Raw genomic sequence first — 43,510 nt, 5'->3', positions numbered from 1 at the left:
GAAGAAGAACCTGTAAGGCGGGTTAAGCCCCGGCTTCCAGCTTGGCGATGGCTTCGGCCATCGCCACCAGGCGCCGCGCTTCCGTGACGTGCAATGCCTCAATCATGCGGCCGTCCAGAACGGCAACGCCCTGCCCTGCATTCTCAAACGCTTCAATCAGACGTTTTGCATAATCCAGCTCCTCCGCGTCGGGGCCAAAGGCAGCATTGGCCGTCGCAATCTGTGACGGGTGGATCAGCGTCTTGCCGTCGAAGCCCATGTCACGGGCCTGAAGGCATTCTTCGCGGAAGCCTTCATCATCTCGGAAGTCGCCGTAAACCCCATCGAGGATCATCCGGCCATGGGCGCGGGCGGCGAGAAGCGCCATTCCGAGCGCGGGCATGACCGGCATCCGGCCCTTCACGTGGCGCTCGCGCAAATCCTTGATCAGGTCATTGGTGCCGACAATGATACAGTCGAGCCGTTCGGACGCCACCAGGATTTCCTCAGCATGGAGGAAGCCGAAGGGCGTTTCCATCATCGCCCACAGCCTGACGGCATCGCCACCTTCATATAGCGCCAGTTCCGCCTCAAGCGTCTTGAGCGTGGCCCCGGCCTCCACCTTGGGGATAAGGATCGTGCCGCCCCCGGCTTCGGCGGCGGCTTTCACATCATCCCGCCACCAGGGCGTATCGAGCCCGTTGATGCGGATGACCAGCTCCCGCGCGCCATAAGCCCCGGAAGCGACCGCCGCGGCCGCCTGCTCCCGCGCCATCTGTTTGGCGTCAGGGGCGACCGCATCCTCCAGGTCGAAGATCACCCCGTCACAGGCCAGCGTCTTGGCTTTTTCAAGCGCCCGGGCGTTCGATGACGGCATGAAAAGAAGGCTGCGGCGCGGACGCGTGTCGGTCATGGCATAGTCCCGTATGTGAATGAGGCCCCAAAAGATCGGGCCCAGTGTATGACACACCGGGCCCTGATTTGTTAAGCGCTTTATCGCGGAGCCAGCTTAGGCCTTGGCGGTCAGAAGCCCCTGGTTCACCAGCGATTCCGCAATCTGGACAGCGTTGAGCGCAGCACCCTTGCGGAGGTTGTCGGAAACGACCCAGATGTTGAGGCCGTTCTCGACCGTGTCATCCTTGCGGATACGCGAGATGAAGGTGGCGAAATCGCCCACGCACTCGACCGGGGTGATGTAACCGCCGTCCTCGCGCTTGTCGACAACGAGGCAGCCCGGCGCTTCGCGCAGAATCTTGCGCGCCTGCACGTCCGTGAGCGGCTTTTCGAATTCGATATTGAGCGCTTCGGCATGGCCGACGAACACCGGCACGCGCACGGCGGTGGCGGTCAGCTTGATATCGGGGTCGAGCATCTTGTGGGTCTCGGCCACCATCTTCCATTCTTCCTTGGTGTAGCCGTCGTCCATGAAGACATCGATGTGCGGGATCACGTTGAAGGCGATCTGCTTGGTGAATTTCTCTTTCACGATCGGATCGTTGACGAAGATCGCCCGCGTCTGGCTGAAGAGCTCATCCATCGCCTGGTTGCCCGCACCGGAAACCGACTGGTAAGTGGAAACCACCACGCGCTTGATCTTGGCAGCGTCATGCAGCGGCTTCAGCGCGACCAGCATCTGCGCAGTCGAACAGTTCGGGTTCGCGATGATGTTTTTCTTTTTGTATTTCGCCAGGTGATGCGGGTTCACTTCCGGCACCACCAAGGGCACATCCGGGTCCATGCGGAAGTAGGATGAGTTGTCGATCACGACAGCGCCCTGCTTCGCAGCCTTCGGGCCGTATTCCTTGGAAACGGAGGACCCGGCGGAGAAAAGCGCGATATCGACGTCCGAGAAATCGAACGTGTCGAGGGCAACGACCTTCAGTTCTTTCTCGCCGTAGCCAACCGTCTGGCCAATCGATTTTCGGGACGCAATCGCAATGACCTCGTCGGCCGGAAAATCCCGCTCGGCAAGGATGTTAAGCATTTCACGACCGACGTTACCGGTCGCACCGACTACAGCGACACGAAAACCCATTTTCAGTCTCCTACTGGGTCTACAGGGGGCCTTCTTGTCTCACCGGCCCCAGGTTGAAGCAAACGGAATATGTTTGCCGAATTGGTTAGTTTAACTTTTAATCCAAGTTTTTAGCCAAGCGCCTTCAGAACGGCATCGCCCATGCCGGTGGTACCGACACGGTCGAACCCTTCGGCCCAGATGTCACCGGTACGCACCTCATTGAGCGCCTGCGACACAGCCGCTTCCACCTGATCGGCAGCATCGCCCATATCGAGCGAATAACGGAGCGCCATGGCGAAACTAAGGATGGCCGCCAGCGGGTTGGCAATGCCTTTGCCTGCAATATCCGGCGCCGAGCCGTGCACAGGCTCGTAAAGGCCAGGCCCGCCATCGCCCAGCGAGGCCGACGGCAGCATGCCAAGGGAACCGGTCAGCATCGCCGCCGCATCCGAAAGGATGTCGCCAAACAGGTTGTCAGTGAGGATCACATCAAACTGCTTGGGGGCTTTGACGAGCTGCATGGCGCAGTTGTCAGCGAGGATATGCTCCAGCTTCACGTCCGAATATTCGGCGTCATGCAGCTTGGTGACTTCCTCACGCCACAGGAGGCCTGATTCCATCACGTTGGATTTTTCGGCACTGTGGACGAGGCCGCGGCGCTTGCGCGCCATCTCGAATGCCACACGGGCAATGCGGATGATCTCCGCGTCGGTATAGCGCTGGGTGTTGATGCCAACCCGGCCACCGCCCGGCAAGTCTTCAATGCCGCGCGGTTCGCCAAAGTAAACGCCGCCCGAAAGCTCCCGCACGAACAGGATATCGAGGCCCGCGACAAATTCGCGCTTCAGGCTCGAGGCATCGGCGAGCGCATCGAAACACAGCGCAGGCCGGAGGTTCGCGAACACATCCAGTTCCTTACGGAGGCGTAACAAACCTGCTTCCGGACGCTTGTCATACGCCGTCTTGCCATCCCATTTCGGGCCGCCAACACAGGCGAGCAGGATGGCATCCGCCGCCTTTGCGCGGTCAAGCGTTTCGTCCGACAAGGGCGTGCCTTCGGCATCATAAGCCGCGCCGCCGATCAGGCCTTCGGAGACATCGAAGGTCACACCATGGGCTTTTTCCACCCAGGCCATCACCCGGCGCACTTCCGCCGTAATCTCAGGGCCAATACCATCACCGGGCAGGAGCATGATGTTATAAGTCGTCATAAAATAATCCTCTGTTGCCTTAGGGCGCGTCTCAGGCCCGGTAGAGCCAGGGCATTATCAATTTCTCTTTATGCTCATAGGTGCTGATCGCGGCTTTCGACGTCAGCGTCTGGCCGATCTCGTCAAGGCCTTCCATCAGCATCTTCTTGTGTGCGGGGTTATAGTCGAACTCATAGTGCGCGTTCCCGCACATGACCGTCTGATCCGCAAGGTCGACCGTGATCTGGTGCCCGGCCTCAGCCGCCAGCACCAGGGCATCGACAGCATCCTGCGGCAGCGCGACCGTCAGGATGCCGTTCTTCACACAGTTGCCCGCGAAAATGTCGGCGAATGACGGCGCGATGATACAGCGGAACCCGAGGTCGGCGATGGCCCAGGGGGCGTGCTCGCGGCTGGAGCCGCAGCCGAAATTGTCGCCCGCGATCAGGATTTTCGAGCCCTTATATTTCGGCCCGTCGAAGACGTTATCCTCAATCAGACTGCCGTCGGCGTTATAGCGCACGGTCTCGAACGCATGGACCCCGAAGCCCGAGCGTTTGATCGACTTCAGGTGCTTGGCCGGGATGATGATGTCCGTGTCCACATTCACACGCGGGAACGGCGTTGCGGTCGCGGTGAGTTTGGTGAATTTTTCCATGACTATTCTCCCCGCCCTTAAAAGTTACGTACGTCGACGAAATGACCGGCGATCGCCGCCGCTGCCGCCATCGCGGGGCTCACGAGGTGCGTGCGCGCACCCGGTCCCTGACGGCCGACAAAGTTGCGGTTGCTGGTCGACGCCACATGCTCGCCTGGCCCCGCCTTGTCCGGGTTCATGGCCAGGCACATCGAACAGCCCGGTTCGCGCCATTCGAAGCCGGCATCAAGGAACAGTTTGTCGAGGCCTTCAGCCTCGGCCTGCTCTTTCACAAGGCCCGAGCCCGGCACGATCATCGCCGCGATGATATTGTCCGCGACCTTGCGGCCCTTGATCACGTTGGCAGCCTCGCGCAGGTCTTCGATCCGGCTATTGGTGCAGGACCCGATGAAAACCCGGTCCACCTGAATGTCTGTGATCGGCTGGCCTTCAGCGAGGCCCATATAGTCAAGCGCCTTCTTCACAGCTTCCTGCTTGTTGCGGTCCGCGAACGAGCTGATAGCGGGCACACTGGCCGTGACCGGTACCACGTCCTCGGGGCTGGTGCCCCAGGTGACGAGCGGCACGATCTCGCTGCCGTCGATGACGACTTCACGGTCGAACACCGCGCCTTCGTCCGAGCGGAGCGCTTTCCAGCATTCCACCGCGGCTTCCCACTGGCCCGCCTTCGGGGCATAGGGGCGACCCTTGAGATACTCGAAGGTTTTTTCATCCGGCGCGACAAGCCCTGCGCGCGCGCCGGCCTCGATCGACATGTTGCAGAGCGTCATCCGCCCTTCCATCGACAGGCTTTCGATAACCGGCCCGGCATATTCAATGACATGGGCAGTACCGCCCGCGGTACCGATGGCGCCGATGATGGCAAGCGCGACATCCTTGGCCGAACAGCCAACCGGCAGCTCACCCGTGACCGTCACGCGCATATTCCTGGATTTCTTCAGCGCCAGCGTTTGGGTAGCGAGCACATGCTCGATCTCACTGGTGCCGATGCCGAACGCGAGCGCGCCGAACGCGCCGTGGGTAGAGGTATGGCTGTCCCCGCACACCAGCGTCACACCCGGCTGGGTAAAGCCTTGCTCCGGCCCCACCACATGGACGATGCCCTGCCGGACGTCATCCATGGGGATATAATCAAGCCCGAATTCCTTGGCGTTGGCATCAAGGGCCGCCAACTGTGCGGTCGACATCGGGTCCGGGTTCGGCTGGTCCCGGTCCTTGGTCGGCACATTATGGTCCGGCACGGCGATGATGCTGTCGGTCCGGTGGATGGTGCGGCCGGACGCGCGCAGGCCTTCAAAAGCCTGCGGGCTGGTGACCTCATGCACGAGGTGCCTGTCAATGTATAGAAGGGCGTTGCCATTGCCGCGTTCCTCGACAACATGCATATCCCAAATCTTGTCATACATTGTTTTAGGCATCTATATGCTCCGCTCCTGAGTGGCCTTCACCGGTACCTGCTTTCAAGGCCCCAATGGATCGGCGTGCCGATCATCAGGAACCATAAGCGATCCCGGCCAAAAATGAAAAACGGGGGCAGGTTTTGCGACCCGCCCCCGTCTTATCTTCACCTTCAGCGCGACGCAACAAAATATTACGCAGGTCGCTGAAAATTGAAATTTTATTTCTTAGCAGCTTCCCGTTTGAAGTCCCGCTTCTCAACGATACGGGCAGCCTTACCGGTGCGGCCACGGAGGTAGTAAAGCTTCGCACGGCGAACCTTACCACGGCGCAGAACGGTGATGTCTTCAACCGACGGGCTGTAAAGCGGGAAGATACGCTCAACGCCTTCGCCGTAGGAAATCTTGCGGACGGTGAAGTTGGAGTTCACACCCTTGTTCGAACGGGCGATACAAACGCCTTCGAAAGCCTGGGTACGCTCACGGTCGCCTTCACGGACCTTCACGTTTACACGCAGGGTATCACCAGCGCCAAAAGCAGGAATAGTCTTGCCTTCGGTCAGTTTGGCGATCTGTTCTTGTTCCAGTTTCTCAATCGTATTCATGGCTATCACACCTTTTCGTTTTTGCCCCGTACATAGGTCGACCAGAGGTCCGGCCGGCGTATACGGGTAAGCTCTTCACTTTTTTCGCGCCGCCACTCGGCGATTCGTTTGTGGTGCCCACTGGTGAGCACCTCGGGAATTTCCCGTCCTTCCCAGACCTGAGGCCTGGTATAGTGCGGATACTCAAGGAGCCCGCACTCAAAACTTTCTTCATGCAGCGTTTCCGCCGCACCCATGATGCCGGGGATCAAGCGGACAACCGCATCCAGCATCACCTGCGCCGCCGGTTCGCCCCCCGAGAGGACAAAATCCCCGACGCTGATCTCTTCCACCTCACGGGCCTCAAGAACGCGTTCATCAACGCCTTCGAAGCGACCGCACAGGATGGTCACCCCCCCTGCTTTATGCCAACGTTCCGCTTCCTTCTGATCGAAGGTACGGCCGCGTGGGCTCATATATACAAGGGGCCACTCGGGCTCGGCTTCCGCGCGTGCAGCGTCGATTGCCTTGCCGAGTATGTCCGCGCGCATCACCATTCCGGGGCCACCGCCTGCGGGGGTATCGTCAACGGACCGGTGCTTATCGCTCGAAAAATCGCGAATGTCCAGCGTTTTTAGCGCCCATTTTTCGTCCTCAAGCCCGCGCCCGGCAAGGGAGTGGCCGAGCATGCCCGGGAACATATCCGGGTACAGGGTCAGCACCTGTGCGGTGAAGGCCGGAGACGTCATTTTGCAGCCTCCTCGCTCTCTTCTTCCCCGCGCTCACTGGTCTGGGTTTCAAGCCAGTCGGAAAAGGCGATGGTGACAAACCCGCCCGCAATATCGACGGTCGGCACCAGCGCTTTCCTGAAGGGCACGAAGGCATAGCGGCCAAGCCCGGCCACAGGCGCATCAAGCACCAGTTCGAGAAGGTCCTCAGAGCCGAAATTCTCAACCGAGACGACAGTACCGATTTTCCCGCCAGCCGCATCGCGGGCTTCAAGCCCGATCAGGTCAGCGAGATAATATTCGTCCTCGTCTTCCTCGGCCAGGCTCGCGCGTTCAACAAACAGCTGCTTGCCTTTAAGCGCCATCGCCGCTTCGCGGTCAGCAACCCCGCCAATCCTGACGATGAAGCCTTCCTTGTCGGCACGCAGTTTCTTGAGCCGGACAACCGGACCACCGGCCCCCTGATGGAGGGCGGCATAGGCAAAGATGGCATCCGGGTCTTCGGTGAAGGATTTCAGGCGCACGTCGCCTCTGACACCATGGGCGCCCGCAAAGGCGCCCACAGCAATCCAGCCGTTTTCAACGCCGTGATGGCGTCGTCCGTCCCGGAAGTCATTCATTGTGCCAGCTCCTCAGACGGGGACCGTGGGCCCCCGCCACGAGAGTGTCTGCCAATTACTCGGCAGCAGCTTCTTCAGCGGCGGCTTCTTCGGCCGGAGCTTCTTCAACAGCAACTTCTTCAGCCGGAGCGGCAGCAGCCTCAGCGGCAGCAGCAGCCTTCTCGGCACGCTCTTCAGCACGCTCAACGGCTTTCTGACCCGGCTTGCCTTTGTCCAGGTTAGCGCGCTTCTTGGCTTCAAGAACACCAGCGGCTTCGAGGAAGCGGGCGACGCGGTCGGTCGGCTTCGCGCCTTTGCCGATCCAATGCTTGATGCGGTCCACGTCCATGCGAACGCGGTCTTCGCTGTCTTTAGCGAGCATCGGGTTGTAGGTGCCGACTTTTTCGATGAATTTACCATCGCGCGGGGAGCGGGTGTCCGAGATTACGATGCGGTAGTACGGACGTTTCTTGGCGCCACCACGGGCGAGACGAATTGCAATAGCCATTTTTTCAGTTCCTTCAGTGTATCCATTACGGATTGAGTTAGTTGATTAAAGTTCGCCTTCTCAGGAGAAGAGTTTGTCAAAGCCCGGCGGCATGGCGCCTGGCATTTGGGGGAAACCGCCTTTTTTGCCCATTTTGGACATTTTCTTCATCATTTTGGCCATTTCCATATGCATCTTGAGGAGCTTGTTCACGTCGGCGACGCTGACGCCCGAGCCCGCCGCGATCCGCTTCTTGCGGGATGCCGCGATGATCTGCGGCTTCTTGCGTTCGATCGGTGTCATGGAAGAAATGATCGCTTCCTGACGCTTGAATACCTTGTCGTCCATCTGGGCGCCCTTCATGGCCGACTTCAGCTTGCCCATGCCGGGCAACATGCCGAGGACACCCTTCATGCCGCCCAGTTTGGACATCTGCTGCAGCTGGCTGCGCAGGTCCTCGAGATCGAATTCGCCCTTGGCCATTTTCTTGGCCATGCGCTCGGCATCTTCCTTCTCGATGGTTTCGGCGGCCTTCTCAACCAGGCTGACGACATCGCCCATGCCGAGGATGCGGCTGGCCACACGCTCGGGGTGGAAATCCTCCAGCGCGTCCATCTTTTCACCGGTACCGGCGAGCTTGATCGGCTTACCGGTAACAGCACGCATCGAAAGCGCAGCGCCGCCACGGCCGTCACCGTCCATCCGGGTGAGGACGACACCGGTGATGCCGACCTGGGCATCGAATTCCTTGGCCACATTCACCGCGTCCTGACCGGTCAGGCTGTCAGCGACCAGAAGGGTTTCAAGCGGCATGGTGGCATTGCGCACGGCTACAACCTCGGCCATCAGGCTCTGGTCGATATGCAGGCGGCCCGCGGTATCGAGCATGACGACGTCATAGCCCTGCAGCTTGGCGGCATCCATGGCGCGGCGGGCGATATCCACCGGCATCTGGCCCTGGATGATCGGCAGCGTCTTGACGCCGATCTGCTCACCCAAAATCTTGAGCTGCTCCTGTGCTGCCGGACGGCGCACATCGAGGGACGCCATCAGGACCTTCTTGCGCTCTTTCTCGGTCAGCCGCTTGGCAATCTTGGCGGTCGAGGTGGTTTTACCGGAGCCCTGCAGACCGACCATCAGGATGGCGACCGGCGGCACACCAACGGTGTTGATGGCGCTGGATTCAGCCCCCAGCATGGCGACCATTTCGTCATTGACGATCTTGACCACCTGCTGACCCGGGGTAACCGACTTCAGCACCTGCTGGCCGACGGCCTTTTCCTGTACCTTCTTGATGAAGTCCTTGACGACCGGCAGCGCGACATCAGCCTCAAGAAGGGCGACACGCACTTCCCGAAGGGCTTCGGCGACATCCGCTTCCTTAAGCGCACCGCGGCGCTTCAGGCCATCGAAAATACCGCTCAGTCGATCTGACAGGCTATCAAACATCTGCAAGTTCACCTTTGCATCGGTTCCGGTTCAAACGCCCCGTGGAACATGACCATTGAACAAACAAGAATGGCACCAGTGGGCGAATCTCGCTGACTGGTGGGCATCCCGGCCGAGGCCTTTTTAGGACGCTATTCAATTGTCATCTTCCATGGGAAGCGGGTGCTGTTTACGCCCCGCGTGCAGCAGAGTCAAGCGAAAGCGTGGCATTTCCGTATGCACAGCCCACCTGCCGGCCCCCGATTTTCGCCCTAGCTGTCCGCCGGTACAACCAGGTCCGCGACCGCGGTCAGAAGCTCCGGCATCTGCACGGGCTTGCCGACCACAGCATCCATCCCGGCCTCCAGATACGCCTTGGCATCTTCAGGCATGGTATTGGCGGTCAGCGCGATGATCGGCACGCGGCCCCCAGGCCCGTCAAGCGCGCGGATCGCCCGTGTGGCCGCGACGCCGTCCATCACCGGCATCCGCACATCCATCAGGATCAGGTCAAAGGCGTCTTCCGCCTCAACCGCAGCAAGCGCCTGCGCGCCGTCCTCGACCAGAGTGAGCGCCCAGTCAAAACGGGCAAGAAGCTTGCTGATCAGGAGCCGGTTCACGGCATTATCTTCGGCCACCAGAACCCTGAGGGTGCGGCCTTTGAGACGTTCCTCAGCAGAAACGGCATCTGATGGCTCACCACCTGCCCGCCCGGACGCCTGAGCAAGCGGCAGTGACACGCTGAATTCCGAGCCTTGGCCGGGCGTGCTATCCACGCCGATCTCACCATCCATCAAGTCCGCCAGTTCTTTGCAGATAGCAAGGCCGAGCCCGGTGCCTTCATGCTTGCGGTCACTGCCACTTTCGAGCTGGTGGAAACGGGCGAAAAGCTGGTCCTTCTGCGCCATGTCGAAGCCAATACCTGTATCCCGTACCCGCAGGAACAGGCGGTAGCCGTCCCCTTCCACCGAGACAGCCATATGCACAGTCACGGTGCCCTCATCAGTGAATTTGACCGCGTTACTGAGGAAATTGAACAATATCTGCCCGATCCGGACAGCATCGCCCTGCAGCCGCAAATCCTTGGCGCCCTCAAGCTCAAGGACCAGCTTCACGCCTTTTGCCTCGGCGCGGGGGGCAAGCAAATCGACGACGGTGCGGACCAGTTCATGCGGGCGGAAAGGCTGGGGGTTGATCTCGATCTTGCCGGCATCCAGTTTGGCCAGGTCGAGAATGTCGTTGATGACGGCCAGCAGCGTCCGGGCGCTGAACTGGGCGGCGTCCAGCGTTTCCCGTTCCTCCGCGCCAAGCCGGGACTGCGCCAGAATATCCAGCATCCCCAGGACGCCTGTCAGCGGGGTCCTGAGCTCATGGCTGGTGTTGGCGAGGAAAATATCCTTGGCTTCGTTTGCCTTGCGCGCCTGTTCCGCCGCTTCGCGGGCTTCATGCATCTGACGCTTCACAGCCTCATTCATCTGGCCGAGGATCAGCGCCTTTTCCCGGTTGGAGACGGAAAGCCGCTCAGCGTTCCAGAGCGTCCGGTAACGCTGAATGAAGGCGAGAATACTTAGGACCAATCCGCCGCCAAACAGGAAGATCAAGTGCACAGTATATTGGCCAGGCACCATGAGAAGTGCTGCGATAAAGAGACTTCCACCCAAGGTCACCAATAGTCCAAAAATAACCGGTGACAGGGTAATGATCCCAAAGGCCATGATCATCAAAAGCGCATTGGTCAGCTGCAATTGTTCGCCAGAGAGAAACACATGCACAAACACGTTCGCGGTCGAGGCGAGCGCTGCGGGCAACAGGGCAACATGACTTCTGGCCGGACTGATATGGCCTCGCCTGACCAGTAAGGCCGTCATGAGACCGATGATCGCCGTAGCGAGCGCCATGACCATCATCGGTATACGGAAAGGACCCGCGAGCAGGAAATAGTGCGAGGAAGCCAGCAGCACATAGTAGGTGAAGATCACCAGGGAGATCGGGCCAAGCTGCCGCAGATAAATACCGTCGATCGACGCACCTATTTCCCGCTTGATGGAGCGGTGGGTCGTCGCTTTCGGTCTGAAACCAGGGATGGGTAATGAGGCCATACAGCTTTCCCAGCGCGAGCCTGACCCGCGACATCCGGTTAACATCAACCCCAATCATTCCATAAGATCGTTACTTTAATAGAAAAATACAACTTCTTTCCAAAGGAAAAAGGGCGGGAAGTCCCGCCCTTTCCGTAACAAGCTCAGGTGTACCGCTCGGTCACGCGGCCTTATGCGCCTTGATGAAGGCGTCCACTTTTTCTTCCAGAAGCGTCAACGGCACAGGGCCGGTCTTCAGGACGAGATCGTGGAAATCACGGATATCGAACTTGTCGCCAAGCGCCTTGTGCATTTTCTCACGCAGCCGCAGGAGCGTCAGCTCGCCGATCTTGTAGCCGCAAGCCTGGCCGGGCCAGACGATGTAACGCTCGATTTCCGAGACCACGTCGCTCCGGGCCATGCCGGTGTTGGCGATCATATAATCGATCGCCTGCTCGCGGGTCCATTTGTCGGCGTGGATGCCGGTATCGACCACCAGCCGGACCGCGCGGAACAGCTCGGATTGCAGCGCCCCGATCTTGTCCGAATTGGTTTTCTCGAAGCCCATCTCCAGTGCTTCATGCTCGGCATAAAGCGCCCAGCCTTCAACAAAGGCGCCATAGCCCAGGAACTTGCGGAACAAAGGCTTGTCCTTCTGTTCCATCTGCAGCGCGATCTGATAGTGGTGACCCGGGATTGCCTCATGATAGGCCAGTGTGCGCATGCCGTATTTCGGCGTCGCCTTGATGTCATAGAGGTTGGCGAAGAACCGGCCCGGACGGGAACCATCCATCGCCGGCTGCTCATAATAGCCGCCGGGCGCGCCCTGCTCGATGAAGGTCGGCACACGCATGACCTCCACCTTGGCTTTCGGCTTCAGGCGGAACTCATGGGCCATGCCCGCATCGATCTCCTTGATGATGGCGGTATAGTCCTTGAGGATCTGCGCCCGGCCCGCATCCGTGTCCGGATAGTAATATTTCGGGTCCGCGGCAAACTCATTGATCAGCTCACTGAAGGGCTTGGTGATGTCATAGCCCTCGGCTTCGAAAAGCGACAGCATCTGCTTTTCGATCCGCGCCACTTCGCTGAGGCCAAGCGCATGGATTTCAGCCGCCGTCATGTTGGTGGTGGTGTATTTCTTCAGCTGCGTCTGATAGTAGGCGGCACCATCCGGGAACTTCCAGACACCGGCATCATTGGTCGACTTGGCCTTGAGCGTATCGACATAGCCGATGAGCTCATGCCAGATCGGGAAGATGACAGTCTGGATCGCGTCCTTGGTGTCGGCCAGTACACGGGCCTTGTCGTCCGCCGAAACATTGTTCAGCTTGTCGAGCTTGGCCTTGAGCGACACATACAGCGCGTTCTTCTCCACGCCACCGGCGATGAAGCCGGTCATCTGCTTCTTCACCTTCTCGAGGATGAAGGTCGGCGGGATGATGCCCATTTTCTCGCGCTTCTTCAGCTGTTCCATCAGCTGGTCGGCCTGGATGCGCGCCTTCTTCAAGCGTTCGACATAATAGTCTGCATCCTTGAGGTCGGTAATCGCGTGGGTCCCGGTCATGAAGCTCGGGAACTCATTCTGCCAGCCATAAAGCTGGGTCAGCGGATAGTCGTAATATTCGAACTTCTCATTGTCGATTTTCTCATGGAGGTTATAGGCCATGAGGCGCTTGTTGAAGCGCTCGTCAGGGGTGAGGCTCGCATCGTCATAGGACATGAGCGTCGCAAGGTTTTCCTTGGCCTGCTTCATGACCTTGGCGTCATGCGCCAGCGACATATCGTCCAGCTCACCATTGTGGCCGGTGATGCCGTAGCCTTCGAGTATCCTGAGGTTGCTCAGCGTCTGCGGGCTGTCGAGCCCCCGTTCGGCGGTGACCCGGAACAGGAAACTTTCAAAGCTGAACGGCTTGAACCAGAGGAAATTGACGGTCCAGACACCGGCAATGATGATGAGTACGGCCAATAGGCCGGAGACCCCCTTTTTGATCGACATATGTCGCTCCCGTTTTTTGATCTTTATGCGCGGCAGGATAATCCACATGGGCCGACACGCAAGGATTAGTTAAAAGCTTCAACAATCGGACTGCCCCGCCGCCATTAACGCTTCACACAGGCCCACGCGCACGCTATCAAGCTCATGGGAAAAGGGGAGGAAACACAAATGGCGCAATCCGATACCAGCACGGGCAGCCCGCGCGCACTTTACCAGACAATCGGCCTAATTCTCGGCCCCTTGATGTTCGCGATCATCCTGATGCTGACCCCGCCCGCGGGCCTTTCGGAGGCCGCCTGGCATACTGTTGCCGCTGCAACACTGATTGCTACATGGTGGGCGACCGAGGCGATCCCGGTTCCGGCCACCAGCCTGTTGCCGCTCATCCTCCTGCCGCTTCTGGGTGTCACCAGTTCGAAGGAAGCCTCCCTCCCTTACGCCGAACCGGTGATCTTCCTGCTGCTCGGCGGGTTTGTCGCCGCGATGGCGATGCAGAAATGGAACCTGCACCGGCGGATCGCGCTCAACATCCTCGCCCGCGTCGGTGACCACCCCGCCGCACTCATTGGCGGTTTCATGGGCGTGAGCGCGCTTCTGTCCATGTGGATCTCGAACACGGCGACCACGCTGATGATCGTCCCTATCGCTATCACGGTGGCGGAGACCATCCTCAAGGAACGCGTCGAAGGCCACCGCTTCACCATCGCGCTTCTGATCGGCTGCGCCTGGTCAGCCTCGATCGGCGGGCTTGGCACCTATATCGGCACGCCGCCCAACCTGTTCGTGAAGGCCTTCATCTTTGAAACCACGGGCCGCGATATCCAGTTCCTCGAATGGATGGCCTTCGCCATTCCGGTCGTCGTCACCATGGTCCCGGCCGCGTGGCTGGTGCTGACCAAAATCTGCTTCCCGTTCGATGCCCACCTCGTCCGGGGCGGGTCCGAAGTGGTGCAGAAGGAGCTGGAGGCCATGGGCAAGATCACCACGGCCGAGAAGCGCGTGGCTGTCCTGATGACGGTCATGGCGCTTCTCTGGAGCTTCCGGCAGGTGATCGTGAAAACCACCTGGATCACCGACGTCCTGCCGTTTGTCGCCCACATGAGCGACATGCATATCGCTGTCGGCGCCGCGGTCGCCACCTTCCTGATCCCGGCGGGCGGCACCCAAAAGGGCCATGCGCTGCTTGACTGGGAAAATGCCGTGCGGCTGCCCTGGGGCGTGATCCTGCTGTTCGGCGGCGGGCTCAGCCTCGCCGGCGCCATCGGCAAGACCGGTCTCGCCATCTGGCTCGGTGATGCCATGGGCGGGCTCGCCACGGCACCGCTTTATATGATCGTGTTCGCGGTCGTGCTCCTGGTGATCTTCCTGACCGAACTGACCAGCAACACCGCAACCACCGCGGCGCTGGTACCGGTCCTCGGCGCGCTCGCGACCACCGCGAATATCGACCCGATCATGCTGGCCGCGCCCACCGCAATGGCGGCGAGCTGCGCCTTCATGCTGCCGGTCGCCACCGGGCCGAACGCGGTCGTCTTTTCAACAGGCTATCTGAATGTGCCGCATATGGTACGCGCGGGGCTGTGGCTGAATGTTATCGGCACCTTCATCGTGTCCGCAATCTGCTACACGCTGCTGCCGATGATCTTCCACTAAAAGCCGCCTATAGCCCCAGGGCCTTCCGGTCACGTTCGAACGCGTCTTCGAGCGCATTGGCGTGCATGGCGGACAGCATGGGCTTGCCGCCGCGCGCGAACACGGCCAGCGGGTCGAACACATACCGTCTTAGCTTCCGGTGCCCTTCCCGGTGATAGCGCACAGGGATCAGACGGAAGAAAAGCGTGTTGAACGCCCGGTAAAGCCCAAGTATAGGACCGCCGATGGAGCGGTTCTTGCGGTAATCACCCCCACCGAACGCAGGCAGACCGGGAATGAGACTGCCGAAAGCATCCGCCACCGTTTCCGCAGGCGACGCCAGCAGCGCATCATAATCGAAAACCCGCACATGGTCGGCGCCGAAGCTTTTGCCGAGCTTCTCCACCACCGGTTTCCAGCTGAGCGTCTTATCTCCAAGGGCTGCCGCATAGCGGTCCAGGGACCAACTCAGCCCCCGCCGGACTTCCTGCACATAATAGGACGGGATGTAGGAGACGAAGTCGCGCACGAAAAACACCACCTCAACCCGGTAGCCTTCGAACAGGCGCTCCAGCATCGGGAGCGCCACCTTCGCATCCGGGAAGAAACCCGGTTTGTCGCGCAGGAAGGGCTCACCGAGCATGGATTCATTCGAGATAATCACGGTATGGATGCCGTTCTCCGCGAACAATTCCTCAAGCCGGGCCCGGCCACGGGCGAGCACTCGCTCCTCCGCCCGGCCTTTCCTCAGCGCCACCAGCACATTATGAAGCGGGTCGACCTGCCCGCGGCCGATCAGCCGCTCCGGGCACACTACGCCCAAATCCCGCAGGGCATCCGCATTGTCATAGAGGAAATGCTGCAGGCTGGTCGAACCGGTTTTGGGTGCGCCTGCATGCAGGATGACGGTGGGCTTTCGTGTTTCTGCCTCAGGCATGGGGTCAGACATGGGATCAGGCATGGGCCGCCGCCTCCCACACGTCCAAAGGTGCGTCGGTCATGGCATGGCTGAGAAACGCGCGGTTTTCATCCCGGTACTGGGCGAGCATGGCTGCCCGCGCCTCGTCTTCAAGCTTCAGGACCACCGGGGCATCGGTCATCGCCCGGATGGAGGCCAGATCATCCGGCGTGAGCGTAAGGCCCGCGGCGTCCAGCACGGCGGCGTCATCGCGCCCCTCCCGCCGCCTGAGCGCCGGGAACAGCTTTTCACGCCGCCACGCGATATCATAGCCGAGATTGAGCCAGTTGAGCGCAAGCAGAAGCTTGAGGTCGGCCTCGCCGAAGCTGGCATTGCCGCGGAAGGGATGACCCCCGACGCGGACCGCCTCATCCACGCGCAGGAAAGCAAGCGCGTCATCCCCCGCCTGTCCTTTGGGCCAGGCTTCCAGCACCTGAAAACGGCAGTGACCGCCGAGGCCCGCTTTATCCGCCTCCGCCGCCAGCCGCATCCAGGAAAGCGCGGCCGTATCGACGCGTTTCAGGAAAGCCGGGAAGTCGCCCGCGAAACCGAAAGCGACCCGGAAGGCATAGACGGATTCGAGATATTTATCCTGCCGCCTGACCACCATGCGCGCCGCCATGTCGACCCGGTCTCCAAGCGCGGCAAGCGCACCTGCGAAGGTCGCGAACCCGGGATAGAAGGCATCGTCATAGAGCCCCGGCATGGTGCCTGTCAGGTTTTCCTCGCTCACGAGCACATGGTTTTCCGGCAAGGCCTCGATGGCATCCGCGATCTTGGCGAGCCCGCCTTTGCGGCCGAACGGCCAGCGCCCGCCCCGGTAAAGCCCGCGCAGGTCCACGGCTGCGTCCGGCGCCTCCATGTCTTCGCGCAGGAAAAGCGCGACACCGCCCGCGGCAAGGTCCGCACGCTTCTTCCTGAGAAGTGCCTGGATCGCTGAGGAGGCGCAGCGGTGTGCGCCCATGTGAACCGTGAGTTTTTTCATATCTGCCGATGTAAAGGAGGGGAGCCGCCTTGTCCATCGCCAGAAATTGCCCAAAATTGTGCCAGGCACATGCATCAGGGCATAGACTCTCGCCCCAAAACCCCCATATAAGCGGCGCATGAGCATACATTTGCATACGCGCCCGTTCCTCAAGATGCATGGACTGGGCAATGATTTTATCATCTTCGACGCCCGTGAACATCCGCTCGCGCTGGCGGCAGATGATGTGCGCGCGCTTTCGAACCGCCGCCGCGGCATCGGCTGCGACCAGCTCATCGTGATGAAGCCGAGCGACCGTGCCGACGTGTTCATGGAAATCTGGAACGCCGATGGCAGCCGGGTCGGGGCCTGCGGCAACGCCACCCGCTGTATCGGCAAGATCATGCTGGAGGAAACCGGCCGCGACCTTATCAGCATCGAAACCGAAGCGGGCCTCCTCAGCGCCAAATGGGACAGCACTGATATCAGCGTCAATATGGGCCTGGCCCGGACGGCGTGGGACGAAATCCCCCTCGCGCGCGAGATGGACACCCTTCATGTGGAGCTGACCGTCGGGGAGCTTTCCGACCCGGTCTGCGTCAATATGGGTAACCCGCACGCGGTCTTCTTCGTGCCCGACGCCGAAGAGATTGACCTCGCCACGCTTGGGCCTGAGCTCGAACACCATCCGCTGTTCCCCGAGCGCGTGAACGCCTCGGTCGCCAGCGTGAGCGGGGACACCATCCGCCTGCGCGTTTGGGAACGCGGTGCCGGCATCACCGAAGCCTGCGGGTCCGCAGCCTGCGCTGTCACCGTGGCCGCAAGCAGGCGCGGGCTTACCGGCCGCAAAGCCACTGTCCTTCTGGATGGCGGCCCCCTGCGTATGGAATGGCTGGCTGACGGCACCGTCCAGATGGCCGGAAGCACCACACTTTCCTTCACCGGTGAGGTGGCGATATGAGCGACAAGCTGGACATCGTCACCTTCGGCTGCCGCCTCAACGCCTATGAAAGCGAAGTGATGCGCCGCCACGCCGAGGAAGCCGGGCTGGATGATATGATCATCGTCAACACCTGCGCGGTCACGGCCGAAGCCACCCGGCAGGCGCGGCAGTCGATCCGTAAGCTGAAGCGCGAGCGGCCGGACACGCCGATCATCGTCACCGGCTGCGCGGCGCAGATCGACCCCGAACAGTTCGCCAGCATGGAAGAGGTCGCCAAGGTCCTCGGCAACCAGGAAAAGCTGGAAGCCAAGTCCTTTAAGGGCCTCAGCCTCGAAGGCGCCGAGCGCGTGCAGGTGAATGACATTTTCTCGGTCACGGAAACTGCCGGTCACCTGATCGAGGGCTTCGGTGAGCGCGCCCGCGCGTTCGTGCAGATCCAGAACGGCTGCAACCACCGCTGCACCTTCTGCATCATCCCCTACGGCCGCGGTAACAGCCGCTCGGTCGCCATGGGCGAGGTGGTGGACCAGATCAAACAGCTGGTCGACCGCGGCTTCAAGGAAGTGGTGCTGACCGGTGTGGACATCACCAGCTTCGGCGAGGACCTGCCGGGCACGCCGAGCTTGGGCACGCTTGTTCAGAAAATCCTCAAGCTGGTGCCGGACCTGCCGCGCCTGCGCATCTCGTCCATCGACAGCATCGAGGTCGATGAGCCCTTGTATGACGCCATCATCAATGACGCGCGGGTCATGCCGCACCTGCACCTGAGCCTGCAGGCGGGGGACAATATGATCCTCAAGCGCATGAAACGGCGGCACCTGCGTGAGCAAGCCATCGAGTTCGCCACCCGCGTGAAGCGCGAACGGCCCGACATGGTGTTCGGCGCCGACATTATCGCCGGCTTCCCGACCGAAACCGAAGAGATGTTCGAGAACAGCCTGAAGCTGGTGGAAGAGTGCGACCTGACCTGGCTGCACGTCTTCCCCTATTCGGAGCGCGAGGGCACACCCGCCGCCAAAATCCCGAACCAGGTACCGAAGGCCGTCAGGAAAGAACGCGCCGCCCGCCTGCGCGCTATCGGTGACGCTCAGGTCGCCAAGCTGTTCGCCGCCAGCGCCGGCAAAACCGCCAAGGTGCTGGTCGAACGCGTCGGCCATGACGGCCTCGCCATGGGCCACACCGAACAATTCATCCCCGTGATGCTGGACGCCCACGCCGAGCCCGGCGATATCGTCACCGTCACGCTTGCCCCCCATGACCAGAATGCCATGAAGGGCATTCCGATCCGGGGGTAATATATTTTCTCGTCACCCGCCGACTTGATCGGCGGGCCCAGGAACACCAACGCCTGAGTTCCTGGATTCGCCGGTCAAGCCGTCGAATGACGAAGGTAGAGATTGAAGACTGAGACGGACAGATATGGCCGAAGAAAAGAAAAGCTGGTTTCAGCGCCTGCGTGGCAAGAAATCCGAACAGGAAGCGCAAGCTGAGGGTCAGCCTGCCGCTGAAGCGCCGGTAGAAGTTCAGCCGGAGCCCACGCAAGAGCCCGAAGCGCTGGTGGAGACCGTGCCGCTGGCAGAGCCCACGGCTGCGCCAGAAGTTGAGGCTGCGCCTGAGCCCGCTCCTGAGCCGGAACCAACTCCTGTAGCAGAAGAACCCGCCGCTGAAGAACCGGCCCCTGAAGAGCCCACCGAAGCCAAGCCACAGCGCAGTTGGTTCCAGCGCCTGAAGGACGGGCTGAAGAAATCCACCAGCGCGCTGTCGGGCGGGATTGCTGGCATCTTCACCCAGGCCAAGCTGGATGACGACACGCTGGAGGAGCTTGAAGACCTTCTGATCACCTCCGACCTCGGGGTGACTGTCGCCTCCAAGCTGACCACCGCGCTCGCCAAGGGCCGCTACAACAAGGAAATCTCGGGCGAAGAGGTGAAGCAAGTCCTCGCCGCCGAGATTGAAGCCATGCTGGCGCCGGTCGCCAAGCCGCTTGTCATCAATGACGCCAACAAACCGCACATCATCCTGATGGCGGGCGTGAATGGCGCCGGGAAAACCACCACCATCGGCAAGCTCGCCAAGAAATTCCGTGAGGACGGCAAGTCGGTCATGCTGGCGGCGGGTGACACGTTCCGCGCCGCGGCGGTCGAGCAGCTTCAGGTCTGGGGTGAGCGCAACAATGTGCCGGTCGTGACCAAGGAAATCGGCTCAGACGCCGCCGCCCTCGCCTATGAAGCGGTCGAACGCGCCGCACGCGAAGGCATCGACGTGCTGCTGATCGACACCGCAGGCCGCCTGCAGAACCGCGAGGAACTGATGGCCGAGCTCGCCAAGGTCGTCCGCGTCATCGGCAAGAAGATCGAGGGCGCGCCGCATGACACGGTCATCGTGCTCGACGCCACCACCGGCCAGAACGCCATCCATCAGGTGGAAGTGTTCCAGAAGCTCGCCAACATCTCCGGCATCGTCATGACCAAGCTGGACGGGTCGGCGCGCGGCGGTGTGCTGGTGGCCTGCGCCGACAAGTTCGGCCTGCCGGTCCATGCCATCGGTGTCGGCGAAGCCATCGACGACCTGCAGCCCTTCTCCGCGCGCGAGTTCGCCCGCGCGCTTGTCGGGCTTGAGGGCTAGCTTGGGTCGAAACTGACGACCATATTGCCTTTCATGGCCTTCACTGATTGCATCAGCTTGATGCCCTTGTCGATCTGCTCCTGAGTTGCGGGCCAGCTCGCCTTGTCATCGGGGTCAAAACCATGACCGCGCCATTCCAGGTGATGGTTGATGAGCACGTTGCCCACAACCATGAAGGCAAATATCCCGATTTCCCCGACGCCGCCTTCGTATCCCTTCATCAGGGGCTTGCCGACAACACGCGGACATGTGATCTGAACCAGGGCGGTATTGTCGTCCATGGACAATATCTTTTCCTTGAAGCCCCAGCAGACGGATTTGAATGTCGTCAGATTATAGTCTTTCCACATCTTCGCCGGGATCACCCGATTGATGCGGCCGGCATTGATGGCAAAAAGGGTTTTCCAGCTATCAAAACTCTCTGCGGCAGGGATCAGTTCGAAGACAAAATCATTACCCCGTTGCTGCCTGTAGGGCTTGACCTCCTTGAGCAGGTTCTCGCCTTTGCTAATCCAGGGCGGTGCGCCATACTGGAAGGTCACCCCATAAAGGTTGATCACCGATGAAATTTTTGGAGCCTCCGCCGATGCGGACGCGGATATGAACAGCAATAAAAATACAGACAAAAGGCGCATGATTTCCCCCATAGATAGCCAATGCGTCAGCGACCATAGTGTCGGAAAAGCCCGATCTGGTAAATTGAAATAATGCGCCCAAACTTCAGGGCAGAAGGAGGCGAAGGCCATACGCCCCTAGCTTGCATCTTTCCCGCCACCTCTGTATGGCTTGGGCCTAGGGCTTAGATTGGGGGGAAGCAGCCGTGGGCATTCTTGACTATTTTATCTTCGGGACCGTTGCGATCGTCTTCGGCTACCTGCTGTTCAAACTGTGGGACAGGCTGGAAAGCAAGAAGAGCACCCGGGTGATCAAGGACCCGACCTGGCTGGCGCCGGAGGACGGGACACCGGCTGAAGCGCGGGCAGGCGCAGAGGCTAAAACCAGCTTCGATCACCAGGAAATTTATAATTTTTCCGACGCTTTCATCGGCACGCTTAAGGGCGCGCTGGCGGCACCGTCATCGGCGCGGCTCCGGCGCCTCAGAACGGTTCTCGCCGCCCCGCAAACCCAGGACGCCAGGCTTTGGCAGGACATGAGCATGCGCCTGTCACAAACCGCGGCGAGCTATCCGGTCGAATTTCTGGCGTTGGTCGAAACCCTGGCCAAGCATACAGACGAGGGGCCCCTCCGTGGTTCCGCCCAACACCTGGCGCGCCACACCCGCGCCAAGGACAGGAAACTGGGCTCCGTCATCGGCGACATGCTGCCCTGGAACCTTTAGACTCACCCAATCCTATTGTGCCGCGCCACCCTTAATATGCGCGGCCTTCCAGTCCATCGCCATGCGGATGCGGCTTTTGGCTGAGGGGTGATCATAGAAGATCATTTCCTCAATCGGGCCCGGCGCCAGCTTGCGGTACTGTGCGAGCTTCAGGGTGATGGTGGCGAAGCCGTCCGGCTCCCGCGCGGCGTTGAGGCCGTAGGCGTCCGCCGCCGCTTCCTCATGCCGGGTGATCGAATTGGTCACCGGCGTCATCACCATCATGTAAACGGACAGGAGCGCGAACATCAGCGGCAGGTTGGCCATATCGTCGAGGCCCCTGAGGCCCCAGCCCTGCCCCCAACGCGCCACCACGCGCGGGTAAGCCAGCGTAATAAACAGGTAGCCTGCGCCCAGGACCGCGCTCAGTTCCAGAATGAGCCAGTAGACGTGGCCGAGCATATAGTGGCCGAGCTCATGCCCGACCACGGCCTTGATTTCCGGCAGCGTACCGCGCTTCAACAGGTTGTCGGCCAGCGAGATGCGCTTGGTGCCGAACAGGCCGGAGACATTGGCGGTAATGCGGTCCGACTGTTTGGATTCGTTATAGACATAGACATGGTCGAACACCGCGCCTTGTTCGCGCGCCATGGTGAGGATCGCCTGTTCGACCTTCTGGTCCTTGAGTGGTTCATAGTCATTGAACAGCGGCGCGATGAACACTGGTGAGATCAGGATGACGACGGCGAAGAAGGCCGCGGTGATGCCCGTGCCCCACAGCCACCAGCGCGCGCCCGTCTTGCGGACCAGCGCATAAATGACGGCGATGAACAGCCCGAGCGCGACGACGCTGATGCCCATCCCGATGGCCTTATCGGCCAGCCAGCCAAGGAAGCTCTGGTTCGCGAGGCCATACTGATGCTCGCGGATAAAACCGGTATAGACCATCCACGGCAGGGTGATGAGGCTGCTGAGGAGCACATAAATGGCGGCAAACAGGAAGGTCTGGAGGAAGCGCCTGCGGCTCCGGCGCTCGCACCAGTCGCGCACGCGGGCGGAAAAACCTTTGCGGAGGAGAAGCCACGCCACGCCGAGACTATAGACCGTGTCCCACAGGATGAGCCAGTAGCCACCCTCGAAATAAGCGTCAGACTGGGCCCGCGCGGTGCCGGAAACTGTCGCCAGATAGGCCTCGGTCGCGTCCTTCGGGTCAAAATGCGCCCCGGTACCCGCAGCGGCGTCCGCCGCCGTTTGCGCCCAGGCCGGATGCCCCAGAACAAGCGCCATCCCCGCCAGCACCAGAAAAGCGGCCGCAGCCGCCATTGCTTTACGCATGAAAAATCTCCCTCGCCATCTTTCAATTATCGTAAAACAATAATTTTTAGATGTCGAGGGAGATTGTAAAGCCATTGCCTGCGGAAGACTTACTCTTCCCAGGGCGGGTTTTTCACACCGTGGGTCATACGGGCGATGGTGTCGTCCTTTTTGACGATCTGGTGGTAAAGCGCGCCCGCGATATGGAGCACGACGAAGCCGGTAAGCACCCACCAGATCGTTTCATGCACTTCTTCCCACACTTCGTGGGCGGCATGGTCATTGGCGAGCGGCGATGCGATCTGGAACAAGCCGTAGAAGGGGACCGGCACCTGCGCGGTGAACAGCGTCATGATGCCCGCGCCGATGAGCGCGAAGATCAACAGGTACAGAAGCCCGTGCGTAAGCGCGGCCACCCGGTTGAGCATGACGGCGGCGGGATCTAAGGGCGCAGGCGCCTCGCCCTTGAAGCGCACCAGCACGCGCAGCACCATCAGCATCAGCGCCAAAAGCCCGGTGGAGGCATGCAGCTGCATCAGCGAGGTCTTGTCCGGCCCGCGTTCCATGTCGGCGAAAATCAGCCCGACGATGCTCATGCCCACGAGAACGAGGAAAATGATCCAGTGCAGCGCCTTCGAGGCGGTGCCGTACTCTATTTTGCTATTCCAAAGTGCCATAGGTCGGTTCTCCTGCCTTTAATACGAGACGGGGGCTAATGCCCCTTTGCCCTATACCCTCGGCTGACAGTCTGAGGCCTGAACAGGGGCCCGGTCAACTGTCTTGATGCCGCGCCTCAGTGGACAAATGCCCTAGCGAAAAGCGACTTCCGCACATTCACCGGCCTTAATCTCAACCTTTGCAGGGTCGTCATACGACAAATCATAAACTTGTATGGACCCATGTTTATCTTGAGGCTCGACCCGATATATGCCCGGCAGCACATCAAACTCAAACCAACCTTCCGCATCAGACTCAGCTTGATACCGTTGCTTTCCGGAAAAGGCCTCGAATTTTATGCCGGACATATCCTTCTTATCGAAGCTATACACCCGCCCTCGAATACTGCCTGTTTTGCTCGTCGCATGCTTCTTCAAAACCGCAGAGACCTGCTTTATATTAGCCGCACTTTCACTCAGAAGTCCGTTATTGTCGCCACCGCCGATGAAATAGCCGTTCAAAAGCGGATCGTCAGGATTGCGGCGCAATTTGGCAAACAGGAGGTATTCTTTCCCAACATCCAGATATTGGGCACCACTATTCCAGCCGGTATTGATGTCGAAAACCTCTTGTTGGGGTCCTTTGAAAACTGTCAGAACCTTCACTCGGTAGGTGATGGTCTCCGCCGACCCTTCGGCATCATAATGGTCCGTCTCCTTCAGGACTTTCCCTGTCAAGACGAGGTCGTTATGAAAAACCTCCGTACAAATTCTTCGCGGATGAGGGTAGAGGAAAAAGGCCTGTGATGACGTTGACATACTGAGCACTAAAACCACAGTCAGCGGCATCAATCGAAGCCAACTACTCATCCCTTCCTCCTCTATATCGGACCGCGGGATTCAAGTCTTAATCCTTGTCAGGATTGTGACGCTCTTCTCAGGAAAGCCCGCGAGCGATTTCCACCACTTTGTCCCACGCGGCCATCACGTGGCTGCGCTCCGTCTGCACCGCGCCGATCTGGATGCGGATGACCGGGCGGTCGTCCACCAGCGTGCGGGTGAGATAGGTGAAACCGTCATCATTGACCGCCTGCAACAGTCTATCCGACAGCGCATCCACGGCCTCATCCTCCATACCTTTCGGGCGGTAACGGAAGCTCATGAGCGACAGGATCGGGCCGGTGACCAGCTCGAAATCGTCGGTCGTGCGGATGACATCGGCCAGCTCCCGCGCCCAGGCGACATGGTTGCGGATCATGGTGCGCAGCCCTTCCACGCCGTAGGAGCGAATGACGAACCACAGCTTCAGCGCGCGCATCCGGCGGCCGAGCTGGATGCCCCAGTCACGGTAATCGGTGACGCCTTCGCGGGTTTTCAGGTAGGCCGGGGCGATCGAGAAGGTGCGGACCAGCGTTTCACGCTCACGCACATAATGGGCCGAGCAGTCGAACTGAACGCCCATCCATTTATGCGGGTTGAAGACGAAGCTGTCCGCGCTTTCGATGCCGTCGAGCAGATGGCGGAACTCGGGGCAGATCATCGCGCTGCCGGCCCAGGCGGCATCGACATGGAACAGCGCACCGTTCGCGCGGGCGATGATGCCGATGGCTTGAAGCGGGTCACACGCGCCGACGCCAGTGGTGCCGACCGTCGCCATCACCATCGCGGGCTTCACGCCGTTCTTGCGGTCCTCCTCCATCATCGCGGCGAGGGCTGCGGGCTGCATGGCGCGGTCTTTATCCGTCGGCACGAAGCGGAGCGACGCCCGGCCGAGCCCCGCCATCTTGACCGCTTTTTCAAGCGAGCTGTGGGCTTCGGCGCTGGTATAGAAGGCAAGCTTGGGCGCGTCCTGAAGGCCGTCGGCGTTCACGGCCCAGTCGGTCGCCCGTTCCCGCGCCATCAGGACGGCGCAGAAAGTGGCGCTGGAGGCCGTGTCCTGAATGACGCCGGACCAGTCCTTCGGCAGCTTCAGCATGGTACCGAGCCACGCCAGCATCTGTTCCTCAAGCTCGGTCGCCGCCGGGCTTGTCTCCCACAGCATGGCGTTGACGCCCATCGCACTCACCAGCATTTCGGCGAGGACGGAGGGCGGCGTGACGTTGGCCGGGAAATAGGCGAAGAAGCGCGGGTGCTGCCAGTGGGTGACGCCGGGCACGATGATACGCTCGAAATCCGCCATCAGATCCGCGAACGGTTCGCCGCCCTCGGGCGGCAGGGCCGGAAGCTGGGCCTTGATCTCGCCCGGCGCGGTCTGCGCGCGCACGGGATAGTCCGCAACCTTGTCCATGTATCCCGCCATCCAATCGACGATCTCATGGGCGTTTTTCTGGAATTCACGGCTGTCCATGGCGCTGACTCCTCTCTTCTACGGCTCTCACATACAGAACGCCTTCTGTATAGGCTGCGCCAAACCGCATGACCATGCCGTAGGAGGAATAGGCCAATATCAAAGAGTGAATAGCCGCACGCGCGGTGCCGCCGAAAGCCCCGCTAGACCCATTTGAACCCGGCACGGATGATACCATGGTCGCTGGTATATTTGGCGTCATCCTCCAGATAATCGTTCCAGACCTTGGTTTCGGTATGACGCCAAAGCGCGTCCGTCGACGGCTCGAAAAACTGTTCGGATACCAGAATATGGTCCAGCGTATCCTTCAACCGGTTGAAGTCATGCGTATAGAAAACATCGCGGAATGATCTCAGTTGCTGCAACTGAAGCGCACTATAAAGCCCCACATCGGCCCCACGGGCCGTCGGCATCAGGGACGGCTGTTCTGTCAGCAGCGCTAGCGTATTGGAGCGCGGGTCGTCATTCATATCGCCCAGAACGACAACAGGTCTGTCCGTCCTTTTCATCTTATCCGTCAGGATGCAGCGCAAGGCAGCTGCCTCAGCCGTACGGCGGATGGTGGAAACTGCCGCTCCCATAGCGCTTTGATGATTTTTCGCTGCCCGGGTGAGATGGGTGGGAAGCTTCGATTTCAGATGTGCCGCAAACACGGTGACATCAGGGGCGTCACTTGCGGGATTCTCCAGCGTCGCCTCTATCACCGTCCGCGAGAAGCGGTTGATCCGGACATCGACCTCGTCATCCTCCCCGCCCTGCTGCTTTGCCTTGTAGAGGCTTTTGAAAGGAAACTCCTTGTGAAGTTTCTTGGCCTTGAGTTTCCAGGGCGGCCGCACAGCCATGGCGACTGCAATGTCGTACCAACTGTCCGCGATGAAGATGAGCTTATAGTCAGGAAAGGCGGAGAAGACGTCTTGAAGGCATTTCGGGTTCCACAGTTCCTGGAAGGCGATGACGTCGGCATCCAGGCGGCCAATCATGTCGCTGGTCCAGGCGACCTTCTGGTCATAGAGCTTCTGCGGCACCTTCCTGCCGCGCATCTTTTTCCCCGCTTCTTGGAAGTTATAGAGATTGAATGATGCAAAACTGATATCGCCAGTCATCGTTGCCTCCCTCCGATCCTGCGGCCTGAGGGGTATTTATAACACGTATTGCGATAGTATTCTGTTCTTATTCGTGTGCTGGCGCTCAAACGGGGGGGCATGACACACGGCAAGGCCCGCCAAAGTCGGCCCACCGCGCTTCTGACTCGCAAAATCCCGATAACCTCTGTATAAGCCGCGCCAAACGGCATGAGCATGCTGCAAGATGAATAGGTCCTTATCACCGAATGAATACCCATACGTCCAAAGTCGGTTTCGTCTCCCTCGGCTGCCCCAAGGCGCTGGTGGACAGCGAACGCATCCTCACCAAGCTCCGCGCCGAAGGCTATGAGATCGCGCCCGATTATGACGGCGCCGATGTCGTCATCGTCAACACCTGCGGCTTTATCGACAGCGCCAAGGAAGAAAGCTTCGGCGCCATCAAGGAAGCCATGAAGGAAAACGGCAAGGTGATCGTGACCGGCTGCCTCGGTGTCGATGAAGGCGTGGTGCGCGAGGTCGTCCCCGGCGTGATGGCCGTGACCGGCCCGCAGCAGTATGAACAGGTGGTCGAGGAAGTGCATAAGGCCGCCCCCCAGCCGCATGACCCCTACACCCACCTGGTGCCGCCCGCCGGGCTGAAGCTCACGCCGCGGCACTATAGCTACCTCAAAATTTCCGAAGGCTGTAACCACCGCTGCAAATTCTGCATCATCCCATCCTTGCGCGGTGACCTGGTCAGCCGCCCGATCCGCGCGGTGCTGCGCGAGGCCGAAAAGCTGGTGGAAGCGGGCACGCAGGAACTGCTGGTCATCAGCCAGGACACGTCGGCTTATGGCCTCGACCTCCGGCACCAGACGGAGAAGTGGAAGGACCGCGAGGTCCGCGCCCACATGACCGACCTTGCCCGCGAACTGGGTGAGCTGGATGTCTGGGTCCGGCTGCATTATGTCTACCCCTACCCGCATGTGGATGACGCGATCCAGCTGATGGCGGACGGCAAGATCCTGCCGTATCTCGATATCCCGTTCCAGCATGCGAGCCCGAAGGTGCTGAAGTCCATGCGCCGCCCGGCCAACGAAGCCAAGGTGCTCGACCGTATCAAAAGCTGGCGTCAGGCCGTGCCGGAAATCGTGCTCCGCTCCACCTTCATCGTCGGCTTCCCCGGCGAGACGGAAGAGGATTTCCAGTATCTGCTCGATTGGATGGGCGAAGCCCAGCTCGACCGTGTCGGCTGCTTCAAGTATGAGCCGGTCGAGGGCGCTGCCGCCAACGCGCTGCCGGACGCCGTACCGGAAGAGGTGAAGCAGGAACGCTGGGAACGCTTCATGGCCGTGCAGCAGGAAATTTCCGCCGCCAAGCTTCAGGAACGGGTGGGTATGGAAATGGCCGTGCTGATTGATGAGGTCACCGACGAAGGCGCCATCGGCCGTACCTATGCCGACGCGCCGGAGATCGACGGCCAGGTCCATATCGACGGTGCCACCGAGCTTTCACCGGGGGACATGGTCATGGCGCTGATTACCGAAAGCGATGACTATGACCTCAAGGGCGAACTGGTACTCGAAGACGGTGAAGACGACGACGGCTGGGACTGGTAAGCGTCTCAGCCCACAAGTCTCTTTATTTCCCCGGCCCTGATTTCTTTGGCCCTGACTTCCCCGGCCCCGGGGCGTCCTCCATGTGATACTTGCCCGCCTTCATGAGGGCCATATATGCCGCATGGACCTTGCCCCGCAAATCAGCAGACACCTGCTTGCCAGCCGCGAGATAAAAGCCGGCGCGGGTGCCAAGACCAAACACAGGCTTGGTGAGAGCGGGGTCGTAGCCTTCCATCCGGCGGAGCCGCACGTTGGCGTTCTTGTCGCTCATGTAAAGATCGGCCCGGCCCGCGATGACGAGGCGGAAATCATTGGTGCCGCGATCTGTGAGGACGATCAGTTTGCTCTCGGGGATCCCAAGACTGCGCATCAGGTCACACGTCACATCGCCAGATACACAGGCCGCCAAGAACAGGCCTTTCTGCAAGGCCGCGGTTGATACCGGGCGCTTTTCATCTGTACGGGCAAACAGGAAGAAGTTGGACGGCGCCAAAGGTACCAACCAGTCGAAATGCTTTTCGCGTTCCGGGATGCGGGCGATGCTGTAGATGAAAGCGTTCTTCTCGGTCCGGGCCCGACGCAGCGCCCGTGCCCAGGGCAGGACAACGATATCGTAGGAAAGCCCGCTCCGTGCCATCACCTGCCGCACCTTGGCGGTATTCAGGCCGGTCACAGTGCCGTCCATATCGGTGAAATTGTAAGGCGGGTAATTCTCGGTATAGATCACGACGTCGGACGCCTGGACCGGACGTGCGCCAAGGGGCAGCAACATCAGCGCTGCCATCAGCCAGCCCATTCTCGCGCTTTTCGCGGTCATCATGATCCCCAATCAGCCTCTTTGCTCTTCACAAAAAGGCTCTGTCCTATGGCATATTAGGCACGTGGCTTCAAGATATGATTAACGTCCGCGCCCGGTGGGCACACATGGCGTTTTAGCCGGAGCATCCCCATCGAGGGGTGTGAATTTATGCTCCCGCACAAGCGCCGCATACGCTGCCCGAACTTTGGCCCGCATATCCTGGGGCACCTGCTTGCCTGCCGCCAGATAGAAACCGCCGTCGTAATCGACCTTCATAGCCTCGCGCACTACATTCGCTGCCTTGCCCGCGGCCTTGAGCTGCTCGGCGTTGCCTGCGCGGTCATTGAAATAGACATCGGCACGGCCCGCAAGCACCACCGGCAAATCCAGGAAGCCCTCATTCGGCAATTGGATCAGCTTGTCCGCGGGCAGGCCGATCTTCCGCAGGATTTCACAGCTGATGTTCGCGGTGACGCACACGGCCCGGAATTTTCCGGCCCTCACGGCATCCAGCGTCACGGGGCGCGGATCATCGGCCCTGGCGAACAGATAATATTGCGAGCGCATAAGCGGCACGAGCCAATCGAACTTCGGATCCCGCTTCGGGGTTTTGGCCAGCGTATAGATGAGGACGTTCTTCTCCGTCATCGCCCGCTTCACCGCCCGCGACCAAGGCACCATCTTGATGCTGTAGGACAAGCCGCTCCGGTCCAGCACCTGCCGGACACGTTCGGTGGAGGTGCCGACGACCGTGCCGTCGGGCGCCTTGAAATTGTAAGGAGGAAAATCTTCGGTATAGACGACGAGATCAGTGGCCCGCACAGGCGCGGCAGCCAACAACAACGCTATACCAACCCAAAAGGACTTCATAAAACGCACACCCAAGTCCCGACCCCGAACAACCGCGTCCCCCGTCAACACCGGGCGCGCGCAGCCTGCGGCCTGACTATAGGGGCGCCGGAGAAAACAAATCGTTAACGCACAGTCGTTTCAACTGTGTTTCAACGGCTGCTGCTACAGAAAAAATCCGATCCCCCCCGCCACGGAGATGGCCAGGAACATCGCCCACTGCGGCATCAGGCCGATCCGCTGGCGTTTCCAAAGGATCAACGCCAAATTCCAACAGGCGAAAGCCAGCGCCAGTATGGTGGCCAGAACGGCAAGGTCAGCGCTGCCCGGCCGGAAAGCCGCGAAGAGATAACAGCCCGTCATGGCAAAAAGGACGATGCTGACCACATGCCAGCAATAATAATTGCTGAATTTGGCAACCGGATGCATGTCGCGTACGGACAGAAGCGGGGTCGCGATCTCACGCCCGCCAATCCAGCTATGGATGACGCCGGTGATGGCGCAAAACAATCCTGCAGTCAGAAAGTAGCTGTTCATCCTCGCGTCCCCACGGCGCCCTGTTCAGTGTCCGATTTTGCCCAGTTTAGGGATATGCCCCCGGGGACACCATGAGCCATGACGCCGCAGGGCGGCAGCTGCCGACCCCCCGGTACACACGTCCTGATTTCCATTGGATGAGGGGCGCTCACCCATGGTATGGTGCCCCGACGTATCAAGGGTGGCGCCGTCTTTACGGCAAGGCCTTCCGATCCATAACCCCTTGCCGGACCGAGAGAATGACTGCAAAGATCGAAGATTATTACGCCCCCGAAACCTTCGCGAAGATCAAGGCCTTTGCCGACCAGCATGAAACGCCGTTCCTGGTGGTCGATACCAGCATCATCGCTGGCGCCTATGATGAACTGGTGGGCGCCTTCCCCCGTGCCAAGGTCTATTATGCGGTCAAGGCCAACCCGGCGGTTGAGGTGATCAACCTCCTGAAGGACAAGGGCGCCAACTTCGATATCGCCTCGATTTACGAGTTGGACCGCGTGCTCTCATGCGGTGTTTCGCCGGAGAGAATCTCCTACGGCAACACCATCAAGAAGGCGAAGGACATCCGCTATTTCTACGAGCGCGGCGTGCGCCTGTTCGCGACCGATTCGGAAGCCGACCTTCGCAACATCGCCAAGGCGGCGCCCGGCTCCAAGGTTTATGCCCGCGTGCTCACGGAAGGCACCCATACGGCCGACTGGCCCTTAAGCCGCAAGTTCGGCTGCTCCAACGACATGGCGCTCGACCTGATGATCCTGGCGCGCGACTTGGGGCTTGAGCCATACGGCATCAGCTTCCATGTCGGCTCCCAGCAGCGCGACATCGGCGCCTGGGACGCGGCGCTTGCCAAGGTCAAGAGCATCTTCGACCGCCTCAAGGACGAGGACGGCATTACGCTCAAGATGATCAACATGGGCGGCGGCTTCCCCGGCAACTATATCATGCGCACCAACGAGCTCCGCACCTATGCCACGGAAATCCAGCGCTTTCTGGAGGAAGATTTCGGCGATGACCTGCCTGAGATCATCCTGGAGCCCGGCCGTTCAATGGTCGCCAACGCCGGTGTGCTCGTCAGCGAAGTGGTGCTGATTTCCCGGAAGGCCAAACATTCGCTGCACCGCTGGGTCTATATCGACGTCGGCAAATTTTCCGGCCTCATCGAAACCATGGACGAAGCGCTCAAATATCCGATCTATACGGACAAGAAGGGCGAGCTTGAGGAAGTGGTCATCGCTGGCCCCACCTGCGACAGCGCAGATATCCTCTATGAAGACTATAAATATGCCCTGCCCCTCAACCTGGCGATCGGCGACCGGCTTTACTGGTTCACCACTGGGGCATATACGACGAGCTACAGCGCGGTGGAGTTCAACGGCTTCCCCCCTCTCATGGCATATTATATCTGACGCCATTTTAGCGGTTCGGGAGATAGCACGCGGAAAAGCTTGCCTCCTCCGCACCGAAGCCCATAGGTTGGGGAACAGACATCCGCGCACGACGGGGGTAGAGGACAGCGGACATGGGGGCTTTCTGGCAAGGCGTTAAGGAAAACTGGGGGAAGGTGATTGTCATCCTTCTGGCCATTTGCCTCTTCATATCCTTGCCCGTCACGGAAATCGGCACCGTCGCCAGCAAAACCGTCAACCTGCTGCCGGGCGCCTGCTATTTTTACACGCCAAAACAGGATCATTTCCCCGACATGAGCGGCCACATCGCCACAGCAAGCTGTGACGACAAGGTAGATGCGGGCCATGAAATGGTTTGGCTGTCCTTGAATGTTGCTGCCGTCGCGCCGGAAGCGGGCACAGATTACAAACTCGCGTTTTTCCGGGAATGGAACGACCGCACCGTGATCCAGATCCATTATAGCGACGGCCATATGGTCGCCTATGATGTCGGCACCCATGACTTTGACCGCTATTGGTCCGTGGGCAATTTCGCTACCTTCGACGCGCCAGCACGCCAGGCCGCGGTCGACCATGTCCTGATCGGCTTGCAGACTCCGGTGCCGATCAAGCTTTTCCGCCAGTTCAATTTCACCAAAGCCGATTTCTGGAACCGGATCGAGGTGGATGGCCGTATGCTGACCGCGATCATCGTCGGCATCCTCCTGGCCATGCTGTGCTACAATATCGCCCTCGCCGCCGTGCTCCGGTTCGATTTTCACCTGCATTATTGCCTGTTTATCTTTTCGACCTTTCTCTACAACGTCACGGCGTACGGCTTCGTCGCCCATATCCTGCCCGGCGTCTTCAGCATAAAGACCCAGATGGATATTACTGTCCTGACCCTCGGCCTCAATGGCCTGTCGGGGCTCCTTTTTCTATGTTCCTTTCTGGAGAAGGGCACGCTATCCAAAGGCTGGCTCACCTTTGTGCGCATCCTCGGGGCCGTGTTCATGGCATCAGCCGTCCTCTATGTGAACACCCGCCGCTGGCACGCTGTCGAAATCGACCTTCTGTTCAACATCCTGTCCGGTATCGGGCTCCTGACCGTGCTGGGCACCCTTACCCTCGCGCTCCGGAAAAAAAGCCGGGCTGCAATGTTCTATGCCGTGGGCTGGATATTGCCGGTGTTCGGCGTCGGCCTCCGTATCCTGCGCGGGCTCGAACTCATCCCGCACTCGACCCTGGTCGAATATGGCATGTCCATGGGGATGGCGCTGGAGACCATCATCCTGTCGATCGGGATCGCAGACCGGATCAGCCAGATCCGCAAGGACCGGGACACAGCCCGCATTCTCAGCGAACAGGCCAGGGCCGCCAGCCAAGCCAAATCCGACTTCCTGGCCCGCATGAGCCACGAAATCCGCACGCCGATGAATGCCATTATCGGGCTCAGCGACCTGACGGCAAATACGGAGCTTGATGAGAAACAGCGCGACTATATCAAGAATATCCGTATGGCGGGCGATGTGCTCCTCAGCGTCATCAATGACATTCTGGACTTCTCCAAAATCGAAGCCGGGAAGGTGACGATCGAAAAGACCGCCTTCGCCCCGCGTGAGATATTCGAGAGCCTGGAGGCCGTGGTTGCCCCGCGCGCCCATGAGAAGCATCTCGAGTTCAAACTGCACGGCCTGGACACGCTGCCGCCAGCAATCGTCGGTGACCCGACACGCCTGAGGCAGGTGCTGATCAACCTGGCCAACAATGCTGTCAAATTCACCGAAAGCGGGGACGTGACCATCGCGGCCATCGCTGAAGAAACGGAAGAAGGCGGCCTGGTTCTGACCTTCAGCGTTATTGACACCGGCATCGGCATCAGCGCCGAACAGATGGACCATCTGTTCCAGTCCTTCTCTCAGGCCGATGAAACGGTCACCCGCAAATATGGCGGCACCGGCCTTGGGCTTGCCATCTGCAAGCAGTTGGTCGAGCTGATGGGCGGCCGGATTTGGGTGGACAGCCAGCCCGACAAAGGCAGCAGCTTCTATTTCACGCTTCCCTTCGAATGGCCGACGCTCGCTGAAGCCCGGACGCTCAAGCAGAAGCAGGAAAAGCCCCGCCCGGAAGCAGGGCTCAAAGGCGCGCATGTGCTGGTGGTCGAGGATAACCAGGTCAACCGTATGCTGGCCGCCCGTGTCCTAGAAGAAGCCGGGATCACGTCCGACATGGCGGTCAATGGCGAGGAAGCCGTGGAGAGAGCCGCGACCGGGGGCTACGACCTGATCCTGATGGATTTGCAAATGCCGCGCATGGACGGGCTGGAAGCCAGCCGCATCATCCGCAGCATGAACACGGGGAAAACCGTTCCCATTATCGCGATGACGGCGAACGCCAGCCCCGAAGACCGCGAAGCCTGCCTGAAGGCCGGCATGAACGACCATGTCGCCAAGCCCTTCAGGCCGCATGACCTTTATGAAACGCTGGCCCGCTGGTACCGGCCCGCCCGCAAAGGGCAGGTACCGGCCTGAAGCTCCCGGTTGATCAGCGGAGCGCATAAGGCCGGCCATGAAAAAAGAGGGGGCACATAAGGCCCCCCTCGCAGTCGTTTTCTCGGGTAAAGAAAATAGACCGGGCTCCAAGGGGAGTTGTTGTCCGGCCTGAAGCCTTTATAGTGACAGCATGCTGACAATTATTGTCAGGAGTGTTGGATAAAATACCACCATGAGACGCGCTGACCGCCTGCATCATATCGTGACCTTCCTGAGGAGCCGCCGCATGGTGGTCACCGCGCAGACGCTTGCCGACGAATATGAGGTCAGCGTCCGCACCATCTACCGCGACATCCAGGACCTGATCATCTCCGGCGTGCCGATCGCGGGTGAGGCGGGTGTCGGCTATATGCTCGATAAAAGCTATTATCTGCCGCCGATGAATTTCGACGTCAGCGAACTGGAAGCCCTGATGCTCGGCGCCTCGATGGTCTCCAGCTGGACCGATGACGACATGGCGAAAGCGGCCCGCACGCTGATCACCAAAATCAAGAATGTGCTTTCGGATCATGACCGCGACCTGTTCGCCGGCACCGCGCTTTTTGCCCCGCCGTCCCGCGCCCGCCCGCAGGAGACTGTTCAATTTTCCTTGATCAGGACCGCGATCAGGCAGAAGGAAAAATTGTTCCTGCGCTATGCGGATGAAAACGGCACTTATAGCGAACGCACGGTGAGGCCGCTCGCCCTTACGCTGTTCGCGCCCGCCTGGGTCATGCCGGCCTGGTGTGAATTACGCAATGATTTCAGAAGCTTCCGCCTTGACCGCATGAAGGACGCAGCCCCCACGGGGGACCTGTTCGAGGACACGCCGGAGACAGCCCTCAGCACCTTCCTTGCCCGCATCATGGTGAAGGACGGCGTCAGGGACTGACGCCCGCACACATTTCGTCGCAGCCTCGCCACGCTTCGCCGCAACAATCTGCCTTTCATTTCCCCGACAACGTTATTATGTATCTTGTCTGTTGAGACAGGAGAGCCAACACCCATGTCGTCCAGAAGGCCCGCACCGATGCACGGCCCGCAGCTTGCTATGCGGAAGACGGCACCGGTGCGTTCGCTTCTTGATAAGCTGATGCCGGGGCTTTGGGCGGCCTTCCTTGTTCTCACCGTCGTCTCCTTCGCGGATCAGGTCTATGTGACCCAAACCCACGAAGTGGTCGCCCAGTTCGAAACCGGGGACCAGGGGGAGCAAGCGACCGCTCAACAGGGATCGCACAATAAAGCCCCGAGCCCGCACAACAGTGCCAACTGTCCGCTGTGCCAGACCATTGCCGCCGCCGGCGCCTACCTTACCCCGGCAACCGCAAGCCTGCCGCTGCCGGCTGAAGCCGCCACACGGATAGACCTGCCACCGCTCGCGCTTATCGCCCGGACAGCAAGCCCGAGCCATATCTGGCTGGGCCGCGCGCCACCTCTCGCCTGAACGCTTCCTTCGTAAATTCCATTCTCCGCGGATGACCCGCGCCCGTATGGCGTGTGTCAGCGTTATGTCAGCCCCAGCTGGCTATGTTTCCGCAAACCTGTATTCAGTATCTCAGGGAAGACATTGATGAAAAAAGTCACCACGCTTACCGGCCTCCTGATGGCCACGGCGCTCACCCCGGCCTTCTCCCCCGTCCGGGCCGATGACACAACCGACAAGCCCAAGCAGCCGGTTGAAGACATCGTCGTGACCGCCTCGCCGATCGCCGGCAGTTCCGACCGCTTCGCCACCATCGTCGGCCAAGTGAACCGCGACCAGATCCTCAAGAACGGCGGCTCCAACATCGCTGACGCGCTTGGCAATACGCCCGGCGTGACCGGTACCGGCTTCGCCGCGGGTGCCAGCCGCCCGGTCATCCGCGGTTTCGATTCCAACCGCGTGCGCGTGCTCGAGGACGGTGTCGGCAGCTTCGATGTGTCCGAAGTCGGTCCTGACCACGGCGTGCCGATCGACCCGCTCGCGATCCAGAAGATCGAAGTGGTGCGCGGCGCCGCGACGCTGCGCTATGGCAGCCAGGCCATCGGCGGTGTCGTCAACACCATCAACAACCGCGTACCACTGCATCTGGGCGATGAACCGTTCACCGGTGAATTCAGCGGCGCTTACGGTACCGGTTCCAAAACCGGCCAGGGCTCGCTTTTGATGGATGCCACGCTCGGCCAGGTCGCCTTCCATGCCGACGGCTTCTACCGTCACACCGGCGATTATAAAATCCCCGGCGGCACCATGCCCAACTCCTACTTCCATGGCGGTGGTTTCTCGGGCGGGGCGTCCTATTTCTTCGGCGACAGCCGCGTCGGCGGCGCCGTCATCCATTATGACACCAACTACGGTATCCCCGGCGAAGACGTCCATATCGAGATGAAGCAAACGAAGGAGCTGTTCGGCTCATCGCTCGCCATCAACAAGGGCCTGCTCAAGACCATCAATATCAATGCCGGACACGCCGACTATACCCACAGCGAAATCAACAATGGCGACGGCACCGTCAACTCCACCTTCAATGACAAGGAATGGGACAGCCGCGCCGAGTTCCTGTTCGACGCCATCGGCCCGCTGTCCTCGGCCGCAGCTGGCGTCCAGTTCCAGCACCGCAATTTCGAGGCTCTGGGCGAAGGCGCCAACTATCTCCTGCCGACGCTGACCAAAAGCGCCGCCGTCTTCCTGTTCACCGAAATGCCTGTGGGCGACCGGCTGAACCTGCAGGCTGGTGCGCGGGTTGAGCATGTCTCCATCGACGGCACGCCGCTTTCCGGCATCCCGACCTCGCGCAACTTCACGCCGGTCAGCGCGTCCATCGGCGGTCTCTATGACCTGACCGACAGTGTCAAGATCGGCCTGACCGCCTCCTCGACTGCCCGGGCACCGGCCCAGACCGAGCTGTTCGCCCGCGGCCCGCACGACGGTCCGCTGACCTATGAAACCGGGGACCCGACCCTGGGCATGGAACGCGGCAACTCGCTTGAGGCGACGCTGCGCTACAAGGCTGACAGCTTTCATTTTGAGGGCTCGGCCTGGCTGGTGTCCTTCAACGACTTCATCTACGGCCGCCTGACCGGCCAGAAGTGTGACGATGCCGGTGTCTGCTCGACGGGCGGCAGCGGCACCTTGAAAGAAATGTTCTACGAAGCCCGCGGCGCTACCTTCCGTGGCCTTGAAGGCAAGGTCACCAAGCAGCTGATGACCACCGAGGAAGGCGGCCTGAGCGCGGTTCTCTTGGGGGACTATGTCCGCGCGACGCTCAAGAACGGTGGCGGCAACGTCCCGCGCATTCCGCCGTTTCACATCACCGGCGGCATGGACTATGAAAGCGACATCATGGATGCGGGTGTGCGCGTCAAATATACCGGCGCGCAGAATAACGTACCGGTGGGCGACACCACGACCCGGGGCTACTGGTCGGTGGACATGACCGTGAGCCTGCGTCCGTTCGACAGTATGCCGAACACCGAGCTGTCACTCATCGCCCATAACCTCACCAACACCGAGCAGCATAACGCCATCGCGCTCAACAAGGATGAGGTCACGCTGCCAGGCCGCGATATCCGCTTCAATATCCGGACCACCTTCTAAGCCGGAAGCGGCACAGATCAGACACGAAAAAGGGGCCTTCGCGGCCCCTTTTCTTATTCCTCAGCGCCCGTCGACGCCGTCTGCCTTCGCCCATAGAACCAAGCCCACAGCGCCCCAAGGAAGGTTATTATAAGCGAGGCTGGTATACCGAAGAACATCCAAAGATACTCTGGGTAATATTCGTCAGGCACGCTTCCGACTATCGCCTTTTGCAGCATCCAGTGTATCGGAGTAAAGCTGAGCAAAAGCGATAGTGCGAGCAAGCCCACCCCAATCCGAAACAGACCATATCTCTTCACAGAATCCGCCTACTTCACTTCCCAGGTCTGGCCGGCGTACATCATGTCCTTGAGGCTGCGGCGGCCTTTCTGGGCATTCACCTGCGCGAGCACGGCATCGGTATAGCTATGGTCGGCCTGATCGGCATAGATGACGCCCATCGCCATGGGTTCGCCCGGGTGGGCGCCCAGTTCCACCAACATGCGCGCCAGCTGGTGGTTGGTCTCATCATGGGTCAGCACATCGTCTTCGGTGATGCCGCCCTCACCCACCGTCACCACCTCAAGCGCGATGGTATCGGGGTTGAAGCGGATGCCCTTGTTGCCGTCCGGGCCGAACAGCATCTTCTTGCCGTGTTCGAGCAGCAGCTGATGGTCCGCCGCGGTCTTCTTGTCGGTGATATTTTCCCACACAGCGTCGTTATAGACGATGCAGTTCTGCAGGATTTCGATGAGCGCCGCGCCCTTGAAGGCGTGGGCGCGTTCGAACACAATCGGCATGTGCTTCTGTGCGGTATCCACTGTACGCGCGATAAAGCGCGCCCCTGAGCCGAGCGCGAACGACAGCGGATTGAGGGCCGGATCGACCGACCCCTGCGGCGTCGATGGCGAGCGCGTGCCTACATCGGAGGTCGGCGAATACTGGCCCTTGGTCAGGCCGTAAATCTTGTTGTTGAACAAGAGGATGTTGAGGTCCACATCGCGCCTCAGCACATGCATCAGATGGTTGCCGCCAATCGACAAGCCGTCGCCATCGCCGGTGATGACCCAAACATCCAGCTCCGGGTTCGCGAGCTTGAGGCCGGTTGCAATCGCGGGCGCGCGTCCGTGGATGGTATGGAAGCCGTAGGTGTTCATATAGTAGGGGAAGCGGCTGGAGCAGCCGATGCCGGAGATGAACACGGTATTTTCCCGGCTCACACCCAGTTCGGGCAGCGTGCGCTGCATGCATTTCAAAATGGCATAGTCACCACAGCCCGGGCACCATCGGACTTCCTGGTCGCTGGTGAAATCCTTGAGCGTCAGAGCTTGCATCGGTGCGCTTTGGTCGTTCATGGCACCCTCCCTCAGTTGGCCGCTTCGGCGCGGATCGCGTCCAGGATTTCCTGGATCTTGAACGGCTGGCCGGAGACTTTGTTAAGCGGCTTGGCGTCGATGAGAAACTTGTCGCGGATCACGGTTTTGAGCTGACCGGCGTTCATTTCCGGCACCAAGACCTTGGAGAAGCCCGAAAGCAGGTCCCCCAGGTTCCGCGGGAACGGGTTCAGGTAGCGCAGGTGAACGTGCGACACGCTGATGCCCTCAGCCCGCGCGCATTTAACCGCCTCGGAGATCGGGCCATAGGTGGAGCCCCAGCCGACGATGGCCAGCGTGCCTTTGTCATCACCCTGGTCGACAGTCTGGAGCGGAATATCATCCGCGATGCCCGCCACCTTGTTCATGCGCGTGTCGGTCATCTTCTGGTGGTTGGCCGGGTCATAGCTGATGTCGCCGGTGTCATAGCTTTTCTCGATGCCGCCGATCCGGTGTTCGCAGCCCGGCTGGCCCGGTTTGGCCCAGTTCCGTGCGAGGGTTTTCGGGTCGCGCTTCGAGGGATTGAAGTCACTGCCATCCGCTGGCGCGGTCGCGAAGGTGACCGGGAAGGGGTCTAGCGCATCCAGGTCCGGCAGCTTCCACGGCTCGGCGGCGTTGGCGATGAAACCGTCGGTCATCAGCATCACCGGCGTCATATATTTAACAGCCAAACGGCAGGCCTCGATCGCGACCTCGAAACAGTCGCCCGGGCTACGCGTCGCGATTACCGGCATCGGGGCGTCACCGTTGCGGCCGTAGATGGCCTGATAAAGGTCCGACTGTTCGGTCTTGGTCGGCAGGCCGGTCGACGGGCCGCCGCGCTGGCTGTTGATCACCACCACCGGCAGTTCGGTCGAAATGGCGAGGCCGATAGCTTCGGTCTTCAAGGCAATGCCGGGGCCGGATGAGCTGGTCACCCCCAGCGCGCCACCGTAGGACGCGCCGATGGCGGCGCAGACGGCGGCGATTTCATCTTCCGCCTGGAAGGTGACGACGCCGAGGTCCTTCATGCCCGAAAGCGCGTGCAGGATCGGGGAGGCCGGGGTGATCGGGTAGGAGCCGAGCACGATCTCAAGCCCCGCCAGCTCACCGCCTGCCGCGATGCCCCACGAAAGTGCCTGGCTGCCGGTCACCGTGCGGTAGGTGCCGGGGTCGGTGTGGGTGGCGCCGATCTGGTAGCGTTTGAAGGTGGCGGAAAGCTCAGCGGTTTCCCCGAAGGCATGGCCCGCGTTAAGGGCCGCGATGTTGGCGTCCGCCAGCTCCGGCGCTTTCTTGAACTTGTCCTTGAGCCAATCGATCACCGGCTCGCGCTTGCGGCTGAACATCCACAGCATCAGCCCCAGCGTCCACATATTCTTGCAGCGGAGCGCATCCTTGGTGCCGAGGCCGAATTCCTTCACCGCCTCCAGCGTCATTTTCGACATATCGAGTTCGATGAGCTGAAAGTCATGCAGCGCATCGGTGCCGATGGGGTTTTCCTCGTAACCCGCCTTCTGGAGGTTCCGGGGTGTGAAGGCGCCGGTATCCACCACCAGAAGCCCGCCGGGGCGCAGGTTGGCAAGGTTGACCTTGAGGGCCGCCGGGTTCATGGCGACAAGGACATCGGGCCGGTCCCCCACGGTCTTGATCGCGCGGGCGCCGAAATTGATCTGGAAGGCGGAAACGCCGAAGGTGGTGCCCGCAGGCGCCCTGATCTCGGCGGGAAAATCCGGGAATGTCGCCAGGTCGTTCCCCGACAGCGCGGTCGAGTTGGTGAACTGGCTGCCTGTCAGCTGCATCCCATCGCCACTGTCGCCCGCAAAGCGGACAACGGCGGATTCCAACACCTGAACTTCAGAAACCATGGCCTTCCTTCCCTCGCCTTCCTGGCAGTCCCCCTGCCTTGGCTATAACTGTGCCCCTCTATGCTCCACCATTCAAGAACAAGCTTTTCTCAGCCTTTGCTCAGCCTCTGCCTAACTCCTGGGTGTCCGCATCAGGACAAATTCCTCCGCGCTTGACGGATGCACCGCCACGGTCGCGTCAAACTGCGCCTTCGTGAGCCCCGCTTTGACCGCGATCCCGACGCCCTGGATGATCTCCGCCGCATCGGCGCCGATCATATGGGCGCCCAGCACCTTGTCGGTCTTTTTGTCGACAATGAGCTTGGTGAAAGCCCGCTCGGACGAGCCGCCCAGCGTATGCTTCATCGGCCGGAAATCCGACACGAAGACCGAGACATCCCCCACACGGGCGCGGGCTTCCGATTCCGTCATCCCCACGGTGCCGATCGGCGGCTGGGAGAAGACGGCGGACGGCACCGCGTCATGTTCGGGCGAGGTCGGCGCATTACCGAACAGCGTCAGCGCGAATGCATGACCTTCCTTGATGGCGACGGGCGTGAGCTGGATACGGTCGGTCACGTCACCCACAGCATAAATGCTGTCGACCGACGTTTTCCCGTAGGCATCCACCATCACGGCACCCTTCTCATCAAGCGCAACACCTGCCTCCTCAAGGCCGAGCCCTGCGGTTTTCGGCTTGCGGCCGGTCGCGTAGAACACGGCCCCGGCTTCCAGAACGCTATCGTCCGTCAGCGTGAGGCGAACACCGGTATCGGTCTTCTCAATCTTCTCAACATTGACTTCGGTCATGAGGTTGATGCCTTTTTTGCGCATCTCATCGGCGAGCCTATGGCGCAGGTCATCATCGAAGCCGCGCAGGATCTGCTCGCCCCGGTAAAGCTGGGTGACCTTGGCACCGAGCCCCCTGAAGATGCCCGCGAATTCGACCGCGATATACCCGCCGCCCACGACCACGACATGGTCGGGCAAGCTTCGCATCTCAAGCGCTTCATTCGACGTCATCGCGTGTTCGATGCCGGGGATATGCGGCATGTCCGGCCAGCCGCCGGTGGCGACGAGGATATATTTGGCCGTGATCTCGCGCTCGCCCACGCGCACGCTGTTAGGGCCGGTGACGACCGCGCGGCCGTTGATAATCTCAACCCCCGCATTCGACAGCGTCTGGATATAAAGACCGTTCAGGCGCTCGATCTCTTTGTTCTTGGCGTCGATCAGCGTTTCCCAGTCAAAGTTGGTCTCACCCACGGACCAGCCGAAACCCTTGGCGGCTTCGAAGTCTTCCGCAAAGTGCGATGCATAGACAAGCAGCTTCTTGGGCACACAGCCGCGGATCACACAGGTGCCGCCGACCTTATATTCCTCGGCCACCGCAACCTTGGCGCCGAAGCCCGAGGCAATGCGGCTCGCGCGCACCCCGCCGGAGCCCGCGCCAATGACAAACAGATCATAATCGAAATTCATACAAGCCTCTCGTGGGGGCCTTCATGGGCCCACCTGTCGCTCCCCTTGATAGAGGATATTGGGGCTTTCCCGCCGCCTGCCAAGCCCGGCACGCCGCATCGCCCCTTCACAATTCCATGATCGGAACAATAAAGGGATTTGGACGCGCGTCCAGCCCTTCCCGTGCCCGCGCGCGCCTGCTAGGCTCAGCCACCTAATATCCGTCTCATGAGGACCCTGTATGACCATCCTGGAAACCGAGCGCCTGCGCCTGCGCGAAAGCGTGCCCGACGATGCCCCCTTCATGTTCGCGCTCTATAACAGCCCCGGCTTTCTCGAGCATATCGGTGACCGTGGCATCCACAGCCTTGAGGATGCTGTCGCCCACATCGAAAAAAACATGATCGGCAGCTACCGCGACAACGGCTTCGGGCTTTATGTGGTCGAGGACAAGACGGACGGCACCCCGGTCGGCGTCTGTGGGCTGGTGAGCCGCCCGACGCTCGACGCGCCGGACATCGGCTTCGCCTTCCTGCCCGAACATATGCGCAAGGGCTACGGCTATGAAAGCGCCGCCGCGGTGCTCGCCTGGGCGCAGGAAGACCGGGGCCTCAG

38 protein-coding genes (1 of these 38 only partly in view) are annotated in these 43,510 nt (G+C 60.4%); 12 read left to right on the top strand and 26 right to left on the bottom strand.

All coding sequences use genetic code 11. The features are described 5' to 3' along the window. Nucleotides 1–22: 22 nt before the first annotated feature. The 12 genes from K6118_RS16700 to K6118_RS16645 form a co-directional block, all read right to left on the bottom strand. Entirely contained in the window at nt 23–892 is an 870-nt protein-coding gene (locus K6118_RS16700) for an HpcH/HpaI aldolase/citrate lyase family protein (RefSeq protein WP_247121632.1), read from the bottom strand. Nucleotides 893–988: 96 nt separating this feature from the next. Then, nucleotides 989–2,014: an aspartate-semialdehyde dehydrogenase gene (locus K6118_RS16695; protein WP_247121631.1), complete on the bottom strand. Its 1,026-nt coding sequence runs from the start codon at nt 2,012–2,014 to the stop codon at nt 989–991. A 110-nt stretch (nt 2,015–2,124) separates the two neighbouring features. Beyond that, nucleotides 2,125–3,207: a 3-isopropylmalate dehydrogenase gene (gene leuB, locus K6118_RS16690; RefSeq protein ID WP_247121630.1), complete on the bottom strand. Its 1,083-nt coding sequence runs from the start codon at nt 3,205–3,207 to the stop codon at nt 2,125–2,127. A gap of 31 nt (nt 3,208–3,238) precedes the next feature. Next, on the bottom strand, nt 3,239–3,844 hold the full coding sequence (gene leuD / locus K6118_RS16685; RefSeq protein ID WP_247121629.1) for a 3-isopropylmalate dehydratase small subunit: 606 nt from the start codon (nt 3,842–3,844) through the stop codon (nt 3,239–3,241). A 17-nt stretch (nt 3,845–3,861) separates the two neighbouring features. Next, entirely contained in the window at nt 3,862–5,262 is a 1,401-nt protein-coding gene (gene leuC / locus K6118_RS16680) for a 3-isopropylmalate dehydratase large subunit (protein ID WP_247121628.1), read from the bottom strand. A 200-nt stretch (nt 5,263–5,462) separates the two neighbouring features. Further along, nucleotides 5,463–5,846: a 50S ribosomal protein L19 gene (rplS, locus tag K6118_RS16675; protein ID WP_247121627.1), complete on the bottom strand. Its 384-nt coding sequence runs from the start codon at nt 5,844–5,846 to the stop codon at nt 5,463–5,465. Between the two features lie 5 nt (nt 5,847–5,851). Continuing rightward, nucleotides 5,852–6,574, bottom strand: a complete 723-nt coding sequence (gene trmD, locus K6118_RS16670) for a tRNA (guanosine(37)-N1)-methyltransferase TrmD (protein WP_247121626.1) — start codon at nt 6,572–6,574, stop codon at nt 5,852–5,854. Beyond that, nucleotides 6,571–7,173, bottom strand: coding sequence for a ribosome maturation factor RimM (rimM, locus tag K6118_RS16665; protein WP_247121625.1), 603 nt, complete (start codon nt 7,171–7,173; stop codon nt 6,571–6,573). Before rimM ends, trmD begins: the two co-directional genes overlap by 4 nt. A gap of 55 nt (nt 7,174–7,228) precedes the next feature. Then, a complete protein-coding gene (gene rpsP, locus K6118_RS17590; protein ID WP_343269995.1) occupies nt 7,229–7,660 on the bottom strand; it encodes a 30S ribosomal protein S16 in 432 nt (143 codons plus the stop codon). A 60-nt stretch (nt 7,661–7,720) separates the two neighbouring features. Beyond that, on the bottom strand, nt 7,721–9,088 hold the full coding sequence (gene ffh, locus K6118_RS16655) for a signal recognition particle protein (protein ID WP_247121624.1): 1,368 nt from the start codon (nt 9,086–9,088) through the stop codon (nt 7,721–7,723). Nucleotides 9,089–9,339: 251 nt separating this feature from the next. After that, a complete protein-coding gene (locus K6118_RS16650; protein WP_247121622.1) occupies nt 9,340–11,166 on the bottom strand; it encodes an ATP-binding protein in 1,827 nt (608 codons plus the stop codon). A 160-nt stretch (nt 11,167–11,326) separates the two neighbouring features. After that, nucleotides 11,327–13,144, bottom strand: coding sequence for a DUF885 domain-containing protein (locus tag K6118_RS16645; protein WP_247121621.1), 1,818 nt, complete (start codon nt 13,142–13,144; stop codon nt 11,327–11,329). A 168-nt stretch (nt 13,145–13,312) separates the two neighbouring features. Between K6118_RS16645 and K6118_RS16640 the strand changes: the two genes are divergently transcribed. Then, nucleotides 13,313–14,797 carry an SLC13 family permease gene (locus K6118_RS16640; protein ID WP_247121619.1) on the top strand — a complete coding sequence of 495 codons (1,485 nt, stop codon included), beginning with the start codon at nt 13,313–13,315 and terminating at the stop codon, nt 14,795–14,797. Between the two features lie 7 nt (nt 14,798–14,804). Here the strand turns inward: K6118_RS16640 and K6118_RS16635 are convergent, their stop codons facing one another. Next, nucleotides 14,805–15,737, bottom strand: coding sequence for a hypothetical protein (locus K6118_RS16635; protein WP_247121618.1), 933 nt, complete (start codon nt 15,735–15,737; stop codon nt 14,805–14,807). Continuing rightward, nucleotides 15,730–16,719, bottom strand: coding sequence for a hypothetical protein (locus K6118_RS16630; RefSeq protein ID WP_247121617.1), 990 nt, complete (start codon nt 16,717–16,719; stop codon nt 15,730–15,732). Before K6118_RS16630 ends, K6118_RS16635 begins: the two co-directional genes overlap by 8 nt. Nucleotides 16,720–16,837: 118 nt before the next feature. Here K6118_RS16630 and dapF point away from each other — a divergent pair, with 118 nt between their 5' ends. From dapF to ftsY, 3 genes are all read left to right on the top strand, one after another. Then, nucleotides 16,838–17,659, top strand: a complete 822-nt coding sequence (dapF, locus tag K6118_RS16625) for a diaminopimelate epimerase (protein WP_247121616.1) — start codon at nt 16,838–16,840, stop codon at nt 17,657–17,659. Further along, nucleotides 17,656–18,936 (top strand): tRNA (N(6)-L-threonylcarbamoyladenosine(37)-C(2))-methylthiotransferase MtaB, encoded by a 1,281-nt coding sequence (mtaB, locus tag K6118_RS16620; RefSeq protein WP_247121615.1) that lies wholly within the window; start codon nt 17,656–17,658, stop codon nt 18,934–18,936. Before dapF ends, mtaB begins: the two co-directional genes overlap by 4 nt. Nucleotides 18,937–19,060: 124 nt before the next feature. Next, entirely contained in the window at nt 19,061–20,266 is a 1,206-nt protein-coding gene (gene ftsY, locus K6118_RS16615) for a signal recognition particle-docking protein FtsY (protein ID WP_247121614.1), read from the top strand. On the opposite strand, the gene K6118_RS16610 is transcribed toward ftsY, so the two are convergent. Further along, on the bottom strand, nt 20,263–21,012 hold the full coding sequence (locus K6118_RS16610; RefSeq protein WP_247121613.1) for a hypothetical protein: 750 nt from the start codon (nt 21,010–21,012) through the stop codon (nt 20,263–20,265). The two genes, ftsY and K6118_RS16610, sit on opposite strands and share 4 nt — an antisense overlap. A gap of 74 nt (nt 21,013–21,086) precedes the next feature. Here K6118_RS16610 and K6118_RS16605 point away from each other — a divergent pair, with 74 nt between their 5' ends. Then, nucleotides 21,087–21,605, top strand: coding sequence for a hypothetical protein (locus K6118_RS16605; protein ID WP_247121612.1), 519 nt, complete (start codon nt 21,087–21,089; stop codon nt 21,603–21,605). Nucleotides 21,606–21,617: 12 nt separating this feature from the next. On the opposite strand, the gene K6118_RS16600 is transcribed toward K6118_RS16605, so the two are convergent. From K6118_RS16600 to K6118_RS16580, 5 genes are all read right to left on the bottom strand, one after another. Then, on the bottom strand, nt 21,618–22,919 hold the full coding sequence (locus K6118_RS16600; RefSeq protein WP_247121611.1) for a M48 family metallopeptidase: 1,302 nt from the start codon (nt 22,917–22,919) through the stop codon (nt 21,618–21,620). A gap of 89 nt (nt 22,920–23,008) precedes the next feature. Beyond that, a complete protein-coding gene (locus K6118_RS16595) occupies nt 23,009–23,575 on the bottom strand; it encodes a cytochrome b (protein WP_247121610.1) in 567 nt (188 codons plus the stop codon). Between the two features lie 132 nt (nt 23,576–23,707). Continuing rightward, on the bottom strand, nt 23,708–24,424 hold the full coding sequence (locus K6118_RS16590; protein WP_247121609.1) for a hypothetical protein: 717 nt from the start codon (nt 24,422–24,424) through the stop codon (nt 23,708–23,710). A gap of 67 nt (nt 24,425–24,491) precedes the next feature. Next, nucleotides 24,492–25,901 (bottom strand): pyridoxal phosphate-dependent decarboxylase family protein, encoded by a 1,410-nt coding sequence (locus K6118_RS16585; RefSeq protein ID WP_247121608.1) that lies wholly within the window; start codon nt 25,899–25,901, stop codon nt 24,492–24,494. 143 nt (nt 25,902–26,044) lie between these two features. Continuing rightward, on the bottom strand, nt 26,045–27,004 hold the full coding sequence (locus K6118_RS16580; RefSeq protein ID WP_247121607.1) for an endonuclease/exonuclease/phosphatase family protein: 960 nt from the start codon (nt 27,002–27,004) through the stop codon (nt 26,045–26,047). Between the two features lie 227 nt (nt 27,005–27,231). Here K6118_RS16580 and rimO point away from each other — a divergent pair, with 227 nt between their 5' ends. Continuing rightward, a complete protein-coding gene (rimO, locus tag K6118_RS16575) occupies nt 27,232–28,584 on the top strand; it encodes a 30S ribosomal protein S12 methylthiotransferase RimO (protein WP_247121606.1) in 1,353 nt (450 codons plus the stop codon). A 22-nt stretch (nt 28,585–28,606) separates the two neighbouring features. Here the strand turns inward: rimO and K6118_RS16570 are convergent, their stop codons facing one another. From K6118_RS16570 to K6118_RS16560, 3 genes are all read right to left on the bottom strand, one after another. Next, entirely contained in the window at nt 28,607–29,404 is a 798-nt protein-coding gene (locus K6118_RS16570) for a substrate-binding periplasmic protein (protein WP_247121605.1), read from the bottom strand. A 78-nt stretch (nt 29,405–29,482) separates the two neighbouring features. Continuing rightward, nucleotides 29,483–30,253: a substrate-binding periplasmic protein gene (locus tag K6118_RS16565; protein WP_247121604.1), complete on the bottom strand. Its 771-nt coding sequence runs from the start codon at nt 30,251–30,253 to the stop codon at nt 29,483–29,485. A gap of 144 nt (nt 30,254–30,397) precedes the next feature. Continuing rightward, a complete protein-coding gene (locus K6118_RS16560) occupies nt 30,398–30,769 on the bottom strand; it encodes a hypothetical protein (RefSeq protein ID WP_247121603.1) in 372 nt (123 codons plus the stop codon). Nucleotides 30,770–31,008: 239 nt separating this feature from the next. On the opposite strand from K6118_RS16560, the gene K6118_RS16555 reads away from it, so the two are divergent. The 5 genes from K6118_RS16555 (at nt 31,009) to K6118_RS16535 (ending at nt 38,259) form a co-directional block, all read left to right on the top strand. Then, the gene (locus tag K6118_RS16555; RefSeq protein ID WP_247121602.1) at nt 31,009–32,172 is read left to right on the top strand and encodes a type III PLP-dependent enzyme; all 1,164 of its coding nucleotides are present in this window, start codon (nt 31,009–31,011) and stop codon (nt 32,170–32,172) included. Nucleotides 32,173–32,285: 113 nt separating this feature from the next. Continuing rightward, on the top strand, nt 32,286–34,682 hold the full coding sequence (locus K6118_RS16550; protein WP_247121601.1) for an ATP-binding protein: 2,397 nt from the start codon (nt 32,286–32,288) through the stop codon (nt 34,680–34,682). Nucleotides 34,683–34,875: 193 nt separating this feature from the next. Then, nucleotides 34,876–35,574 carry a helix-turn-helix transcriptional regulator gene (locus K6118_RS16545; RefSeq protein ID WP_247121600.1) on the top strand — a complete coding sequence of 233 codons (699 nt, stop codon included), beginning with the start codon at nt 34,876–34,878 and terminating at the stop codon, nt 35,572–35,574. A gap of 114 nt (nt 35,575–35,688) precedes the next feature. Next, on the top strand, nt 35,689–36,126 hold the full coding sequence (locus K6118_RS16540) for a DUF2946 family protein (protein ID WP_247121599.1): 438 nt from the start codon (nt 35,689–35,691) through the stop codon (nt 36,124–36,126). A gap of 126 nt (nt 36,127–36,252) precedes the next feature. Further along, nucleotides 36,253–38,259 (top strand): TonB-dependent receptor, encoded by a 2,007-nt coding sequence (locus tag K6118_RS16535; protein WP_247121598.1) that lies wholly within the window; start codon nt 36,253–36,255, stop codon nt 38,257–38,259. 308 nt (nt 38,260–38,567) lie between these two features. Here the strand turns inward: K6118_RS16535 and K6118_RS16530 are convergent, their stop codons facing one another. From K6118_RS16530 to gor, 3 genes are all read right to left on the bottom strand, one after another. Continuing rightward, nucleotides 38,568–39,593 carry a 2-oxoacid:ferredoxin oxidoreductase subunit beta gene (locus K6118_RS16530; RefSeq protein WP_247121597.1) on the bottom strand — a complete coding sequence of 342 codons (1,026 nt, stop codon included), beginning with the start codon at nt 39,591–39,593 and terminating at the stop codon, nt 38,568–38,570. Between the two features lie 11 nt (nt 39,594–39,604). Beyond that, on the bottom strand, nt 39,605–41,455 hold the full coding sequence (locus K6118_RS16525; RefSeq protein ID WP_247121596.1) for a 2-oxoacid:acceptor oxidoreductase subunit alpha: 1,851 nt from the start codon (nt 41,453–41,455) through the stop codon (nt 39,605–39,607). 111 nt (nt 41,456–41,566) lie between these two features. Next, nucleotides 41,567–42,916, bottom strand: coding sequence for a glutathione-disulfide reductase (gene gor, locus K6118_RS16520; RefSeq protein WP_247121595.1), 1,350 nt, complete (start codon nt 42,914–42,916; stop codon nt 41,567–41,569). A 220-nt stretch (nt 42,917–43,136) separates the two neighbouring features. Here gor and K6118_RS16515 point away from each other — a divergent pair, with 220 nt between their 5' ends. Further along, nucleotides 43,137–43,510: the 5' portion of a GNAT family N-acetyltransferase gene (locus K6118_RS16515; protein ID WP_247121594.1), read on the top strand. 136 nt of this gene lie beyond the right edge of the window; only the first 374 of its 510 coding nucleotides appear in the window; it begins with the start codon at nt 43,137–43,139; the stop codon falls past the right edge of the window.

Source organism: Kordiimonas marina, assembly GCF_023006325.1.
Lineage (GTDB): Bacteria > Pseudomonadota > Alphaproteobacteria > Sphingomonadales > Kordiimonadaceae > Kordiimonas > Kordiimonas marina.
The sequence above is the reverse complement of the archived record's forward strand: the minus strand, read 5'-3'. Positions and strand labels throughout refer to the sequence as shown.

Coding starts and splice junctions, on each gene's coding strand:
- K6118_RS16700 (WP_247121632.1), bottom strand. CDS start 892: ATGACCGACACGCGTCCGCGCCGCAGCCTTCTTTTCATGCCGTCATCG.
- K6118_RS16695 (WP_247121631.1), bottom strand. CDS start 2,014: ATGGGTTTTCGTGTCGCTGTAGTCGGTGCGACCGGTAACGTCGGTCGT.
- leuB (WP_247121630.1), bottom strand. CDS start 3,207: ATGACGACTTATAACATCATGCTCCTGCCCGGTGATGGTATTGGCCCT.
- leuD (WP_247121629.1), bottom strand. CDS start 3,844: ATGGAAAAATTCACCAAACTCACCGCGACCGCAACGCCGTTCCCGCGT.
- leuC (WP_247121628.1), bottom strand. CDS start 5,262: ATGCCTAAAACAATGTATGACAAGATTTGGGATATGCATGTTGTCGAG.
- rplS (WP_247121627.1), bottom strand. CDS start 5,846: ATGAATACGATTGAGAAACTGGAACAAGAACAGATCGCCAAACTGACC.
- trmD (WP_247121626.1), bottom strand. CDS start 6,574: ATGACGTCTCCGGCCTTCACCGCACAGGTGCTGACCCTGTACCCGGAT.
- rimM (WP_247121625.1), bottom strand. CDS start 7,173: ATGAATGACTTCCGGGACGGACGACGCCATCACGGCGTTGAAAACGGC.
- rpsP (WP_343269995.1), bottom strand. CDS start 7,660: ATGGCTATTGCAATTCGTCTCGCCCGTGGTGGCGCCAAGAAACGTCCG.
- ffh (WP_247121624.1), bottom strand. CDS start 9,088: ATGTTTGATAGCCTGTCAGATCGACTGAGCGGTATTTTCGATGGCCTG.
- K6118_RS16650 (WP_247121622.1), bottom strand. CDS start 11,166: ATGGCCTCATTACCCATCCCTGGTTTCAGACCGAAAGCGACGACCCAC.
- K6118_RS16645 (WP_247121621.1), bottom strand. CDS start 13,144: ATGTCGATCAAAAAGGGGGTCTCCGGCCTATTGGCCGTACTCATCATC.
- K6118_RS16640 (WP_247121619.1), top strand. CDS start 13,313: ATGGCGCAATCCGATACCAGCACGGGCAGCCCGCGCGCACTTTACCAG.
- K6118_RS16635 (WP_247121618.1), bottom strand. CDS start 15,737: ATGCCTGATCCCATGTCTGACCCCATGCCTGAGGCAGAAACACGAAAG.
- K6118_RS16630 (WP_247121617.1), bottom strand. CDS start 16,719: ATGAAAAAACTCACGGTTCACATGGGCGCACACCGCTGCGCCTCCTCA.
- dapF (WP_247121616.1), top strand. CDS start 16,838: ATGAGCATACATTTGCATACGCGCCCGTTCCTCAAGATGCATGGACTG.
- mtaB (WP_247121615.1), top strand. CDS start 17,656: ATGAGCGACAAGCTGGACATCGTCACCTTCGGCTGCCGCCTCAACGCC.
- ftsY (WP_247121614.1), top strand. CDS start 19,061: ATGGCCGAAGAAAAGAAAAGCTGGTTTCAGCGCCTGCGTGGCAAGAAA.
- K6118_RS16610 (WP_247121613.1), bottom strand. CDS start 21,012: ATGGCCTTCGCCTCCTTCTGCCCTGAAGTTTGGGCGCATTATTTCAAT.
- K6118_RS16600 (WP_247121611.1), bottom strand. CDS start 22,919: ATGCGTAAAGCAATGGCGGCTGCGGCCGCTTTTCTGGTGCTGGCGGGG.
- K6118_RS16595 (WP_247121610.1), bottom strand. CDS start 23,575: ATGGCACTTTGGAATAGCAAAATAGAGTACGGCACCGCCTCGAAGGCG.
- K6118_RS16590 (WP_247121609.1), bottom strand. CDS start 24,424: ATGAGTAGTTGGCTTCGATTGATGCCGCTGACTGTGGTTTTAGTGCTC.
- K6118_RS16585 (WP_247121608.1), bottom strand. CDS start 25,901: ATGGACAGCCGTGAATTCCAGAAAAACGCCCATGAGATCGTCGATTGG.
- K6118_RS16580 (WP_247121607.1), bottom strand. CDS start 27,004: ATGACTGGCGATATCAGTTTTGCATCATTCAATCTCTATAACTTCCAA.
- rimO (WP_247121606.1), top strand. CDS start 27,232: ATGAATACCCATACGTCCAAAGTCGGTTTCGTCTCCCTCGGCTGCCCC.
- K6118_RS16570 (WP_247121605.1), bottom strand. CDS start 29,404: ATGATGACCGCGAAAAGCGCGAGAATGGGCTGGCTGATGGCAGCGCTG.
- K6118_RS16565 (WP_247121604.1), bottom strand. CDS start 30,253: ATGAAGTCCTTTTGGGTTGGTATAGCGTTGTTGTTGGCTGCCGCGCCT.
- K6118_RS16560 (WP_247121603.1), bottom strand. CDS start 30,769: ATGAACAGCTACTTTCTGACTGCAGGATTGTTTTGCGCCATCACCGGC.
- K6118_RS16555 (WP_247121602.1), top strand. CDS start 31,009: ATGACTGCAAAGATCGAAGATTATTACGCCCCCGAAACCTTCGCGAAG.
- K6118_RS16550 (WP_247121601.1), top strand. CDS start 32,286: ATGGGGGCTTTCTGGCAAGGCGTTAAGGAAAACTGGGGGAAGGTGATT.
- K6118_RS16545 (WP_247121600.1), top strand. CDS start 34,876: ATGAGACGCGCTGACCGCCTGCATCATATCGTGACCTTCCTGAGGAGC.
- K6118_RS16540 (WP_247121599.1), top strand. CDS start 35,689: ATGTCGTCCAGAAGGCCCGCACCGATGCACGGCCCGCAGCTTGCTATG.
- K6118_RS16535 (WP_247121598.1), top strand. CDS start 36,253: ATGAAAAAAGTCACCACGCTTACCGGCCTCCTGATGGCCACGGCGCTC.
- K6118_RS16530 (WP_247121597.1), bottom strand. CDS start 39,593: ATGAACGACCAAAGCGCACCGATGCAAGCTCTGACGCTCAAGGATTTC.
- K6118_RS16525 (WP_247121596.1), bottom strand. CDS start 41,455: ATGGTTTCTGAAGTTCAGGTGTTGGAATCCGCCGTTGTCCGCTTTGCG.
- gor (WP_247121595.1), bottom strand. CDS start 42,916: ATGAATTTCGATTATGATCTGTTTGTCATTGGCGCGGGCTCCGGCGGG.